This is a genomic window from Intrasporangium sp. DVR, from assembly GCF_040365325.1.
GTDB lineage: Bacteria > Actinomycetota > Actinomycetes > Actinomycetales > Dermatophilaceae > Intrasporangium.
Window position 1 is genome coordinate 172,009 of record NZ_BAABZW010000013.1, and the last position, 56,596, is coordinate 228,604.

Annotated in this window: 51 protein-coding genes (2 of these 51 running past the window's edge); 24 read left to right on the plus strand and 27 right to left on the minus strand. The window is 71.6% G+C overall.

From position 1 onward, the window contains the following. Together ABWV20_RS10435 and ABWV20_RS10440 are read right to left on the minus strand one after the other, a co-directional pair. Positions 1 to 525 carry the 5' portion of a dihydrofolate reductase family protein gene (locus tag ABWV20_RS10435; RefSeq protein ID WP_353355087.1) on the minus strand. 81 nt of this gene lie to the left of the window's left edge, so only the first 525 of its 606 coding nucleotides appear in the window; the start codon lies at positions 523 to 525; its stop codon lies beyond the left edge, outside the window. Between the two features lie 123 nt (positions 526 to 648). Further along, positions 649 to 1,758, minus strand: coding sequence for a CapA family protein (locus tag ABWV20_RS10440; RefSeq protein ID WP_353355088.1), 1,110 nt, complete (start codon positions 1,756 to 1,758; stop codon positions 649 to 651). A gap of 220 nt (positions 1,759 to 1,978) precedes the next feature. Here ABWV20_RS10440 and ABWV20_RS10445 point away from each other — a divergent pair, with 220 nt between their 5' ends. Further along, complete coding sequence (locus ABWV20_RS10445) at positions 1,979 to 2,422, plus strand: SRPBCC family protein (protein WP_353355089.1); 444 nt, start codon at positions 1,979 to 1,981, stop codon at positions 2,420 to 2,422. Beyond that, a complete protein-coding gene (locus ABWV20_RS10450) occupies positions 2,419 to 2,898 on the plus strand; it encodes a GNAT family N-acetyltransferase (RefSeq protein WP_353355090.1) in 480 nt (159 codons plus the stop codon). Before ABWV20_RS10445 ends, ABWV20_RS10450 begins: the two co-directional genes overlap by 4 nt. Before the next feature lie 29 nt (positions 2,899 to 2,927). Here the strand turns inward: ABWV20_RS10450 and ABWV20_RS10455 are convergent, their stop codons facing one another. The 3 genes from ABWV20_RS10455 to ABWV20_RS10465 form a co-directional block, all read right to left on the minus strand. Further along, a complete protein-coding gene (locus ABWV20_RS10455) occupies positions 2,928 to 4,892 on the minus strand; it encodes a M13 family metallopeptidase (RefSeq protein WP_353355091.1) in 1,965 nt (654 codons plus the stop codon). 200 nt (positions 4,893 to 5,092) lie between these two features. Beyond that, the gene (locus tag ABWV20_RS10460; protein WP_353355092.1) at positions 5,093 to 5,629 is read right to left on the minus strand and encodes a hypothetical protein; all 537 of its coding nucleotides are present in this window, start codon (positions 5,627 to 5,629) and stop codon (positions 5,093 to 5,095) included. Then, the gene (locus tag ABWV20_RS10465; RefSeq protein WP_353355093.1) at positions 5,626 to 6,975 is read right to left on the minus strand and encodes a PspC domain-containing protein; all 1,350 of its coding nucleotides are present in this window, start codon (positions 6,973 to 6,975) and stop codon (positions 5,626 to 5,628) included. The genes ABWV20_RS10460 and ABWV20_RS10465 overlap by 4 nt, the downstream gene beginning before the upstream one ends. Positions 6,976 to 7,099: 124 nt before the next feature. Between ABWV20_RS10465 and ABWV20_RS10470 the strand changes: the two genes are divergently transcribed. Together ABWV20_RS10470 and ABWV20_RS10475 are read left to right on the plus strand one after the other, a co-directional pair. Then, on the plus strand, positions 7,100 to 8,512 hold the full coding sequence (locus tag ABWV20_RS10470; RefSeq protein WP_353355094.1) for an ATP-binding protein: 1,413 nt from the start codon (positions 7,100 to 7,102) through the stop codon (positions 8,510 to 8,512). After that, positions 8,509 to 9,246: a LuxR C-terminal-related transcriptional regulator gene (locus tag ABWV20_RS10475; protein WP_353355095.1), complete on the plus strand. Its 738-nt coding sequence runs from the start codon at positions 8,509 to 8,511 to the stop codon at positions 9,244 to 9,246. Before ABWV20_RS10470 ends, ABWV20_RS10475 begins: the two co-directional genes overlap by 4 nt. 2 nt (positions 9,247 to 9,248) lie before the next feature. Here the strand turns inward: ABWV20_RS10475 and ABWV20_RS10480 are convergent, their stop codons facing one another. After that, positions 9,249 to 10,061 (minus strand): alpha/beta fold hydrolase, encoded by an 813-nt coding sequence (locus tag ABWV20_RS10480; protein ID WP_353355096.1) that lies wholly within the window; start codon positions 10,059 to 10,061, stop codon positions 9,249 to 9,251. Between the two features lie 155 nt (positions 10,062 to 10,216). On the opposite strand from ABWV20_RS10480, the gene ABWV20_RS10485 reads away from it, so the two are divergent. The 5 genes from ABWV20_RS10485 to nirD all read left to right on the plus strand — a co-directional run bounded on the left by ABWV20_RS10485 (position 10,217) and on the right by nirD (position 18,615). After that, the gene (locus ABWV20_RS10485) at positions 10,217 to 11,653 is read left to right on the plus strand and encodes a nitrate/nitrite transporter (protein WP_353355097.1); all 1,437 of its coding nucleotides are present in this window, start codon (positions 10,217 to 10,219) and stop codon (positions 11,651 to 11,653) included. 278 nt (positions 11,654 to 11,931) lie between these two features. Beyond that, positions 11,932 to 13,971, plus strand: a complete 2,040-nt coding sequence (locus tag ABWV20_RS10490; RefSeq protein ID WP_353355098.1) for a molybdopterin oxidoreductase family protein — start codon at positions 11,932 to 11,934, stop codon at positions 13,969 to 13,971. After that, entirely contained in the window at positions 13,968 to 15,563 is a 1,596-nt protein-coding gene (locus ABWV20_RS10495) for an FAD-dependent oxidoreductase (protein WP_353355099.1), read from the plus strand. Before ABWV20_RS10490 ends, ABWV20_RS10495 begins: the two co-directional genes overlap by 4 nt. Continuing rightward, complete coding sequence (gene nirB / locus ABWV20_RS10500; RefSeq protein ID WP_353355100.1) at positions 15,563 to 18,142, plus strand: nitrite reductase large subunit NirB; 2,580 nt, start codon at positions 15,563 to 15,565, stop codon at positions 18,140 to 18,142. Before ABWV20_RS10495 ends, nirB begins: the two co-directional genes overlap by 1 nt. Further along, on the plus strand, positions 18,142 to 18,615 hold the full coding sequence (nirD, locus tag ABWV20_RS10505) for a nitrite reductase small subunit NirD (RefSeq protein WP_353355101.1): 474 nt from the start codon (positions 18,142 to 18,144) through the stop codon (positions 18,613 to 18,615). Before nirB ends, nirD begins: the two co-directional genes overlap by 1 nt. Before the next feature lie 118 nt (positions 18,616 to 18,733). Here the strand turns inward: nirD and ABWV20_RS10510 are convergent, their stop codons facing one another. Beyond that, positions 18,734 to 19,591 (minus strand): SDR family oxidoreductase, encoded by an 858-nt coding sequence (locus ABWV20_RS10510; protein WP_353355102.1) that lies wholly within the window; start codon positions 19,589 to 19,591, stop codon positions 18,734 to 18,736. 104 nt (positions 19,592 to 19,695) lie between these two features. Here ABWV20_RS10510 and ABWV20_RS10515 point away from each other — a divergent pair, with 104 nt between their 5' ends. The 4 genes from ABWV20_RS10515 (at position 19,696) to ABWV20_RS10530 (ending at position 22,599) form a co-directional block, all read left to right on the plus strand. After that, a complete protein-coding gene (locus ABWV20_RS10515) occupies positions 19,696 to 20,067 on the plus strand; it encodes a winged helix-turn-helix transcriptional regulator (protein ID WP_353355103.1) in 372 nt (123 codons plus the stop codon). Positions 20,068 to 20,125: 58 nt separating this feature from the next. Continuing rightward, a complete protein-coding gene (locus ABWV20_RS10520) occupies positions 20,126 to 21,100 on the plus strand; it encodes a glycoside hydrolase family protein (protein WP_353355104.1) in 975 nt (324 codons plus the stop codon). A gap of 41 nt (positions 21,101 to 21,141) precedes the next feature. Next, positions 21,142 to 22,110 (plus strand): SDR family NAD(P)-dependent oxidoreductase, encoded by a 969-nt coding sequence (locus tag ABWV20_RS10525; RefSeq protein WP_353355105.1) that lies wholly within the window; start codon positions 21,142 to 21,144, stop codon positions 22,108 to 22,110. A 117-nt stretch (positions 22,111 to 22,227) separates the two neighbouring features. Continuing rightward, positions 22,228 to 22,599, plus strand: coding sequence for a Rieske (2Fe-2S) protein (locus ABWV20_RS10530; protein ID WP_353355106.1), 372 nt, complete (start codon positions 22,228 to 22,230; stop codon positions 22,597 to 22,599). Between the two features lie 77 nt (positions 22,600 to 22,676). Here the strand turns inward: ABWV20_RS10530 and ABWV20_RS10535 are convergent, their stop codons facing one another. Continuing rightward, positions 22,677 to 24,494, minus strand: a complete 1,818-nt coding sequence (locus tag ABWV20_RS10535) for a DEAD/DEAH box helicase (RefSeq protein WP_353355107.1) — start codon at positions 24,492 to 24,494, stop codon at positions 22,677 to 22,679. Positions 24,495 to 24,594: 100 nt separating this feature from the next. Between ABWV20_RS10535 and ABWV20_RS10540 the strand changes: the two genes are divergently transcribed. Then, positions 24,595 to 25,956 carry an adenylate/guanylate cyclase domain-containing protein gene (locus ABWV20_RS10540; protein WP_353355108.1) on the plus strand — a complete coding sequence of 454 codons (1,362 nt, stop codon included), beginning with the start codon at positions 24,595 to 24,597 and terminating at the stop codon, positions 25,954 to 25,956. Between the two features lie 94 nt (positions 25,957 to 26,050). Here ABWV20_RS10540 and ABWV20_RS10545 read toward each other — a convergent pair whose 3' ends face one another. Beyond that, a complete protein-coding gene (locus ABWV20_RS10545; protein WP_353355109.1) occupies positions 26,051 to 26,725 on the minus strand; it encodes a DUF4352 domain-containing protein in 675 nt (224 codons plus the stop codon). A 171-nt stretch (positions 26,726 to 26,896) separates the two neighbouring features. Between ABWV20_RS10545 and ABWV20_RS10550 the strand changes: the two genes are divergently transcribed. The 3 genes from ABWV20_RS10550 (at position 26,897) to ABWV20_RS10560 (ending at position 29,408) form a co-directional block, all read left to right on the plus strand. Continuing rightward, entirely contained in the window at positions 26,897 to 28,216 is a 1,320-nt protein-coding gene (locus ABWV20_RS10550) for a sensor histidine kinase (protein ID WP_353355110.1), read from the plus strand. Next, positions 28,216 to 28,896 carry a response regulator gene (locus ABWV20_RS10555; RefSeq protein WP_353355111.1) on the plus strand — a complete coding sequence of 227 codons (681 nt, stop codon included), beginning with the start codon at positions 28,216 to 28,218 and terminating at the stop codon, positions 28,894 to 28,896. Before ABWV20_RS10550 ends, ABWV20_RS10555 begins: the two co-directional genes overlap by 1 nt. An 86-nt stretch (positions 28,897 to 28,982) precedes the next feature. Beyond that, a complete protein-coding gene (locus ABWV20_RS10560; RefSeq protein ID WP_353355112.1) occupies positions 28,983 to 29,408 on the plus strand; it encodes a PPOX class F420-dependent oxidoreductase in 426 nt (141 codons plus the stop codon). A 51-nt stretch (positions 29,409 to 29,459) separates the two neighbouring features. Here the strand turns inward: ABWV20_RS10560 and ABWV20_RS10565 are convergent, their stop codons facing one another. Then, complete coding sequence (locus ABWV20_RS10565; protein WP_353355113.1) at positions 29,460 to 30,632, minus strand: uroporphyrinogen-III synthase; 1,173 nt, start codon at positions 30,630 to 30,632, stop codon at positions 29,460 to 29,462. Beyond that, positions 30,629 to 31,729 carry a uroporphyrinogen-III C-methyltransferase gene (gene cobA / locus ABWV20_RS10570; RefSeq protein WP_353355114.1) on the minus strand — a complete coding sequence of 367 codons (1,101 nt, stop codon included), beginning with the start codon at positions 31,727 to 31,729 and terminating at the stop codon, positions 30,629 to 30,631. Before cobA ends, ABWV20_RS10565 begins: the two co-directional genes overlap by 4 nt. Positions 31,730 to 31,854: 125 nt before the next feature. Here cobA and ABWV20_RS10575 point away from each other — a divergent pair, with 125 nt between their 5' ends. After that, on the plus strand, positions 31,855 to 32,532 hold the full coding sequence (locus ABWV20_RS10575) for a sirohydrochlorin chelatase (protein ID WP_353355115.1): 678 nt from the start codon (positions 31,855 to 31,857) through the stop codon (positions 32,530 to 32,532). A gap of 81 nt (positions 32,533 to 32,613) precedes the next feature. On the opposite strand, the gene crcB (ABWV20_RS10580) is transcribed toward ABWV20_RS10575, so the two are convergent. Then, a complete protein-coding gene (gene crcB, locus ABWV20_RS10580; RefSeq protein ID WP_353355116.1) occupies positions 32,614 to 32,985 on the minus strand; it encodes a fluoride efflux transporter CrcB in 372 nt (123 codons plus the stop codon). Beyond that, entirely contained in the window at positions 32,982 to 33,485 is a 504-nt protein-coding gene (crcB, locus tag ABWV20_RS10585; RefSeq protein WP_353355117.1) for a fluoride efflux transporter CrcB, read from the minus strand. The genes crcB (ABWV20_RS10580) and crcB (ABWV20_RS10585) overlap by 4 nt, the downstream gene beginning before the upstream one ends. Positions 33,486 to 33,547: 62 nt before the next feature. On the opposite strand from crcB (ABWV20_RS10585), the gene ABWV20_RS10590 reads away from it, so the two are divergent. Both ABWV20_RS10590 and ABWV20_RS10595 read left to right on the plus strand, forming a co-directional pair. Beyond that, entirely contained in the window at positions 33,548 to 34,213 is a 666-nt protein-coding gene (locus ABWV20_RS10590; protein ID WP_353355118.1) for an IMPACT family protein, read from the plus strand. A 109-nt stretch (positions 34,214 to 34,322) separates the two neighbouring features. After that, positions 34,323 to 34,895 carry an HhH-GPD-type base excision DNA repair protein gene (locus tag ABWV20_RS10595; RefSeq protein ID WP_353355119.1) on the plus strand — a complete coding sequence of 191 codons (573 nt, stop codon included), beginning with the start codon at positions 34,323 to 34,325 and terminating at the stop codon, positions 34,893 to 34,895. An 82-nt stretch (positions 34,896 to 34,977) separates the two neighbouring features. Here ABWV20_RS10595 and ABWV20_RS10600 read toward each other — a convergent pair whose 3' ends face one another. The 8 genes from ABWV20_RS10600 to ABWV20_RS10635 form a co-directional block, all read right to left on the minus strand. Next, positions 34,978 to 35,892 (minus strand): alpha/beta hydrolase, encoded by a 915-nt coding sequence (locus ABWV20_RS10600; RefSeq protein WP_353355120.1) that lies wholly within the window; start codon positions 35,890 to 35,892, stop codon positions 34,978 to 34,980. Further along, positions 35,889 to 36,566 (minus strand): N-acetylmannosamine-6-phosphate 2-epimerase, encoded by a 678-nt coding sequence (locus ABWV20_RS10605; protein ID WP_353355121.1) that lies wholly within the window; start codon positions 36,564 to 36,566, stop codon positions 35,889 to 35,891. The genes ABWV20_RS10600 and ABWV20_RS10605 overlap by 4 nt, the downstream gene beginning before the upstream one ends. Beyond that, on the minus strand, positions 36,563 to 37,492 hold the full coding sequence (locus ABWV20_RS10610; protein WP_353355122.1) for an ROK family protein: 930 nt from the start codon (positions 37,490 to 37,492) through the stop codon (positions 36,563 to 36,565). Before ABWV20_RS10610 ends, ABWV20_RS10605 begins: the two co-directional genes overlap by 4 nt. 3 nt (positions 37,493 to 37,495) lie before the next feature. Next, a complete protein-coding gene (locus ABWV20_RS10615) occupies positions 37,496 to 38,428 on the minus strand; it encodes a dihydrodipicolinate synthase family protein (protein WP_353355123.1) in 933 nt (310 codons plus the stop codon). Further along, positions 38,425 to 39,462: an oligopeptide/dipeptide ABC transporter ATP-binding protein gene (locus tag ABWV20_RS10620; RefSeq protein WP_353355124.1), complete on the minus strand. Its 1,038-nt coding sequence runs from the start codon at positions 39,460 to 39,462 to the stop codon at positions 38,425 to 38,427. Before ABWV20_RS10620 ends, ABWV20_RS10615 begins: the two co-directional genes overlap by 4 nt. Then, the gene (locus tag ABWV20_RS10625) at positions 39,459 to 41,501 is read right to left on the minus strand and encodes a dipeptide/oligopeptide/nickel ABC transporter permease/ATP-binding protein (protein WP_353355125.1); all 2,043 of its coding nucleotides are present in this window, start codon (positions 41,499 to 41,501) and stop codon (positions 39,459 to 39,461) included. Before ABWV20_RS10625 ends, ABWV20_RS10620 begins: the two co-directional genes overlap by 4 nt. Continuing rightward, positions 41,501 to 42,457: an ABC transporter permease gene (locus ABWV20_RS10630; RefSeq protein ID WP_353355126.1), complete on the minus strand. Its 957-nt coding sequence runs from the start codon at positions 42,455 to 42,457 to the stop codon at positions 41,501 to 41,503. The genes ABWV20_RS10625 and ABWV20_RS10630 overlap by 1 nt, the downstream gene beginning before the upstream one ends. 90 nt (positions 42,458 to 42,547) lie before the next feature. Continuing rightward, positions 42,548 to 44,206, minus strand: coding sequence for an ABC transporter substrate-binding protein (locus ABWV20_RS10635; RefSeq protein ID WP_353355127.1), 1,659 nt, complete (start codon positions 44,204 to 44,206; stop codon positions 42,548 to 42,550). A gap of 154 nt (positions 44,207 to 44,360) precedes the next feature. Between ABWV20_RS10635 and ABWV20_RS10640 the strand changes: the two genes are divergently transcribed. Next, on the plus strand, positions 44,361 to 45,119 hold the full coding sequence (locus tag ABWV20_RS10640) for a FadR/GntR family transcriptional regulator (protein ID WP_353355128.1): 759 nt from the start codon (positions 44,361 to 44,363) through the stop codon (positions 45,117 to 45,119). Then, positions 45,116 to 46,141: an SIS domain-containing protein gene (locus ABWV20_RS10645; protein WP_353355129.1), complete on the plus strand. Its 1,026-nt coding sequence runs from the start codon at positions 45,116 to 45,118 to the stop codon at positions 46,139 to 46,141. The genes ABWV20_RS10640 and ABWV20_RS10645 overlap by 4 nt, the downstream gene beginning before the upstream one ends. A 132-nt stretch (positions 46,142 to 46,273) precedes the next feature. On the opposite strand, the gene ABWV20_RS10650 is transcribed toward ABWV20_RS10645, so the two are convergent. The 5 genes from ABWV20_RS10650 to ABWV20_RS10670 form a co-directional block, all read right to left on the minus strand. Beyond that, positions 46,274 to 47,854, minus strand: a complete 1,581-nt coding sequence (locus ABWV20_RS10650) for a S8 family peptidase (protein WP_353355130.1) — start codon at positions 47,852 to 47,854, stop codon at positions 46,274 to 46,276. A 135-nt stretch (positions 47,855 to 47,989) separates the two neighbouring features. Beyond that, complete coding sequence (locus ABWV20_RS10655; RefSeq protein WP_353355131.1) at positions 47,990 to 49,000, minus strand: helix-turn-helix transcriptional regulator; 1,011 nt, start codon at positions 48,998 to 49,000, stop codon at positions 47,990 to 47,992. A 343-nt stretch (positions 49,001 to 49,343) separates the two neighbouring features. Further along, positions 49,344 to 50,360 carry a beta-sandwich domain-containing protein gene (locus ABWV20_RS10660; protein ID WP_353355132.1) on the minus strand — a complete coding sequence of 339 codons (1,017 nt, stop codon included), beginning with the start codon at positions 50,358 to 50,360 and terminating at the stop codon, positions 49,344 to 49,346. Further along, entirely contained in the window at positions 50,360 to 51,856 is a 1,497-nt protein-coding gene (locus ABWV20_RS10665) for a Gfo/Idh/MocA family protein (RefSeq protein ID WP_353355133.1), read from the minus strand. The genes ABWV20_RS10660 and ABWV20_RS10665 overlap by 1 nt, the downstream gene beginning before the upstream one ends. A gap of 226 nt (positions 51,857 to 52,082) precedes the next feature. Beyond that, positions 52,083 to 53,453, minus strand: coding sequence for a cystathionine beta-synthase (locus ABWV20_RS10670; RefSeq protein ID WP_353355134.1), 1,371 nt, complete (start codon positions 53,451 to 53,453; stop codon positions 52,083 to 52,085). 150 nt (positions 53,454 to 53,603) lie between these two features. Here ABWV20_RS10670 and ABWV20_RS10675 point away from each other — a divergent pair, with 150 nt between their 5' ends. After that, positions 53,604 to 54,737, plus strand: coding sequence for an SGNH/GDSL hydrolase family protein (locus ABWV20_RS10675; protein ID WP_353355135.1), 1,134 nt, complete (start codon positions 53,604 to 53,606; stop codon positions 54,735 to 54,737). 4 nt (positions 54,738 to 54,741) lie between these two features. Here the strand turns inward: ABWV20_RS10675 and ABWV20_RS10680 are convergent, their stop codons facing one another. Beyond that, positions 54,742 to 55,503 (minus strand): hypothetical protein, encoded by a 762-nt coding sequence (locus ABWV20_RS10680; protein ID WP_353355136.1) that lies wholly within the window; start codon positions 55,501 to 55,503, stop codon positions 54,742 to 54,744. A 199-nt stretch (positions 55,504 to 55,702) separates the two neighbouring features. Between ABWV20_RS10680 and ABWV20_RS10685 the strand changes: the two genes are divergently transcribed. Next, positions 55,703 to 56,596, plus strand: partial view of an acetyl-CoA C-acetyltransferase gene (locus ABWV20_RS10685; RefSeq protein WP_353355137.1) — the 5' portion only. Its footprint extends 330 nt past the window's final position; only the first 894 of its 1,224 coding nucleotides appear in the window; the start codon lies at positions 55,703 to 55,705; the stop codon falls past the right edge of the window.

Genomic DNA, 56,596 nt, shown 5'->3' on the forward strand with positions numbered 1-56,596 from the left:
GAGGTCGAGCGCGATGTCGGGCCCGCTCTCGGGAAAGAGTCGGGTGCCCTCGCCGACGACCACGGGGCAGACGAGCAGGGTCATCTCGTCGACGAGATGGTTCGCGAGCAGCCACCGGATGAGCACTCCGCTGCCATGGACCTGCAGCTCACCCGTCGCTCGGGCCTTGAGGTCGCCGACCATCGCCCCGAGGTCGCCGGCGAGGACGGTCGTGCCCGCCCAGCTCGGCTCGGTGAGCGTGGTCGATGCGACGTACTTCGGCTTGGTGTTCAAGGCGCCGACGATGGGGTTGTCCAGGTCGTCCCTGACGCCCCAGTACCCGGCGAAGAGCTCGTAGGTCCGTCGGCCGAACAGGAAGGCGTCGGCGCGCTGGTACACCTCGTTGACGTACGACATCGCCTCGTCATCGAACAGCGGTCTCGCCCAGCCGCCGCGCTCGAACCCGGGGTCGAGCGCCGGATGCCGCCCGCCGTTTCCCTGCATCACGCCGTCCACGGAGACCTGCGTCGTGGTGGTCAGCTTCATCACGGTCCTCCTTCCGGGCGCCGCCAGTGGGCGGCTTCTCACTTCTGCTACGAACTCGTATGCCTCCATCGGACACCGAGCCCGGTTCGCCTGGCCAGTGCTTTGAGCCGTCGGCGTCGACGGTCACTCCCCCGGGACCCGCAGACGGTCCCCCGCCGGCTCGACCCGCGTCCCGTGTGCTCGGCAGGCGGCAGCCAACGTGCCCGCGAGCCAACGGGTGTCGTTGACATCAGCCCGCTCGAGACGCAGCCGACGACTGCGGAAGGGGACGATCTCGAGGTCGAGCAGGTGGCCGGTCGTCGCGTCGAGCGCCGCGAGGTACACCACGCGCAGCTCTCCCCGGAACTGCTCGTAGCCGCGAATCCCCTCGTAGTCGTTGACCAGGTCCCCGCAGCCGTAGAGGACCAAGCCGCCGTCGACGACCTCGACCGGCCTCGGGTGGTGGGAGGAGTGCCCGACGACGACGTGCACGCCACCGGCGAGGAGGCGCCGGGCGAACGTCCGCTGCTCCTCGGGGACGTCGTGGCCCCAGTTCGTGCCCCAGTGGATCGAGACGACACGAACGTCGCCGGCACCACTCGTGGCGGCCAACCGGTCGGTGACGCGGTCCGCGGCCGACCGGCCCAGCCCTTCCACCAGGGCGACCCCGGGGCGGGACGGGCGGGCCCGCCAGTGGCGCGGAACCCCGCTCGACGGGTGTGCGATGCACAGGGTGACGACGCGGTGCGCCCCTCCCTGCACCGCGACAGCGGCCGGTGCCCACGCTGCCGCCTCGGTCGCCCCCGCTCCAGCGGTCGTCAGGCCGGCCGAGCCGAGAGCGTCCACGGTGTCGAGCAGACCTGTCCGGCCGTGGTCGAGGACGTGGTTGTTGGCCAGTCCCCACACGTCCACCCCTGCCACCTCGAGCACGGCCAGGTTGTCCGGCGACATGCGATAGAGCACCGTCTTGTGGCGCTCTCGTTCCTCGGAGTGGGTGACGCTCGTCTCCAGGTTCATCAGCCGCACCGCGGTCGGGACCTCGGCGATGAGCTCGAGGACGTCGCCCCAGGGGTACTCGGGCGGCACTGGACGCGGGATCGGACCACTGCGGCGCTCGGCGAGCGCGACGTAGTCCCGCGCATCGACGACATGTCGCTCGGTGAGCCTCGGTCGGACCGGCCGGGCCAGCAGCTGGTCGATCCCGCGTCCGGTCATGACGTCACCGCCGAGCAGCAGGCGAACCGTCCCGCCCATCCGTCAAGGATAGTGAAGGACTTCGGACCCTGAACGGCACCACGGGACGAGGGCAGTTCGAGGTCGTGGACGACCGGCCGACGGTCGCGAGCTTCGTCAACGCTCAGGGCTTCTCGAGCCGGGCGGTCCTGACCGCCAGCTGTTCTTCCGGAGCTCGGCGTCGCACGCGCCGTCGAGGCTCGGCCCATGACAGGATCGGCCCATGGCCAAGGAGTTCAGTGTGAGCCGATCGACCACCATCGCGGCGCCGCCCGAGCGGATCCTCCCCTTCATCACGGACCTGCGCGAATGGCGGAAGTGGTCGCCGTGGGAGGGGCTCGACCCTCACCTCGAGCGGAAGTACGAAGGCCCCGAATCGGGCGTCGGGGCGAGCTACGCCTGGCGTGGCAACAGCAAGGCCGGCTCCGGACGCATGGAGCTCGTCGAGGTCGAGCCGCGGCACGTCGGCATCGACCTGGTCTTCAGCGCGCCGATGGTGGCGCACAACCGCGTCGACCTCACACTGACGCCTGCCGCCTCGGGCACGGACGTCGAGTTCCGGATGAGCGGACCGCAGAACTTCGTCATGCGGCTCATGAGCAAGGTCTACTCGATGGAGAAGATGATCGGACCGGACTTCGAGAAGGGTCTGCGCCAGCTCAAGCAGGTCGCCGAGTCGGCGTGACCGCCGCCGCTGGTCCGGGCGCGGGGGCCGGCCTCGTCATCCGGCCCGCCACCGAGGTCGACGTCCCGGCGATCGTCGAGCTGCTGGCCGACGACCCCCTGGGCCGGACCCGCGAGAGCCCCCAGGACGTCGCGCTCTACGAGGCGGCGTTCGCTCGGGTCACGGCCGACCCGGGACAGCACCTGGTCGTGGCCGAGCGCGAGGGCCGCGTCGTCGGCACGCTCCAGCTGAGCGTCATCCCCGGCCTCTCGCGCCGGGGGACGACCCGCTCGATCATCGAGGCGGTGCGGATCCGGTCCACCGAGCGCGGCTCCGGGCTCGGGACGCAGCTCATCGAGTGGGCCCTGGACGAGTCCCGACGGCTCGGGGCCGACCTGGTGCAGCTCACCTCAGATGCCTCGCGGAGCGATGCCCACCGGTTCTACGAGCGGCTCGGCTTCGTCAGGTCCCACGTGGGCTTCAAGCTGGTCCTCTGAGCCCCGGCCCGCATCGGGGACGGTGACGGTCAGAAGATGCGGACCCGCTCGTCCTCGGGCAGCCACATCCCGTCCCCCGGCTCGACGCCGAAGGCCTGGTGGAACTCCGAGAGGTTGCGCACGGCGTTGCCGCGCACGTCGAGTGGCGAGTGCGGATCCACCGCGAGCAGCCGGATCGCCTCTGCTTCGCGGGCCTTGCCCTTCCACACCTGCGCCCAGCCGACGAAGAACCGCTGCGAGCCGGTGAAGCCGTCGAGCTCCGGCATTCCGGACTCCTCCGTCGCGATCCGGTAGGCGCGGTAGCCGATCTGCAGACCGCCGAGGTCGCCGATGTTCTCGCCGACCGTCAGGGCGCCGTTGACCTTGTGCCTCGGGTCGAGCCCCTCGGGGGTGTAGGCGCTGAACTGCTCGATGAGTCGCTGTGCCAGGGCGTCGAACCGCTCCCGGTCCGCCTCGGTCCACCAGTCCCGGAGGGCGCCGCTGCCGTCGTAGCGCGAGCCCTGGTCGTCGAAGCCGTGCCCGATCTCATGGCCGATGACCGCGCCGATCGCCCCGTAGTTCACGGCGTCGTCGGCCTCGAGGTCGAAGAACGGCGGCTGGAGGATCGCTGCCGGGAAGACGATCTCGTTCATCGACGGCATGTAGTAGGCGTTGACCGTCTGGGGGAGCATGAACCACTCGGTGCGGTCGATCTCCTTGCCCAGCTTGGCGAAGTTGCGGTCCACCTCGAACTCCGTGGCGCGGCAGACGTTCCCCACCAGGTCAGCGGGGTCGATCTCGATGGAGGAGTAGTCGCGCCACACCTCCGGGTAGCCGATCTTGGCGACGAAGCGCTCGAGCTTGTCGAGAGCCTCCTTGCGGGTCTCCTCGCCCATCCAGTCGAGGGAGGTGAACGACTGTCGGAACGCCTCGACGAGGTTGCCGACGAGGTGCTCCATGCGCTCCTTGGCGGCGGGCGGGAACCACCGCTCCGCATAGAGCTGTCCGACCGCCTCGCCGACGGCGCCCTCGACCGCGGCGACTCCGCGCTTCCACCGCTCCTTGTTCTCGGGCTGGCCGGAGAGCGTGCGGCCGTAGAAGTCGAAGTCCTCGTCGACGAGGGCTCGCGGCAGCAGGGACGCGAAGGTGCTGATGACGTGGAAGGTGAGCCACGCCTGCCAGTCGGCCATCGAGACCTCGCCGAGCAGCGCACCCAGACCGGTCACGAAGCTCGGCTGTCGCACGACGACCTTCGGCACGGCGCCCTCGGGTGCCTGCATCGCGGACAACCATGCATGCCAAGGAAACTCCGGCGCCAGCGCCTCCGCCTCTGCCAGGGTGAAGGCGTTGTAGGTCCTGACGGCGTCACGGCTCGCCACCGTGTCCCAGTGGTGGCCGGCGAGCCGGGTCTCCAGCGCCATGACCTGCGCGGCCTTCTCCGCCGCCTCGGGAACCCCCGCCAGCCCCAGGAGTCGCTCGACGTGTGCGACATAGGCGGCGCGGATGTCTGCGTAGCCCTCGTCGCGGTAGTAGGACTCATCCGGCAGCCCCAGGCCTGCCTGCTCGAGATAGACGGCGTAGTCCTCGGGCGAGCGCTGGTCCGGGCTGACGTCGAGCGCGAGCACCCCCGTCACCCCGACGCGGTGCAGCCGTCCCAGAGCCGCGGCGAGGGCCTCGGTGGAGTCGATGCCGGCCACCTCGCCCAGGAACGGGAGCAGCGGTGTCAGGCCCAGCTCCTCGACGCGGTCGGTGTCCATGAAGCTCGTGAACAGGTCGCCCACCTGCCGCGTGGGGGTGCCGGTCCCAGCGCCCTGGTCGGCTGCGGCCTCCTCGATGAGCTCGTGCACGCGGGCCGTCGACTGCTCCCGAAGCAGGTCGAAGCTGCCGAAACGCGCGCGGTCCGCAGGGATCTCCGTCGTGTCCAGCCAGGTGCCGTTGACGAACCGGAAGAGGTTGTCCTGCGGCCGGACCGAGTGGTCGAGGCTGGCCAGGTCGATGCCCGAGCGCGGGGTCACTGGGTCTCCTTCGTCGGATCGAGGCTGGGTCGGTGCCCGCCTGCGGACTCCCCTACCGTATGCCGCTGGGCCGGCGGCGGGCCAAGCGTGACCTCCCCGGTCCCACGGTCCCGCGCGACCCCGCCGGGCTGCCGAGGTCACCTGACGTCGGGAGCGAGCTCAGCGGCATACGCCCTCGTTGCGGGGTCGGAGTCGGCGGCTCAGTCGGGACCGCGGCGGCCGCCCGCGATGACACCGATCAGGCCGACGAGGAGCAACAGCCCACCGAAGGAGCCGAACACCATCGGGCCCATCACGCGCATGTCGAGCTGCGCGCCGGCGAGGTTGGTCACCATGACGTAGCCGGCGACGATGAGGCTGAGCAGGCCGAGCATGATGGTGACCGGCAACGGGCCCCGTCGGACGGTGACCAGTCCGCGCGCCGGTGGCCGCGACCAGTGAGGTGCCGTGGGAGCAGGTGGGGGCGTCTCCAGGTGAGGCAGCGACGCTGCCGCCGCGTCGTCGCGCACGACGTCGTCCGGGACCGGGGTCGCCGGCTCGACCTTGAAGGGCGCGGCCGCCTGGGTGGTCGGATCTTGCTGGGTCATGGCCGTTCCTGTGGTCTCGATGCGCTCGGTGGCGCCGTGCTCGATGTGCTGAGTGTCCGCCGACTCGTCACTCGGCGCGTCCATGCCGCCAACGATCGGCGTGTCGACGGGCTCGGTGCGGTCGGTGCGGTCGTGCTCGTTGGCGTTCACTGCCCTGCTCCCGTCCGGATCGTGATCTCCCCTAGTCCCACCTCTGCGTCGATGACGATCGCGTCTTCGGCGCCCACCGGGCCGAAGGTGAAGGTCTCCTCGAGCGCGGTTCCGCCGCGACTCGTCCGGGCGCCACCCTCGTTGCTGCCCTCCGCGAGGATCTCGCCGGCGCGGCCGCTGGCGTTCACCGTGACCCGGACGTCCTCCGGGACGACGAGGTTGAGCTCGCCCAGCCCGACGGTCGCGCGGACCTGCTCGACCCCCGGGCCCGAGAGGTCGGCTCTGGTCAGGTCGAGGTCCAGCCGGCCGGCGCCGAGCTGGTAGGACTGCCCCTCCACGAGAGCCGTCGGCTCGTGCCGGCGCTCGCCCACCGAGAACGGCTGCGTCAGACCGTGCGGCATGACCGTGGCGAAGAGGGATGCCACCATCGCGACCAGCGCGAAGGGAGCCAGCCAGCCGGCCCGACGTCCGGCGATGCCGGCCATGACGATCCCCACTCCGAGGACGGTGAGTCCGGCTGCGATGCCGACGGCAAGGTGGCTGCCCTGCCAGGACAAGCGGTCAGCCGCTGAGGCGACGCCCACCGCGGCGAGGATCGAAGCGCCGAGGATGAGCAGCCCACCGGCGAAGCCGACCCCCCTGGTCCGTTCGCCGCGCGGTGTCGGCACGGCCACGGTCACCGGGATGCTGGGGTGCGCCGACGGCGGTGGCCAGCTGGTGGCGCCTGCGTGGGCCGCTGCGTTGCCCGTGGACATCCCGACGGCCACACCCCCCGAGGAGGTCGGGGAGGCAAGGGGCGATCCGCTGGTGCCTGCGGACGCACCGGCGGAGGGGGACGCCGTGTCCCCGCCCTGGCCCGAGCTCGGCTGCGGAGCCCAGGACGTCCGCACGGAGCGCCACATGTCCCGGCCCGAGTCGGTGCGGGTGAGGAACCACCAGGTGCCCACGGCGAGGGCGAGGAAGCCGAAGAACCGGATCCCGCCACCGCGCTCCTGGCCGAACCAGGGCCCGCCGCCGACGACGACGATCGCGGTGACGATGAGCAGGAAGATCGAGTGGCCCTCGCCGTACTTCAGCGCCTGCTCGAGCGAGATGCGACCGCGCTCGTCCGGCAGGATCAGCCACAACACGAAGTAGACGGCCAGACCGACGCCGAAGAGGAGTCCGAGGAGGATGAGCGCGGCCCGGATCACGAGGGGGTCGACGCCGAGCCGACGGGCGACGCCGGCGGCCACGCCGGCGAACCACCGGCCGTCCGAGGCGCGGGCGATACCCAGGCGACGCAGGGCGTCATAGAGACCGTCGAGGCCGTGGGCCCGCGGGGTGGGGTCGGTCTGGTGCTTCATGCCTCAACTCTCTCCCTCGGTGACGGGACCAGCCATGCGGGTCGACCCTGACCCAACCCTGAAGGACCCCTCAAAGACGCCGCGGATGGTCGCACCGGGCCCCTCGGTGGGTGAGGATGGACTGGTGACGACGAGAACGCAGCCGAGCGCGCCGCTGCAGCACCCTCCGGTGCTGCGCACGCCGGCGCCCCGGCCGCCCCTCGTGCGACCGACGAGCGGCCGGGTCATCGGGGGTGTCTCGGCAGGACTCGCGGCGCACCTCGGCGTGCCGGTCAAGGCCGTCCGGATCATGTTCCTCGTCACCGCGATCCCCTTCGGCGCCGGGCTCGCCGTCTACGTCTTCCTCTGGGCCACCATGCGCGAGGGCACGCTGCTGCCCGCGCCGTCGCCCACCGACCCCGCCCAGACCGCCGCACCGGCTGCGGCTCAGGGCGCGGCGGGGCCGGGCGGAGCCGCCGGCCCCGCCGCGGTGCCCGGAGACCGGCCACCCACAATGAAGGCCCTCAAGACGTGGCTGCGGAGCGGCAACGAGGCGGTCGTCGTCACCCTCCTCGGCGTCCTCGCCCTCGCCATCGCCGCGGCCCTCTGGCTGGGCAGCGCCGGAATCGGCATCGAGCCCCAGGTCCTCCTGCCCGTCGTCGTCATCGTCATCGGCGCCGTCTTCTTCTGGTCCCAGCTCGACGACGCCGACCCCATCGGGTCCCGCCGACCGGTGCAGTGGATCTGGCTCGTCGTCGGGCTCAGCCTGACGACCCTCGGCCTCGTCGGTCTCCTCGTCGGGCAGACCGATGTCGGCGAGATCTGGCAGGTGGCGGGGGCCGTGCTCGCGGCGCTCGTCGGCGTCGCGGTCCTCGCGGCGCCGTGGGTCCTCCGGCTCTGGAGCAACCTCCGGGAGGAGCAGGCCGCGCGCATCCGCGCCACTGAACGCGCCGACATCGCCGCGCACCTGCACGACTCCGTCCTGCAGACCCTCGCGCTGATCCAGCGCCGCGCCTCCGATCCCGCGATCGTCGCGCGCCTCGCCCGCGCGCAGGAGCGCCAGCTCCGGTCCTACCTCTACGACGAGGACGCCCGCGCCGGCACGCTCGGTGCGGCGCTGACCGCAGCCCTCGACGAGATCGAGGACCTGCACGGGGTCCCCGTCGAGCTCGTCGTCACCGGCGACCGGACCATGGACGAGCACCTCGACGCCCTCGTCAAGGCGGTTCGCGAGGCCGCCTGGAACGCCGTGCGCCATGCCGAGCCCCCCGTGACCGCCTATGTCGAGGTGGGCCCGACGGCGGTCGAGGCCTTCGTGCGCGACCACGGCGCCGGCTTCACCCTCGACGACGTGCCCGACGACCGCGCCGGGGTGCGGGAGTCGATCATCGGTCGGATGGAGCGGCACGGCGGCACGGCAGCCATCCGCCGGCGCGCCGACGGCACCGAGATCGAGCTCCGGCTACCGGTCACCGAGCCCGGCCCAGCACAACCCACCCCCGAGCAGGCCGACACCGCCCCGAGCCGGGCTGACGAGCCGCAGGAAGAGAAGGCATGACTCAGCCGCGCACCATCCGCATCGTCCTCGTCGACGACCACCACATGTTCCGCACCGGAGTTCGCGCCGAGCTGATGAGCGCCAGGGGCATCAACCGGTCGGGCGGGGGCGCCTCGGGACCTCGCGCCCAGGCACCCGCTTACAGCCTCGAGATCGTCGGTGAGGCAGGCGCCGTGGAGTCGGCCACCGCGGTGATCAAGGAGACCAGGCCCGACGTCGTGCTGCTCGACGTCCACATCCCCGGCGGAGACGGCCACGGTGGCGCGGACGTGATCCGGGCCTGCGCGGGCGTGCAGACCGAGGCGGGCCAGCCCGTCCGGTTCCTCGCACTGTCGGTGTCCGACGCCGCCGAGGACGTCATCGCCGTCATCCGAGCCGGCGCCCGCGGCTACGTCACCAAGACGATCAACGCCGACGAGCTGCTCACCGCGATCGGTCGCGTCGCTGACGGGGACGCTGTCTTCAGCCCCCGCCTGGCCGGGTTCGTGCTGGACGCCTTCGGCGCGGCCGCCGGCGAGGTGGCCGAGATCGACGAGGAGCTCGACCGGCTGTCCGCTCGGGAGCGGGAGGTCATGCGTCTCATCGCGCGGGGCTACCAGTACAAGGAAGTCGCCAAGGAGCTGTTCATCTCGGTCAAGACGGTCGAGACCCACGTCAGCTCGGTCCTGCGCAAGCTCCAGCTCAGCTCGCGGCACGAGCTGACCGCCTGGGCGATGGGGCGCCGGCTGCTCTGACGTCAGGCGAGGACCCGACGCAGCGCCTCGACGATGATGTCCGGGGCGTCGGTGTGGACCCAGTGCGCGGCGCCCTTGATGGTGAACTGCCGCGTCAGGGGGAAGTAGCGACGCATCGTCTCGCTGTCCTCGCGGTCGATGTAGGGCGAGTCGCCGCCGGCGATCCACAGGACCGGCCCTTCATAGGGCGGCAGGTCGTCCACGGACGTCGGCCATCCGGCGATCCGGGACTCGTGGCCGAGCGCTGCGTCCTCGGCGAAGAGGTCGAGGTTCACCTGCCAGCGCCAGCGGGTCCCCGCCTCGGACCGGTCGGCGCGGAGATTCTGCAGGAGGAAGGCCTTGACGCCGGGGTTCGACTCCTGGAAGCGCGCCTCGGCATCGGCCCGGCTCTCGATCCCGTCCAGCGGCAGCGCACGCATCTCGTCGATGTAGCCCTGGAACCGTTCGAGCGACCCGTAGTCCTTCGGCGCGATGTCCACGACGACGAGGTGGTCGACGAGGTCGGGGTGCTGCAGGGCGAGCACCATGGCGGTCTTGCCTCCGAGCGAGTGGCCGACCACCGTCCACGATTCCCCGGGCGCGGTCTCCTCGAGGGTCTGGGCAACCGCATCGGCGTAGGACTCGAACGAGAACTCCTCGGACCACGGGGACCGGCCGTGGTCCGGCAGGTCGACGAGGAGGCACCGCGCGCCCGTGCCCTCGGGGCCGGCGAGGGCCTTGGCGATCTGGTTCCAGTTGCGCCCCTGCCCGAAGAGTCCGTGCAGGAATGCGATCCGCGGGCCGGCTGTGCCGACCGAGAGCGTGTTGAGCGCCATGGAGGCGACCCTATCCACCGCGGGCGGCGACCTCACAGGGCGTCGAGAGCCACGTGAGACCGATGTAACGGGCGTTTCACACGGGGGCGACCCGGCGCAACACGCCGTTCCTAGCGTGTGCGACACGCAGGTCCCCCGTCTCTCGAGGAGTCGCCGTGAGCACCACCACCCTCCGCAGCACCGGTCTCACGACCGAGGCGCCGAGCAGGTTCCGCCGCCTGACCGCACCACGCCAGCGCGTCATCCGCGACTGGGACCCCGAGGACACCACCGCCTGGGAGGCGGGCAACTCCCGCATCGCCCGACGCAACCTCATCTGGTCCGTCGCGACCGAGCACGTCGGCTTCTCGATCTGGTCGGTCTGGTCGGTCATGGTGCTGTTCATGCCGCAGGCGGTCTACGGCTTCACGCCCGCCGACAAGTTCGTCCTCGTCGCAGTCCCGACCCTCGTGGGCGCCGTGCTCCGGGTCCCCTACACCATGGCGACGGCCTACTTCGGTGGCCGCAACTGGGCCATCGTCAGTGGCATCGCCCTCCTCGTCCCGACCGTGCTCACGTGGTGGTTGATGGCCAACCCGGGCCACTCGCTGGGGACGTTCCTCGCGGTGGCTGCGCTGGCAGGCCTCGGGGGCGGCAACTTCGCCTCGTCGATGACGAACATCAACGCCTTCTATCCCCAGCGGATGAAGGGCTGGGCGCTCGGGCTCAACGCGGGCGGCGGCAACATCGGCGTCCCAGCGGTCCAGGTCGTCGGCCTCCTCGTCATCGCTGCCCTGGGCAACCGTCGTCCTGAGCTGGTGTGCGCGACCTACCTCGTGCTGCTCGCGGTCGTCAGCGTCGGCGCCGGCCTGTTCATGGACAACCTCGACCACCAGACCGCCAACCCGCGGGCCATGCTCGAGGTGCTGCGGCACGCCGACGCGTGGGTCATCTCCCTGCTCTACATCGGCACGTTCGGCTCGTTCATCGGCTTCGGTTTCGCGTTCGGGCAGGTGCTCAACCAGACGTTCCTCGCCGGGGTCACCGGTGGCGCCGCCCCGACGCCCGCGCAGTCCGCGGCAGCAAGCCTCTCGGCCGCGCAGATCGCCTTCGCCGGCCCGCTCCTCGGCTCCATCAGCAGGGTGTGGGGCGGCCGGTTGGCCGACCGACGCGGCGGGGCCGTCGTGACCCTGTGGACCTTCGTCGGCATGGCGGCAGCCGGGCTCGTCGTGACCGTCGCGGCGCGGGCCGACGACGCCACCGCTGGTGCCGCCACGCCGGGGCAGCTCGCCGGCATCATCGGCGGGTTCGTGCTGCTCTTCGTGTTGTCCGGCGTGGGCAACGGCTCGGTCTACAAGATGATCCCCGTTCTCTTCGAGGCGAAGTCGCGTTCCGTCGTAGGGCCCGACATCGAGCGAGCCGCGTGGTCGCGGGCGATGTCCGGAGCGCTCATCGGGATCGCCGGGGCGATCGGCGCCCTCGGGGGCGTGCTCATCAACCTCGCCCTGCGGGCTTCCTATCAAGGGCCTGCGCAGTCGGCGACCGCGGCGTTCGTCGCGTTCACCGTCTTCTACGTCGTCGCCGCGGCCGTGACGAAGGTGCGCTACCGATGACGCGCCCACCATCCCGTATGCCGCTGGGCCCGGTCCCCGCCCAGGCCTCCCCGGGTGCCGGGCCGGGTGCCGCGCGACCGGGCGGTGTGGACACGGGGGCCACTCGAGCGGACGGGGGTGTGGACACCGGGGCCACTCGAGTGGACGGGGGACCTGCTCCCTCTCGGTCGAGTGGCCCGGCCATCCACAGGGGCTCGGGCCCGTCCTCGTCGAGTGGCCCGGCCATCCACCGGGCCGGGACCGACACGCACTGCGCGTACTGCGGGCTCCAGTGCGCCATGACCCTGACCGGCGCGAGCGCCGCTGACCTGACCGTTGCGGCACGGCGCTTCCCGACGAACGGCGGCGGCCTGTGCCAGAAGGGCTGGACGAGCGCCGAGGTCCTGCGCTCACCGAGCCGGCTCACCGCTCCCCTGGTCCGCCGTGACGGCGTTCTCCGCGAGGCGTCCTGGGACTCAGCCCTCGCCGTCGTGGCCGACGGCATCGTGAGGACGCGAGCGGCATACGGCTCCGATGGGGTTGCCCTCTTCGGCGGGGGCGGGCTGACCAACGAGAAGGCCTACCAGCTCGGGAAGTTCGCGCGCGCCGTCGTCGGCACGGCACAGATCGACTACAACGGCCGGTGGTGCATGTCCTCGGCGGCGGCCGCGGGGATCCGCTGCTTCGGCCTGGACCGGGGGCTGCCCTTTCCGGTGACGGACCTCGGCTCGGCCCAGGCGGTGCTCCTCCTCGGCGCGAACCCGGCGGAGACGATGCCACCCTTCCTGTCGCACCTGCACCGATCAGCAGAGGCCGGCGGGCTCATGGTCTCCGACCCCCGCCTCACCCCCACGGCGGCGAAGGCCCTCGACGGAGGCGGCCTGCACCTGCAGCTGCGGCCCGGGACCGACACCGCGCTGGCTCTGGGGATGGTGCACATCGCGGTGACCGAGGGCTACGCGGACCGGGACTACATCGACACCCGAACGACCGGCTTCGATGACCTGTGGGCCGTGGCAGCACAGTGGTTGCCGGAGCGGACCGAGCGGGTGACCGGGGTGGCCGCTGCGACGATGCGCGCCGCCGTCGCCACCCTCGCCCGCGCCCGCGACACGGAGCGTGGGGCCTACGTCCTCAGTGCGCGTGGGTCCGAGCAGCACGCCGGCGGCACCGACACGGTGACTGCCATCATCGCGCTGTCGCTCGTGCTGGGCCTGCCCGGCACCCGGGGCGCCGGCTTCGGCACGATCACCGGGCAGGGCAACGGGCAGGGCGGCCGCGAGCACGGCCAGAAGGCGGACCAGCTCCCCGGCTACCGACGGATCGACGACCCGGCAGCCCGCACGCACGTCGCAGCGGTGTGGGGTGTGCCGGCCGACTCGCTGCCCGGTCCGGGTCGGAGCGCCTTCGAGCTGCTGGACTCCCTCGGTAGCGACGGTGGCCCGCGGATGCTCATGGTGCACGGATCCAACCCGGTGGTCTCGGCTCCCGAGTCCGGGCGCGTGGCGGAGCGGCTCGGTTCGCTGGACCTGCTCGTCGTCTGTGACTTCGTCCTGTCGGAGACCGCCGCCATGGCGGACGTCGTGCTTCCGGTCCTCCAGTGGGCCGAGGAGGAGGGCACGGTGACGAACCTCGAAGGGCGGGTGCTCCGTCGCCGCCAGGCGGTGACCGCTCCGGCTGGTTGCCGCAGCGAGCTGGAGATCTGGTCGGACCTGGCCCGGCGGATCGGGTCGCCGGTCGAGCTCCCGACCGATCCTCGGGTGGTGTTCGACGAGCTGCGGGAGGCGTCGGCCGGTGGGCCCGCGGACTACTCGGCCGTGACGTGGGACCGTCTCGACGCCGGGGAGGCGCTCCACTGGCCGTGCACCGCCGAACGCCCAGCCGGCACTCCGCGGCTCTTCCTCGACCGCTTCGCGACTCCGGACGGGCGCGCCCGCTTCGTGCCCGTGGACCAGCAGGGACCGTCCGAGCGCGCCGACCCGGCGTATCCGCTGACCGCGACCACCGGGCGCGTGCTGGCCCACTACCAGTCGGGCGCGCAGACCCGGCTCGTGGCCGAGCTCGCCCGGGCGGCCGGTCCGATGTTCGTCGAGGTGCACCCTGACACGGCCGAGGCGGCGGGGCTGGCAGACGGGGTCGAGGCGGTCGTCGTCAGCCGACGCGGCCGCACCCTCGCCGAGGTACGGGTGAGTGACGACGTTCGCGCCGACACGGTCTTCCTCCCCTTCCACTGGGCCGGCGCCGCTGCGGCGAACAACGTGACCAACCCCGCTCTCGACCCGACCAGCCGCATGCCCGAGTTCAAGGCGTGCGCCGTGCGACTGGAGGCGCTCCGATGACCCCCACCCCCATCGAGAGTGGCGCTGGCGTGTCGCGAAGTGCTCTCTCGATCGAGGAGGGGGTGCGGCGGCGCGTGCTCGTCGTCGGCAACGGCATGGCCGGCGCCCGCTTCGCCGAGGAGCTGCGGCAGCGGGACCCGGGCGCAACACGGTTCGCGATCACGGTCGTCGGCGAGGAGCCGCACGAGGCCTACAACCGGGTCCTGCTCTCCGCCGTCGTCGGCGGCACGCTCACTCCCCGTGAGACCCGACTGAAGCCAGCAGGATGGTGGACCGCCCGCCACATCGACGTCCTCACCGGCGTCCAGGTGACCGGCATCGAACCGACGGCACGGACCGCCACGCTCGAGGGCGGCGCGGTGCCGGGCCAGGTGCTCGCCTGGGACGAGCTCGTGCTCGCCACGGGGAGCACCCCCTTCGTCCCGACCATCGCCGGCGACACCGGCCCGGAGTCCGGCGTGGTCGCCTTCCGCACCATCGACGACTGCGGCCGTATCGCCGAGCACGTCCGCGCCGCCCGCCACGCGGTCGTCATCGGCGGGGGTCTGCTCGGCATCGAGGCGGCGCGCGGCCTGCTCCGCAAGGGCGTCGACGTCACCGTGGTCCACGCGGCGGGCGTCCCGATGGAGCGACAGATGGACGCAGACGGTGGGGCCGTCCTGACGCGGGTCCTCCACGAGATCGGGGCCCGGCTCCTCCTCGGCCGCTGCGTCGTCGCCCGTCACGCGGACGCCGGGACGCCGACGGTCCTCCTCGACGACGGGACGTCCCTTCCGGCCGACCTCGTCGTCGTCTCGACAGGCGTCCGACCTCGTGTTGACCTCGCCCAGCGGATCGGCCTGCACGTCGACCGCGGGATCGTCGTCGACGACCGCCTCGCCACGTCGGTCCCCCACGTGCACGCCGTCGGCGAGTGCTCACAGCATCGCGGCGTCGTGCCCGGCCTCGTCCAGCCCGGCTGGGACCAGGCGCGGGTCCTGGCCGACGTCCTCAGCGGGGACGACACCGCGCGGTACGAGGGCACGAACGTCCTGACGCGACTCAAGGCCCACGACATCGACCTGACGAGCATGGGCCGCATCGATGTCGACGTCCACGACCGCGACCACGAGGTGCTCGCCTTCACCGACCCGCGTCGCGGACGCTACGCCAAGCTCGTCCTGCGCAACGACCGGCTCGTGGGGGCGATCCTGCTCGGGGTCGGCGACGCCGCGGGTCCGCTCACCCAGCTCTACGACACCGCCGCGGTCGTGCCGCGAGACCGGCTGACCCTCATGCTCGGTCGCGCCGTCACCAGGTCGGGGGGCCCCGAGTCGGTGAACCTGGCCGAGATGCCCGGCCCGACCGTCATCTGCCGCTGCAACACCGTCACCAAGTCCCAGATCGTGTCGGCCCACCGCGACGGGTGCACCACGGTCGAGGCCGTCGCCGAGTCGACCCGTGCCACCACCGGCTGCGGCACCTGCTCCTCTGCCGTCGAAGGCCTCTGCGCCTGGCTGGCCACCGCCGAACCACCCCAGCCAGCCGCGCGGGCACCGCAGCGTCCCGCCCAACCCCGACCGGTCTCAGCGTCCGCAGAAGGAGCAGCCTGATGAGCAGCACCCTCCCCGCCCCCGAGGCGACCCGTCACGTCGTCGTCATCGGCCACGGCATGGTCGGCCACCGTTTCGTCGAGGCGCTTCGCTCCCGCGACACCCAGCGCGGCTGGAAGGTCACCGTCCTCGCGGAGGAGAGCTCAGCGGCATACGACCGCGTTGGCCTCTCCTCCTACGTCGGCGCCTGGGATCGGGCGGCGCTCGCCCTCCCCAACAACACGTATGCCGCTGACGACCTCGTCGAGCTCAGGCTGGCAACGCGGGTGGCTGAGATCGATTCTGACGCAAGGGTGGTCACCACGGAACCGGGTGAGCGCTTCCACTACGACGATCTCGTCATCGCGACCGGGTCCTACCCGTTCGTCCCGCCGGTGCCGGGGCACGACTCCCCGGGGTGCCATGTCTACCGGACGCTGGACGACCTCGACGGCATCCGCACCGCGGCCGAGGCCGCGATCGAACGGGCAGCGACGGAGGGCCGGCCGGCGAACGGCCTCGTCGTCGGCGGCGGGTTGCTCGGGCTCGAGGCCGCGAACGCGCTCCGGCTCCTGGGCCTCAAGCCGCACGTGGTCGAGTTCGCCCCGAGGCTCATGCCGCTGCAGGTCGACGAAGGGGGCGGCATCGTGCTCGAGCGCCTCGTCAAGGGGCTCGGAGTGGAGGTCCACACGGGCGCCGGGACGCAGTCGATCGACCCGCAGGGGGACGGTCGGCTCGCCGTCGAGCTGTCCGACGGCACAGCGCTGCTCACCGACCTCGTCGTCTTCTCCGCCGGCGTGCGGCCCGCCGATGCCCTTGCACGGGCCGCCGGCCTCGACGTCGGGGACCGCGGCGGCATCGTGACCGACCTCGCGTGCCGCACGTCTGCTCCGGGCGTCTGGGCGGTCGGGGAGGTCGCGGCTGTCGACGGTCGCTGCTACGGCCTCGTGGCTCCCGGCTACGCGATGGCCGAGGTCGTCGCCGACCGTCTCCTCGGCGGCGAGGCGACGTTCCCCGGCGCCGACCTGTCGACGAAGCTCAAGCTGCTCGGGGTCGACGTCGCATCCTTCGGTGACGCCATGGGTGCGACGCCGGGTGCGCTCGAGATCATCCACACCGACGCCACGAAGGGCACCTACGCCAAGGTCGTCGTCTCCGACGACGCCCGGACCCTGCTCGGCGGCGTCCTCGTCGGCGACGCCACTGCGTACACGACACTCAAGGCGTTCGTGGGCCGCGAGGTCCCCGGGGACCCTGCCGCGCTCATCTCCCCCTCGGGCGCGGACGACGTCGCGCTCGGCTCCGCCCTGCCCGACGACGCGGTGATCTGCTCGTGCAACAACGTCACCAAGGGTGCGATCTGCAGCGCCATCTCGGACGGGGCGTGCGACCTCGCCTCGATCAAGGGCTGCACCAACGCAGGCACGACGTGCGGAGGATGCCTGCCGACCGTCAAGCGCCTCCTCGTCGACTCGGGCGTGGAGCTGTCCACGGCGCTGTGCGAGCACTTCGAGCAGAGCCGGGCCGAGCTCTTCGAGATCGTGGTGGCGACGGGCATCCGGACCTTCTCCGGACTCATCTCGCGGTACGGCTCGGGCACCGGCTGCGAGATCTGCAAGCCCACCGTTGCCTCCATCCTCGCCTCGACCTCCAGCGACCACGTCCTCGACGGCGAGCAGGCGGCCCTGCAGGACAGCAACGACCACTTCCTGGCCAACATCCAGAAGAACGGCACCTACTCGGTCGTGCCGCGGATGCCGGGCGGCGAGGTGACCGCCGAGCAGCTCATCACCATCGGACAGGTCGCGCAGGACTTCGGCCTCTACGTCAAGGTCACCGGCGGTCAGCGGATCGACCTCTTCGGGGCGCGGGTCGAGCAGCTCCCGGCCATCTGGCAGCGGCTCGTGGATGCGGGGATGGAGTCCGGCCAGGCGTACGGGAAGTCCCTGCGCACGGTGAAGTCGTGCGTCGGCTCGACCTGGTGCCGCTACGGGGTGCAGGACTCGGTCGGGATGGCGGTGGCTCTGGAGCACCGGTATCGCGGGTTGCGGGCGCCGCACAAGATCAAGCTCGGCGTCTCCGGCTGCGCCCGTGAGTGCGCGGAGGCGCGGGGGAAGGACGTCGGTGTGATCGCGACCGACAAGGGGTGGAACCTCTACGTCTGCGGCAACGGTGGCCAGTCCCCTGCCCACGCCCAGCTGCTCGCGAGCGACCTCGACAACGAGACGCTCGTGCGCTACATCGACCGCTTCCTCATGTTCTACGTCCGCACGGCGGACCGGTTGCAGCGGACCGCGCCGTGGCTCGAGTCGCTCGAGGGAGGTCTCGACCACCTCCGCGCGGTGGTGTGCGAGGACTCGCTGGAGATCGCGACCGACCTCGAGGTCGCCATGGAGCGACACGTGGCCGGCTACCGGGACGAGTGGAAGGCGGTGCTCGACGACCCGGCCAAGCTGTCGCAGTTCGTCTCTTTCGTCAATGCGCCGGAGGAGGCGGACCCCATGGTCGGCTTCGACGACAACGGGCCGAGGCGGGTGCCCTTGCTGCTCGGAATGCCAGGACCCGCCGACAGATCAGCTCCTCGAGAGGAAGGCCACTGATGACGACGACCATCACCGCTCCGGCAGCCGGTGCTGCGACCGCGGGGACCGCTGCTCAGGCTCCTGCCGCGCCGGCCATCGAGCGGACGCCCCGCGCGGTGGTCCGGCCGGGCATCCTGCCCGCTCCCGGGCCGAAGGCCTGGGTCGACGCCTGCCCGGTCCGAAGGCTCGTGCCCGGTCGCGGCGTCGCGGTCCTGCTGCCCGGAGGGATCCAGGCCGCTCTCTTCCTCCAGCCCAACGGGATGATCTACGCCATCGACAACATCGACCCGTACTCCGGCGCCGCTGTCCTCTCCCGGGGTCTGACGGGCGACCGGGGCGGCGAGCCGACCGTGGCCTCGCCGCTGCTCAAGCAGGTCTTCTCGCTGCGGACGGGGCAGGCGCTCGACGACGAGGCGGTCTCGGTGCAGACCCATGCCGTCCGGGTCGTCGGAGGGATCGTCCGCATCGGCACCCCGGCTCCACCCCGCTGACCCCTGCCGACCCCTGCCGACCCTTGCCGACCCCGCAACACACCGGCTTACCTCGGACACACCCGGATTCGACGCGGGTGTGTCCGAGGTAAGCGGGTGTGTTGCGGGGGGGAGGGGGTCAGGCGAGGGCGGCCCTGATCGCCTCGGGCATCGTCGTCGTCGGGCGGCCGATGAGCCGGCCGAGGTCGCCGGTCTCGACGAGCAGCGCCCCGCCCTTGATCGCGTCGTCGCTGGTGGCGAGCGCCATGGCGTAGCCCTCCGGGACACCCGCGCCCACGAGGGCCGCGGCGTAGTCGGCGACCGACAGGTCGCGGTAGGTCACCTCGGCCCCGGACTGCGCAGCCAGCTCGGCGGCCAGCTCGGACAGGGTGAAGGCCGTGTCCCCGCCCAGCTCGTAGACCTGTCCGGCGTGACCCTCCCCGGTGACGACCGCGGCAGCGGCCTCGGCGAAGTCGGCCCGGGTAGCCGCACTGAGGCGGCCGTCCCCGGCAGCACCGAGCAGTACGCCGTGCTCGAGGACCGTCGGGATCTGTGCGGTGTAGTTCTCGAGGTACCAGGAGTTGCGCAGCAGGACGGACGGCAGGTCGGCCGCGGCGAGCATCTCCTCGGTCGCCTTGTGCTCTGCGGCGAGACCGAGCGACGAGGTGTCGGCCCGGACCACACTCGTGTAGGCGACGAGCCCCACGCCTGCCCGCACTGCCGCGTCGACGACGTTCTGGTGCTGCAGGATCCGCTGGCCGACCTCGCTGCCGGAGATGAAGACGAGCCGCTCGACGCCGGCGAGCGCGGCGTCCAGCGTCTCCGCCTCGTCGTAGGAGCCGACCCGGACCTGGACGCCGCGGTCCCGCAGGTCCTGTGCCCTGGCCGAGTCCCGGACGAGTGCCGCGATGTCGGCCGGCGCGACGCCTCGGTGGATGAGCGCGTCGATGGTGAGCCGTCCGAGGGGTCCGGTCGCTCCGGTGACGAGGATGGTCATGAGGGGTCCTTCCAACACAGTGGTGGGGTTGTCAGGAGAGGAAACTCCCGGACCGCCACCATACTTCCCGAGAGGAAGTACCCACTTCCAGGTAACGTACGGACATGGAGGTTAGTCAGAGTCTGCGGCGCCACTTCCCGGACGGGGTCATCGCCGCCGGCTGCCCGAGCCGCGTCGTCCTCGACCACGTGACGAGCAAGTGGGGCTTCCTCGTGCTGCTCGCCCTGGCCGACGGACGCCCGTTGCGGTGGAGCGAGCTGCGGCGCCGCGTGGAGGGTGTCAGCGAGAAGATGCTCGCCCAGACGCTGCGCACCCTGGAGGCCGACGCGCTCGTCGCACGCGACGCGCGGCCCGTCGTGCCACCCCACGTGGAGTACTCCCTGACGCCACTCGGATCGGACCTCGCACGGCTGCTCACCCCGCTGATGGACTGGCTCGTCGAGAACGCACCCGGGATCCTCGACCGCGCCGGCTGAGCGACCCATCACATCCCAGGCCCTTTTCATCCCGGGCGCCGCTCGGAAGACTCGAGGCATGCTGACACTCGAGGACACGTGGGTGTGGGACTCCTGGATCGCCGACGACGGCACGCGCTACCACCTCTTCTTCCTCGAGGCGCCACGTTCGCTCGGGGACGCGACCCAGCGGCATACGGCTGCTCGAATCGCCCACGCGAGCTCGACCGACCTCGTCCACTGGGACTACCACGGCGAGGTCTTCGCCCCCTCGGACATGGGCTTCGACGACCTCGCCATCTGGACGGGCTCGGTCGTCCACGACGGCACGCAGTGGCGCCTCTTCTACTCCGCGCTCTCGCGGCGTGGCCACCACACGTACGACCAGCGCATCGGCATGGCCCTGTCCGACGAGCTGGGCCGCTGGCGGCGCGGCAGCAACCAGCCCATCGCACCCGTCGACCCCCGGTGGTACAAGACGCTGGCGACCCACCCGAGGGGCACCACCGGCCCGGACATGGAGGGCAGCAGCGAGGCCTGGCGCGACCCGTTCGTGTTCCGCGACCCCAACGGCCACGGGTGGCACATGCTCATCACCGCGAGGGCCGTCGACGGCGGGGAGCACGACGACGGAGTGGTGGGGTCGGCATGGAGCCCCGACCTCGACCTCTGGGCGGTGCGCAAGCCGCTCAGCCGACCCGGCGCCGGCTTCGGCCACCTCGAGGTCATCCGCAGCGTTCTCGTGGACGGACGGCCGGTCCTGACCTTCTCCTGCCACGAGGACCAGATGACCCCGGAGCGGCGCGCGACCGCCCGGGGCTGCAGCACCTGGTCCGTCCCGGCCGACTCGCTCACCGGCCCGTGGGACGTGAGCCGCGCCCGGCCCTTCACCGCCGACCCCCTGCTCTACGCGGCCCCCGTCGTCACCCTCCGGGACGGAACCTCGGCCATCCTCGGCTTCCACCTCGACATCGGTGACGAGGGGGCCGGGCTCGAGATCAGCGACCCGATTCCGGTCACGCTCGACGCGGAGGGCTACCTCGTCGCCCGCTGACCCACGTTGGAGCAGGTGTTCGGCTGGGTAGGCGAACCACCATGACGCCCCCACCCGTAGCACTCGTCGTCGGCGGTTCCCGGGGTCTGGGGCTCCTCATCGCCAAGGAGCTGACCCGGCGTGGCTACCGCGTCGTCATCGCCTCGAGGACCGAGGACGAGCTCGAGTCGGGTCTGCGGCAGCTGCAGCAGATCCGTGGTCCAGCCGGACAGGCCGCGAGGCAGCCCGAGAAGCGCGTCTGCGACGTGCGGGACCGCGAGTCCGTCCGCCGGCTCGTCGACGACGTCGAGACCACCGTCGGTCCCATCGACACCGTCTTCACCGTGGCCGGCATCATCCAGGTCGGACCTGCCGAGTCGATGACGTTCGACCACTTCGAAGACGCCATCAACACCATGGCCTGGGGGCCGATCAACGTCGCCCTCACCGTCCTGCCCCGCCTGCGTGAGCGCCGGCGCGGGCACATCGGCACCGTCACGTCCATCGGGGGCATGGTCTCCCCACCACACCTGCTGCCTTATGCCACAGCGAAGTTCGCGGCGGTGGGTTTCTCTGACGGGCTCGCCGCGGAGCTCCAGGGCACCGGGGTGACGGCGACCACGATCGTTCCGGGCCTGATGCGGACCGGATCGCACCTGCGCGCCCGGTTCGCCGGCGCGGCCGAGAAGGAGTTCGCCTGGTTCGGCCCAGCCGCCTCGCTGCCCGGGCTCTCCATGGACGCCGAGCGCGCGGCCCGCCGCATGGTCGACGCCGTCCTCGCCGGCAAGCCGATGGTCATGCTCTCGCCGCTGACCCACGTCGGCGTCAGGGTGCACGGCCTCCTGCCGGGGACGACGACGCGGCTCATGGGGCTGGCCAACCGCCTCCTGCCCGGCCCTGCGGAGGGCAGCGACGCCAGGACCGGGACGATCGAGGGCCGGGAGGCGGAGCGTCGCCTCGACTCCCCCATCGTCAACGCCTTGACGACGTGGGGCCGCAGGGCGGCGCAACGCTTCAACGAGCGGCCCTGACGTCGGGCCCGGCGTCATCCGGCGTCCTGGGATTTTCCGGCTGGATCAGGTTTACCGCCCGCGAAGCGGTGGGTAGGGAGGTAGGTGCACGCAACACTCGAACGAGAGGAGACAGCCATGGCTACCCGCACCTGGGACGCCTGGAACTATCGGGAGAGCGCTGAGGTGACGACCCGCGGGAAGGACCTGACGGGCTTCTCCGTGGAGGCCATCGACGGCCACATCGGCAAGATCGACCGGACCACCCTCGACGTCGGCAGCAGCTATGTCGTCGTCGACACCGGCCCGTGGATCTTCGGTCGCAAGGTCATGCTTCCGGCAGGGACCATCGACCGGGTCGACTGGAACGACGAAAAGGTCTATGTGGACCGGACGAAGGACCAGATCAAGGACTCCCCGGAGCTGACGGATGCAGATCTGGACAACCCGGAGTACCGGGACCGGCTCGGCACCTACTACGGCGACACGTACGACCGCGCGCTGCCCTGAAGCGACGTGAGGTAGCCCGACGCTGTAGTCGTGAACACGCCCCGGTGGCGCGGCACTGCCCCGCCACCGGGGCTTCCTCACGTCTGCCGAGGGGAGGAACGAGGCCGTATGCCGCTGGGCTGGCTCGGGCGGTCATCTCGCGTGAGCTCGATCAGCTGTCCGGAGATCCGCGTCCGGCCGAGCTTCTTCCACGCGTCGGCCGGCAGCTCGGCGGGCAGCTCGACGAGGGAGTGGTCGGCCCGGATGTCGATGTGCCCGAAGTCCTCGCGCCCGAGTCCGCCCTCGTTGGCGATCGCCCCGACGATCTGGCGCGGCTCGACCCGATGGCGCTTGCCGACGGCGATGCGGTAGGTCGCGAAGTCCGCCCTCGCGCCTCCGCGTGCCCCGCGGGGGCGGTCGCGTCGCTCGCCCGCTCCCCCGCGCTCCCCGCGCCCGGCCCGGTCGCCGCCCCCGCTGCGTCGCTCGCCCCGCTCGTCCCTCCGCGGCCGGTCGTCACGGTCGCTGGCGCGACGAGGCCGCTCACGCTCGGCGTCCGGCGAGAGGAGCATCGGCTCGTCGCCCTGCATGACGATGGCGAGCGCCGCCGCCACATCGGCCTCCGGGACGTCGTGCTCCTCGACGTAGTGGCCGACGACCTGGCGGAAGAAGTCGAGCTCCTCGCTCGCGAGGGCGGCGGTGATCGCGTCGTCGAAGCGGCCCAGCCGGACGACGTTGATGTCCTCCACGGTGGGCATCTTCATCTCGGTCAGGCCCTGCCGGGTGGCCTTCTCGATGGCGCGGAGCAGGTGCCGCTCTCGCGGTGTGACGAAGGAGATGGCGTCTCCGCTGCGGCCCGCCCGGCCGGTGCGTCCGATCCGGTGGACGTACGACTCGGTGTCGGTCGGGATGTCGAAGTTGACGACGTGGCTGATCCGGTCGACGTCGAGGCCGCGGGCGGCCACGTCCGTCGCGACGAGCACGTCGAGCTTGCCGGACTTGAGCTGGTCGACGGTGCGCTCGCGCTGGTTCTGGGCGACGTCGCCGTTGATGGCTGCCGCCGAGAAGCCGCGGGCCCGCAGGCGCTCGGCCACGGTCTCGGTCTCGTTCTTGGTCCGGACGAAGACGATCATCGCCTCGAAGTTCTCCACCTCGAGGATCCGGGTCAGGGCGTCGACCTTCTGGGGGTAGCTGACGAGGAGGTAGCGCTGCGTGATGTTGGGCGCGGTCCGGGTCGTGCTCTTGACGGTGACCTCGACCGGGTCGGTGAGGTACTTGCTCGAGATGCGCCGGATCGGGGCAGGCATCGTCGCGGAGAAGAGGGCGACGTGCTTGTCGTCCGGCGTCTCGGCGAGGATCGTCTCGACGTCCTCGGCGAAGCCCATCTTCAGCATCTCGTCGGCCTCGTCGAGCACGAGGAAGCGCAGCTCACTGAGGTCGAGGGTGCCCTTCTCGAGGTGGTCCATGATCCGGCCGGGGGTGCCGACGACGATGTGGACGCCCCGGCGCAGCGCGCTCAGCTGGACGCCGTAGCCCTGCCCCCCGTAGACCGGTAGCACGTGCACGCCGCGGAGGTGGGCGGCATACCGCTCGAAGGCCTCGCACACCTGCAGGGCGAGCTCGCGGGTCGGCGCGAGCACGAGCGCCTGCGGCTTCTTCTGCTTGAGGTCGAGCTGCGCCAGGATCGGCAGGGCGAAGGCCGCCGTCTTGCCCGTGCCGGTCTGGGCCAGCCCGACGACGTGGCGCCCGTGGAGCAGGGCGGGGATGGTCGCGGCCTGGATCGGCGAGGGGTGCTCGTAGCCGAGGTCGCGCAGCGCCTTGAGGAGCCGCTCGTCGAGGCCGAGATCCGCGAACGTCGGCTCGCCGACGGGTTGCTCGGCCTCGGTTTCCCGCCCGGAATCGGGGTTGTCGTCAGTCACCCCTGTGACGCTAGCGCGTTCCGGTGCCTGCGGTCGCCTCCTGCTCCTCGTGCAGTACGGCCGCCTCCCGGTCGATACTGGGTCTCGACGAAGGGGACGCATGATTCCAGAGACGTTGTACGCACAGTCCGAGGGGGCCGACATCGCCTACCGGGTCCTCGGCGAGGGCCCCCGCGACATCGTGCTCTCGATGGGGTTCATCTCGCACCTCGACCTCTACTGGGAGCTGCCCGAGAACGTCGAGTTCCTCGAGCACCTGACGGACCTCGGCCGGGTCATCATCTTCGACAAGCGCGGGACGGGGCTCTCGGACCGGGACCTCTCCGGCGCCTCCCCCGAGCGGTGGTGCGACGACCTCATCGCGGTCATGGATGCGTGCCAGAGCTCGACCGCGGTCGTCATGGGCTGGCTCGACGCGGGCTCGCTCAGTCTGCTGGCGGCGGCGCTCCACCCTGACCGGGTGGCCGCGGTGATCGCCGGTGAGTCCCTCGCCGTCGGGCACCGCGACCGCAGCTACCCCTTCGGACCGGATCCGCGGATGCTCCGGATGGCCCTTGCGGCGATCCGCTCGGGAGGTTGGGGCCGGGGCATGGCGGTCAAGCTCGTGGCCCCCGACTTCGCGGCGTCGCCGCGGCACCTCACCTGGCTCAAGCGCCTCGAGAGCATGTCGGCCACGCCGCGGGCGGCGGCCCGGCTGCTGCAGATGACCGCCGACCTCGACCTGCGGCCCTACCTCGAGCGCATCACGGCCCCCGTGCTGCTCCTCCACGACGTCGAGATGCAACGCCTGGCGACGCTCGAGAGCATGCAGTGGCTCGCCGACCACCTGCCCAACGCGACGCTGCGGCTGGTGCGGGGCGAACGCCCGATGACGACCCTCCTGCCGTTCCACGACGTCACCGCCGAGATCGAGCAGTTCCTCGGGGCCTACCGGCCGAGCCAGAGCGGCCAGCGCGAGGTCGCCACGATCCTCATCACCGACGTGGTGGGATCGACCGAGGCTGCGGCGAGGACGGGTGACGCGGGTTTCAGGTACGCCCGCGACGCGCACTTCGCCGCCGTCCGCCGCTCCCTCGCTCGCTTCGGCGGGCGGGAGATCAAGACCATGGGCGACGGGTTCCTCGTCTCGTTCCCGGTTCCGTCCGCTGCGCTGCGCTGTGCTGCCGAGGTCGTCGGGGACGCGGAGGCGATCGGTCTGACGATCCGGGCGGGCGTGCACTCCGGTGAGGTGCTCCGTCAGGGTGACGACCTCGTCGGGATCGCCATCCACGTGGCGGCCCGGGTCAGCGCCGCCGCCCAGGCCTCCGAGATCCTCTTCACCGACACGGTCCGCACCCTGGTCCTCGGCGCCAGCCTCAACTACGAGCCGGTGGGCAGCACCACGCTCAAGGGCGTGCCGGGCGAGTGGGAGCTGTTCCGGCTCACCGCGAAGGACACGACGAGGTCGACGCCGCCGGGCTGACGCACTGACCCGTGTGGCGGGTCAGTGCGGAAGGGCTGGGACGGCCGGATGCCGCGGAACCGAGCTCAGCGGCATCCGGCCGAGTCGTGGACACTCAGCCGAGACGGACGGTGACGCCTCCCGAGAAGGGCGAGTCGTGCAGCTCGATGGACGCGGGCTTGGCGCCCTTCGGCATGTCGTAGACGAGGACGCCCTTGACCGTGTTGCCGGGGTTGATGTCGTTGAGGAAGACTTCGTTGTCATCCAGGTGGATCGCGGCCCCGGTGTCGGCGGAGAACTCCCGTCCCTTGGCGTCGCGGACCGTCTGCGACGAGTCGGAGAAGTACTGAGACTCGTCGCCGACGTTGGTGACGGTGACGTGCACGAGGACGAACTGACCCTGCGCCTTCTCGCCGAACATGTCGCTGCCGACGCTCTTGATGCCCGTGCGCACCTTGGTGACGGTGAACTCGAACTTCCCGTCGCGCACGGCCGTCCCGATCGTGGCCGCCACTTCCTCGGTCTCTTCCTCGCTCTCTTCCCCGGTCTGTGTCCGGGTCTCTTCGTCGGTCTCTGCCTCTGTCGTCCGCCCGGGAGCCTCGGCGCTGGCCTCCCGGCCGGCGCTCCCCGCGACGGGCGCGGGGTCGCCGGCGCCGCCGAAGGCCTCGGCCAGGACGAGGATGACGACGAGGGCGAGGAAGGTCGTGAGGACCTTGTGCCGGGCGAACCAGCTCGGCTTCGGCGGGGCTGGCGGGGCGGGGATGGTGGGCGGCTGCCAGTTCGTCGTCATGACGACTCCTTCGATCGTGGTGGTCGTTGCGGGACGACTGTGGCGCTCGGCGGCCCTCCCGGACCTCGGGCGGGCGGGCAGAGAGGGTGACCGAAAGGACGAGGGCGCGTGTGGGTCGGCTGCCCGAAGGGCGGAGGTGGAGCGTCGGCGCGGTGTCCTACCTTGTGTCGTATGCCGCTCAGCTCGCTCCCCGGGTCACCTGACCTCGTGCGCCGCCTGGCTCTCGGGCGGCGGGCGCGGACGCTGGGTCTGGCCTTTCTCGTCCTGGTCGACGGGGTCTATGCGACGTCTGGGCTGGACGGCCGCCGGGCGGCGGCCGCTGGGCTGACGCCGAGCATGTCGGACCCGACGAGCGGGCCGGCGATGCTCGTCTTCCTCCTCGGGGCCGGCCTGACCATCGCGGTCGGTTGGCGTGACCGATGGCCGGTGGCTCTGACGTTCGCGGGTTCGGCAGCAGCGCTCGTGGCGCAGCTCGGCCCGACGGTCGCTCTGGTCGCCTTGATCTGGGTCGTGGCGATGCGCCCTTGGCGGGAGGTCCTCGGGCTCGCCGCGCTCGTCACCGCGGTCACGGCGTTGGCGGTCTGGCGCGATGCAGTCGCCACGCCGGCTGCGACGTCGTTCTGGGGCACCATCCTCGGCTCGGAGGACGAGCCGGTGGCATGGTTCATGCCGGTCGTGCTCACTGTCCTGCTCATCGGGGCGTTCGCCGGGGTGGGTCTGTGGCTGCGGACCCGAGCTGCGCTGCGGACGGCCGAGGTGGTCGTGGCATCGGAGCGCGAGGCCGTGACGACGCTCACGGACCAGGTCTCCCGGCAAGCCGAGCGGGAGAAGCTTGCCCGCGAGATCCACGACGGGCTGGGCCACAACCTCTCGATCCTCTCCGTGCACGCCGGAGCCCTGGAGGCGATGGCCGAGTCGGGAGAGGCGCCAGGGACCGCGGCGCAGATCAAGGAGTCGGCGCACGTCGTCCGGGAGACGGCGGCCCGGTCCGTCTCGGAGCTCCACTCGCTGCTCAACATCCTGCGCAACCCCGACGACCCTGACGTTGCCGCGCCGACGAAGACGCTGCGGGACGTCCGGTCGCTCATCGACGACTCGGTGACGGCCGGGATGCCGCTGGTCGCGACGGTCTACGTCGAGGACGGCGAGGCGATGGACCCCCCGCTCGCGCAGGCCGCCTACCGGATCGTTCAGGAGCTGCTCACCAACGCGCGCAAGCACGCGGCGACGGTGCCGGTGCGCCTCACGGTGACCGGCGGTCGGGCCGAGGGGTCCTTGGTCATCGGGACGGCCAACCATCTGCCGCCGCCGACGTGGCCTCGACCGGGAGATGAGGGCTCGCGGCCCGGGACGGGGCTGGCGGGCATCGGTGAGCGGGTGGAGCACTATGGCGGGGACATGCAGTGGGGTGCGGACGACGAGGCGGTCTTCCGCGTCTCGATCCGGCTGCCGTGGCGGCTGTCCGCGGTGGCCACGGGCAAGGGGAACTGATGGACGACACTGCGGCCGCGGCCCGCCCGATCCGGGTGATGCTCGTGGACGACGACCCGGTGGTGCGGATGGGGGTGCGGCACATGCTCAGCGTCGCGCCGGACATCGAGGTCGTGTCCGAGGTCAGTGACGGTGACGAGGTCGTCGCGGCGGTGCTCGCGCATCGGCCGGACGTCATCGTGCTGGACGTGCGGATGGCGCGCGTCAGTGGTCTGGAGACGATCCGCGCGGTCAAGGCGCGACCTGAGGCACCGAAGGTTCTCATGTTCACGGTCTTCGACCACGACGACGTCGCCGGCCGGGCGATCGAGGCGGGTGCCGACGGGTTCCTGCTCAAGTCCGCGTCCCCGGAGGAGATCCTCTCCGGGATTCGCAACGTGGCCATGGGCCTCGGCGCGGTCTCGCCGAAGACGGCCGCGCAGCTGTTCACCCGGGTCCGGGAGGATCCGATGACGGCCCAGCGGGCGCAGGCGGTTGGGCTCGTCGCCGAACTCACCGACCGGGAGCGGGAGATCGTGGCCGGGCTCGCTCGGGGCCGGTCGAACTCCGCACTGGCGCGGGAGCTCTTCGTCAGCGAGACCACGGTGAAGACCCATGTGTCGAGCGCGTTGGCCAAGCTCGGCGTCGACAACCGGGCACAGGCCGCTGTCCTCGCCGACCGCGCCGGCCTGCTCACCTGACCGCGGGCCACTGTGACACTGACCCGTGACACGGGTCAGTGTCACGGGTGCACCCCTGGGGCGTCCCGGCGTCCTAGGGTGGCTGCGTGGAACCCGACCTCAGCAGGCGACTCGACGAGATCGCCGCCCACCGCTACCTGTCCGTGACGACGTTTCGCCGGTCCGGGCAGCCCGTTGCGACACCGATGTGGGTGGCTCGGAGCGGCGACGCGGTCGTCCTCATCTCGGTCGACGGCCAGGGCAAGACGAGGCGGCTGGCGCACACCAGGCGGGTCGAGCTGCGGCCGTGCGATGTTCGAGGGCGGGTCGCGGCAGACGCGCCCGTCTGGCACGGGACCGCGACGCTCGTGCGGGACCCGCGCGGTGTCGACGAGGTGCGACGGGCGATGTCCGCAAAGTACCCGCTCGCCCGGATCGGCAACGTGGCCGAGGACCTCCTCGGCAGGTTCATGCAGCGCAAGCCGCGGGTCGGCATCCGAGTCACCCCCGTCACTCCTCGTGCCTCCGCGTGACACCGCCTGACACGGCCCGACACCGGCTGACACCCCCGGGCCAGCGAACCCCTACACGTTGAGTCGGTAGCCCCGACGCACCACGGTCTGGACGAGGTCGCGCTCGGGCAGTGCCGCGCGCAGCCGGCTCACCGCCATGTCGAGGGCGTGCTCACTCTCGGCGTCGGGCAGCTCGTCGAGCAGTCGCTCTCGGCTCAGCACGGCTCCGGGCTCGGACATGAGCGCCCCCAGCATCGCCCGGGCCCCCCGCGACAAGGTGGCGGTCTGGCCGCCGAACGTCACCGTGCGCCCGTGCACGACGAGGCGGCCGAGCGCAGTCTCGACCTCGCTGACGCCATTCATCGTCAGGTGCTCGATGACCAGCCGGATCAGGGCCCCCATCCGGAACCGCTCGGGCACGATCGGGTTCACGCCGAGGTCGAGGAGCGGCTCCGCGGTCACGGGCCCGACGGCCGCAGCGGTGACGCCACAGCGCAGGGCGTCGAGCACCACCCCGTCGAGGCCGAGCTGTCCCGCGGCTGACACGAGGCCGTCGACGGCGGGCGCCGAGGTGAAGGTCACGACATCCACCTCACGCGCGGCGATGGCGGCGCACAGCCTTCCGAGGCGGCTCTCGTCGGTGGGGCGCACCCAGCGATAGGGGGCGACGGTGTGGACGATGGCGCCGGCCGAACGCAGCCGCTCGAGCTGCTCCACGTCCTCGTGACCGTGCAGCTGGACTGCCACGACCCTCCCGTTGGCGCCCCCCTCGAGCGCGAGCGAGATGGTCGAGGCAGTGCGTTCGTCGGCGGCGACCGCGTCGTCCTCCAGCCCCGCCGCGCGAACCGCCCCTCGCGCCTTCGGGCCGCGCACGACGATCCGCGCCTCGGCCAACGTGGCGTGCAGCGCCTCGCCGAGCCCGGCGGCCTCGGCGCACTCGATCCAGCGCCGCAGGCCATAGGCCGTCGTCACGATGACGACGTCCGGACGGGCCGCGATGATCGCCTCGGTGTCGGCGACGAGGATCTCGTCCTCCTCGACCGGAGCGATGTGCACCGCAGGTGCGTGGATCACCTCGGCACCGCGGCGCACGAAGGCGTCGATCAGGTCCGCGGACCGACGGTCGGAGGTCACCCCGATGCGGAAGCCGCTGAGCACCAGCCCGGTCGGCTCGCTGCGCCTCAGGTCGGCGTCCGGCCCGGCGAGCTGGTCCGACCAGGCCGTCCGGGGATGCCGCCTCGTCATCCCGCCTCCACCCGCTCGGGACCCGATGCCGTATGCCGCTGGGCTCGCTCCCCGGGTCCGGTCCCGGTCCCCGACGTGGACGGCTCTCGAACGGTCAGGCGCCGGGCCCAGACGTCCGACTGGCGCACCACGTCGCCGATGACGATGACGGCCGGCGCGGAGACCCGGGCGTGCGCCGCTTCCTCAGCGAGACGGCCCAGCGGGGAGGTGAGGCTGCGCATGTCCGGCGTGAGGCCGCGCTCGACGACGGCGGCGGGCGTGTCCCGGTCGAGGCCGGCGGCCAGGAGCGCACTGGTGAGGGGCACGAGGTTCTGCACACCCATGAGGAACACGATCGTCCCGCCGAGCCGTGCGAGTGACGCAGCCTGCTCCGAGGTGAGCGGCGCGTGCCCGGAGACGACGGTGAAGAGGTGGCTCACCTCCCGCTGCGTGACCGGGATCCCGGCTGCACCCGGCACGGCGACCGCGGACGTGACCCCGGGCACCACCGTCACGGGGAGCCCGGCCGCGACGGCGGCGGCCACCTCCTCCGAGCCGCGACCGAAGACGTAGGGGTCGCCTCCCTTGAGGCGCACGACGGTCAGCCCCTGTTGTGCGCGCTCGACCATGAGGGCCTCGATCTCCCGCTGGGGAACCGCGTGGTGCCCCGGCCGCTTGCCGACGTCGACGATCTCAGCGCCGGGAGCGAACCGGGCCAGGTCCCCCACCGAGGCCAGTCGGTCCGCCAGGACTACGTCGGCGTCGGCGAGCGCCCGCACCGCGTCCACGGTCATCGTGCCGGGCCCGCCGGGGCCGGCACCGACGAGGACCACCCGCCCGCGCGAGAGGCTCGCGGCAGGCTCCTCGACGACGATGCACCGCTTGCGCAGCCCGGTGGTCTCGGGCCAGGAGCGGGCCCGGCCGACGACGACGGCCAGCCGGGCACCGGTGTGTCCCGCGCCGGCCGCGGCGACGTCAGCGACCCCGGCAGCTGCGGGCTGGTCCCAGACCGAGACGACCGCACCGCACCGCTCGTACCGCTCGACCACGGGACCCGTCTCCGAGGGCACACCGACGACGACCACCGGCACGCCGGTCAGGTCGGTCTCGATCAGCATGGCGCTCCTCTCGTCGGCGGCGTGCGTGCCCGGATCCTGCCCCCACCGTAGGAACACCGTGTTTCCCCCGCATTTCCGTCATGGCAGATCCCGGTAACGACCCACCTCGATGGCAGAGTTGGGGCGTGCCTCCTGCCCTCATCGCCTGCTCACACGGGACGGGCTCGCCCGAGGGCCGGGCCGCGGTCGCCGGCCTCGTGTCCGCCGTCGCGGCCCGCCGACCTGATCTCGACGTGCGAGCGGCCTTCGTCGACGTCCAGGAGCCCGACGTCAACCAGGTGCTCGACAGCCTCGGCGGCGCGCCGGGCCGAGTCGTCCCGCTCCTGCTCTCGGCCGGCTACCACGTCCACGTGGACCTGTCAGAGGCGGTCGCCACCCATCCCGCAGCGAGCCTCGCCGGTGCCCTCGGCCCCGACCCCCGGCTCGCGCAGCTCCTCGCAGACCGGCTCGACGAGGCTGGGCTGCGCGACGACGACCACGTCGTCCTCGCCGCAGCGGGCAGCTCCGACGGCCGCGCGGTCGACGACTGTCGGGACCTCGCCGACGCGCTCGGTCGGCTCATCGGCAGACCGAGCCCAGCGGCATACCTCTCGGCGGCGGAGCCCCGACTCGACGCGGCGGTGGCGCGCGCGCGAGAGGCCGGCGGGCGGGTCGTCGTCGCGACCTACCTCCTCGCGCCCGGCTTCTTCGCCGACCTCGTATCACGGTCCGGCGCCGACGTCGTCACGGCACCACTGCTCCTGCCGACGGAGCCGCCGTCCCGCACGCTCGTCGACATCGTGCTCGACCGCTACGAGGGCTGAACCGGGGCTCAAAGCGCGTGGCGTCGCCGCGACTGCTGTCGTCGGGCGCCGCACGGACGCCCCCTCCTGGCAGGAGCCGACTCACCCCACGCCCTGCGCCAGGACCCATCCGAGGCCGCCGGCCGCCAGACCTCCGACGAGGCTGAGCAGCACGTTGCCGACCGCGGCCCCGAGCGCTCCCTCCTCGAGGAGGCGGACCGTCTCGAAGCTGAAGGTGGAGTAGGTCGTCAGCGCTCCGCACAGGCCGGTCCCTGCGAGGGCGAGCACCTCGGCCGACACGGCCCCGGTCGCTCCGAAACCCAGCACCAGGCCGAGCATAAGGGACCCGGTGACATTGACGGTGAACGTGCCCCACGGGAGACGGCCGCCGTGCCAGCGCTGCACGACGAGGTCCATGACGTAGCGCAGGGGCGCGCCAACGGCACCGCCCAGCATGACGAGCAGGAGGGTCATCGCGCGCTGCTCCGTGCCCGCGTGAGGACCCGACCGACGAGCGCACCCGCGACGACGGCTGCGAGCGCGAGGGCAAGTGTCCCCGCGACGTAGGCGAGGGCGGCCGTGGCCCGGCCGTCCGCGAGGAGGGCCCGGGCGTCGAGGGCGTACGCGGAGAACGTCGTGAAACCACCGAGCACACCGACCCCGAGGAACGGGCGCACGTACCGCCTCGGGGGCCAGACATCGGTCACGTAGACCATGAGGAGGCCGAGCAGGAACGAACCGGCGACGTTGACCACGAGAGTCGCCCACGGCAGGCCACCCGGCGTCGTCGGCCAGAGCTGCCCCGTGCCGTATCTCGCAGCCGCGCCGAGGGCCCCGCCGAGCGCGATGACGGCGAGCACGTCGAGGCGGTCCGTGACGACGGCGTGGTCGAGCTCGCTCGTGCGCACGTCGTCGGGTGTGACGTCAGGGTCGACGGGTCCGTGGACGGGACCATGCACCGGGTGCGAGCCCATTCGTGTCCTTTCGTGCCCACCGGCATACTCGTGGCGTCCCCTGGTCGTGTCGATGAAAGGGTATGCCGCTGAGCTCCCTCCGCTCCTACGTGACCCTCGCCGGCCGGTCCAGTGCCGAGATCGAGGTGCGACGCTCGCGGTTCGTCTGTGACCTCGAGCGCGTGGAGACGGAGGAGGCGGCCCGCGACGTCATCGAGGCCGTGCGAGCCGGCAGCCGCGAAGCCCGGCACCACTGCACCGCCTTCATCCTCGGCCCCGACGGTGGTGTGCAGCGGAGCAACGATGACGGTGAACCGTCCGGGACGGCAGGGGCGCCCATGCTCGAGGTCCTGCGGGGCCGCGGCGTCAGCGACGTGGTCGCGGTCGTGACGCGGTGGTTCGGCGGGGTGCTGCTCGGCACCGGTGGCCTCATCCGGGCGTACGGCGACGCGGTGGGCGCGGGACTCGACGCGGCGCGGCTCGTCGTCCGGGAGCTGCGCCTCGGGGTGACCGTCGACGTGGGTCATGCGGACGGCCCGCGCGTCGAGCATGCCCTCCGCGGCCGCTCGGGGGTCTCCGTCACCGGCGTCGACTACCTCACGACCGGGGTCCGCCTCCATGTCGCGGTCGCGCTGGACGAGGTCGACGACCTGGCCGGCTTCGTCGCCTCGCTGACGTCCGGCACCGCCCGGGCCACCACCGGGCCGACCACCTGGATCGACACCACTCCACCGCAACACACCCGGTAACTTGCAACACACCGGCCTCCGACCCCGGTGTGTCGCACGCAACCGGGTGTGTTGCGGGAGGGGCGGTGAGCGCGGGTGCCCGCCCAGCGGCATACGACAAGATGGGGGCATGGCTCTGCACCTGGCGACGACCGACGAAGGCAACGCCCTCCTCGAGCGCGACCCGCTCGCACTCATCATCGGGATGCTGCTCGACCAGCAGGTGACGATGGAGAAGGCCTTCACCTCGCCCAGCGTCCTCGCCCAGCGGATGGGAGTCGACCGGCTCGACGCCGCCACGATCGCGGCGCTGGCCCCGACGACGCTGCTCGAGCACTTCAAGACCCCACCGGCCCTGCACCGCTTCCCCGGGTCGATGGCGACACGGACGCAGCAGCTGTGCCAGGCGATCGTCGACGAGTGGGACGGCGACGCGGCCACCATCTGGACCGGCGTGGAGTCCGGTGCCGAGCTGGTCAGGCGGATCGGCAGCCTCCCCGGGTTCGGTGACCAGAAGGCCCGCATCTTTGCGGCGCTGCTCGCCAAGCAGTTCGGCGTGACGCCGCGCGGATGGGAGGAGGCGACGGGCGACTACGGCCGGCCGGGGCACCGCTCGATCGCCGATGTCGTCGACGACGCCTCGCGCACCAAGGTGCGGGAGTACAAGAAGGCCAAGAAGGCGGAGCTGCGCGACCAGGGCTGACCCGCCGGCCCGCACGGGTCGGCCGGTCAGCCGGGTCAGGTCAGCCGGGTCAGGTCAGCCGGGTCAGGTCAGCTGGGTCAGGTCAGCCGCCGAGGTGGCGCGCCAGGTGCCCGGCTGCCACGTCCACCGCTGCGGCCGCCGCGTCGAAGCGCGCGAGCCGGCGGACGAACCCGTGGACGAGCCCCTGCGCCCGGAACGCCACCGAGCTCACCCCCGCCTCGGCGAGGGCCGCGGCGTAGGACTCGGCCTCGGGCGTGAGGATGTCGTGCTCGGCGGTCACCACGAGGGTCGGGGGCAGGCCGCGCAGGTCGCCGAGTGCGGGCGAGATGTCGGGGTGGGTGCGGTCGACCCCGGGCGGGACGAAGACGTCCCAGCACCAGCGCATGTTGGGCGCCTTGAGGCCCGGGTTGACCGTCTCGCCCCAGGTCGCCCCGGTGGGGTCGATGACGGGGTAGAAGAGTGCCTGGGCCCGGACCGCGATGCCCCGGTCGCGGCAGCGCCGCGCCGCCACGGCTGCGAGGTGTCCGCCCGACGAGTCGCCGCTCAGCGCGAGGCGGCCGCCGTCGAGCGAGTGTTCGGCGGCTGCGGCGGAGCCGACCCAGTCGATGGCCCGGTCGACGTCGTCGGACGCGGCCGGCCAGGGGTTCTCCGGCGCCAGTCGGTAGTCGACCGACAGGACGGCGGCGCCCGACCGGGCGGCCAGCAGCCGGCAGAGGGGGTCGTGTGAGGCCAGCCCGCCGTCGACCCAGCCGCCGCCGTGGACGTAGACGACCACCGGGAGGCGGCCCTCCGCCGGTCGGTAGAGCCGGCCCGGCACGCCATCAGCGTCGACGTCGGCGACGTGGTGGACGGGCACTCCCGGGCCCGCCTCCGCCGGCGTGTTGTCAGCGACGAGTCGTCGCTGCTCGTCCAGCCGTCGGGGGTCGATCGGGGCGGTGGTGTCCGGCAGGGCGCGCACCTGTGGGTGCAGCCAAGCCGGTGGCTGGGGCCGCGTCACTCTCCCGCTCGCTGGGCGGCCTCGACGAACCAGGACGTGATCGTCGCGGGGTGCGTGATCGCAGTGCCGACGACGACGGCGTGAGCCCCTGCCTCGAGGGCGGCGCGCGCCTGGTCGGGGGTGTGGATACGGCCCTCGGCGACCACGGGCCGGTCGAGCGCGCGGACCAGGGCGGCGACGAGACCGAGGTCCGGGCCCGGGGTCCGGGGGCTGTCGTCGGTGTAGCCGGAGAGGGTCGTGCCGATGATGTCGGCGCCCGCCTCGGCGGCCGCGACCCCGTCCGCGAGCGTCGCACAGTCAGCCATGAGCAGGGCGCCCTCGCGGTGCACGGCCGCGACGGTCTCAGCTAGGGACGACCCATCGGGGCGGGGTCGTCGGGTCCCGTCCACCGCGACGATCTCGCACCCGGTGCGGGCGACCTCGACCGCGTGCATCACCGTGGGGGTGATGAAGACGCCGCTGTCGCCGTCCTTCCACAGCCCGATGAGGGGCAGGTCGACGACGCGACGGATGGCCCTCAGGTCGTCGATGCCCTGCGCGCGGATGCCGACCGCACCTCCGCGGACGGCGGACTGGGCGACGCGCCGCATGGTGTCGGGATGCCGCATCGGCTCACCGGGGTAGGCCTGGACGGAGACGACGAGCCCGCCCCTGATCCGCTCGATGGCGTTCAACTCAGGTCCTTCCAGACGAGCCGGGCGGCGCCGACGAGCGCCGCGGAGGGCCCGAGTCGAGCGGGGAGCACGGGGAGGTCGGCCAGTGGGGGCAACAGCTCCGCCCGCAGCGCCTCCTCCATCGGCTCCCACCATCGGGGGCCGACTCCCATGACCCCACCGCCGATGACGACGACCTCGGGGTCGAGGAGGTTGGCGGCACCGCCGATCGCGCTGCCGAGGGCGCGCGCGCCGATGCCGATGGTCAGGGCGGCCAGACGGTCGCCCTCGTCCGCGCGGCGGGCGACGTCCGCGAGCGGGACGAGGTCGGCACCGGCGCGGCGGTTGTAGGCCCAGACCATGGCCGGCCCGGCCGCCACGGCTTCGAGGTGACCGGATCCGCCACAGACGCAAGGCAGTCCGGCTGCATGCGGCACGGCGACGTGACCGAAGTGACCGGCGACGTTGCGTCGACCGTGCCACACCGCGCCGTCGATGACCACGGACGCGCCGATTCCGGTGCCCACGGCGACGAAGAAGGCGCTGGACGCGCCGGCGGCGGCCCCCAGCCAGCTCTCCCCGATGGCGTGCGCGTGCACGTCGTTGTCCACCACGACATGCCGTATGCCGCTGAGCTCGCTCAGTGCCCCCCTGACGTCGGTGCCCGCCCAGTTCCGCAGCACCTCGGTGGCGGAGAGGACGCGACCGGTCGAGGCGTCGATGACCCCGGCGCTGCCGACCCCGAGACCGGCCACCTCGTGACCGCGGGCGGTCGCGGTCACGAGGAGGTCGGCCGCGAGGCCGGAGGCGATCCGGAGAATCGCCTCCGGCCCCTGTTCACCGGGGGTCGGGGCCGTCATCACGTCAAGCACGGTCCCTTCCCCGGTGACGAGTGCGGCGGCACTCTTGGTGCCACCGATGTCGAGGGCGACGACGGTCTGGGCCATGGGTCAGAGCAGCCCGACCGAGTCGAGGATCTGGCGGATGCGCTCGGCCTCGGTGGAGTCCAGAGGGCGCAGCGGCAGGGAGATGGCGTTGCTGTCGATGATGCCGAGGACGTGCAGGGCGGTCTTGAAGGACCCGGCACCGCGCGTCATGCCGGCAGCCGTGGCCGGGTCCGCCGCCTCGACGATGCGGAAGAGCCGGGTCAGTCGCTCCTGTTCGGCGCGGGCGCCGGCGAGGTCACCGGCGGCGACCGCGGCGTGCAGACGGGCGTAGCCGGCAGGGTCGACGTTGGCCAGGCCCGGGACGGAGCCCGAGGCGCCGGCGAGGAGCATCGAGTCGACCATGACCTCGTGCCCGGTCAGCGTGGCGAACCCGGTCAGGCCGGCGTCCGCGACCGAGAGGAGCAGCTGGCGGAACGCCACGTCGTCGCCGCTCGAGTCCTTGACGCCGGCGATGACGCCGTCGCTCGCGAGGCGCACGATCAGGTCGTTCGACAGCTTCGAGTGGACGCAGGCCGGGATGTCGTAGGCGAACAGCGGCACATCCACCGCCGCACCGACCGAGCGGAAGTGCCGCTCCGTCTCGTGCGGCCCCACGATGACGTAGAAGGGTGCCGTGGCCACGACCGCCTGGGCGCCGAGGCGCTCGGCGGCGCGGGCCCGCTCCACCGCCCGGGCCGTCGCCGGCTCGATGGCGCCGGCGAGCACCGGCACCCGTCCGTCGGCGGTCTTGACGATGACCTCGAGCGCGCGGTCGCGCTGGGCGTCGTCGAGGAGGGCGGTCTCACCGCTGCTGCCGAGGGCGAACAGACCGTCGACGCCGGCGTCGATCATCCGGGCCACGAGGCGCTCGAGGGACCCGGAGTCAACGGTGAGGTCGTCCTTCAGCGGTGTGACGACCGGGGGCACGAGGCCCTGGATGGGTGCAGTGGTCGTCATGACGGCTCCTTGACGAGGTTGTCGGTGGCGGCCCGGGCTGACGCGGCGAGTTCCGCGGTGGTGATCCCGGCCGGGACGGGGTGGTGGCAGGCGAAGGTGTGGCGCTCGGCAGCGAGCATCGGGTTGGGCATCAGCTCGGCGCACACCGTGGTCGCCTTCCAGCACCGGGTGCGGAACGGGCACCCGGAGGGCGGGTTGGCGGCGGAGGGGACCGGACCGACGAGCGGGATCGGGTCGATCGGGTCGAGGAGGCCGGGCGTCGCTGAGAAGAGTGCACGGGTGTAGGGGTGCACCGCGCCATCGGGCAGCTGCGCGGCAGGGGTGTCCTCCACGATGCGCCCGAGGTACATGGTCACGACGCGATCACTGACGCGCTTGACCGTCTGGATGTCATGCGACACGAAGACCATCGCGACGCCGAGCCGGTCCTTGAGGTCGAGGAGCAGGTTGAGGATCTGGGCCCGGACCGACACGTCGAGGGCACTGGTGGGCTCGTCCGCGATGACGAGGGACGGCTCGAGGGCGAGCGCCCGGGCGATGGAGACTCGTTGGCGTTGTCCACCGGACAGCTGGCTCGGCAGGAGGTCGGCCGCCGAGCGTGGGAGGCCGACGAGGTCGAGGAGCTCACGGACCCGGGCGGCGCGCTCCTTGGGCGTGCCGACGTCATGGACGTCGAGTGGGTCCCGTACGACCTGGCTGATCGGCATGCGGCGGTTCAACGACGCGGCGGGGTCCTGGAAGATCATTCCCACGCCGCGGCCGAGGTGGCTGCGCCGCTCACGGTCCTTCAGGGACCAGATGTCCTTGCCCTCGAAGATGACCGAGCCCGACGTCGGTCGCTGCAGCCCGACCATGGCCTTGGCCATCGTCGACTTGCCACAGCCGGACTCACCGACGACTCCGACCGTCTCGCCGGGAGCGATCTCGATCGAGGCTCCGGTGAGCGCGAAGACACTGCCGTGGCCGAAGAGCCCGCTGCTCTTGGTGCGGTGCACCACGTGCACGTCCTCGAGGCGCATGATCGGCTCGCTCATGAGATGGCCCCTTCGGTGGCTGATCCGGTGGCTGCTCGGGTCGCGGCCTCGGCGTCGACGCGCAGCTGATGCGCGGGGTGGTGGCAGGCGACGACGTGGAGCACCCGGTCCCCCTCGAGCGGTGGCGCCTCGCGGCGGCACACCTCGGTGGCCATGGGACACCGGTCGGCAAACCGGCAACCCGGTGGGAAGTCGGCCGGGGACGGCACGACGCCCTTGATCTGGGTGAGCCGCTCAGCGCCCGACTCGAGGGAGAGCACCGACCCGAGCAGGCCCCGGGCGTAGTGGTGGGCGGGGGCGCCCACGACCTCGGCCGTGACACCACCCTCGACGATCTGGCCGCCGTACATGACGACCACCCGGTCGCTGATGTCGCTGACGAGGGCCAGGTCATGGCTGACGAGGATCAGGGCGAAGCCGAGCCGCTCCTGGAGCTCGAGCAGCAGCGTCATCACCTGCGCCTGGACCGTGACGTCGAGCGCGGTCGTCGGCTCGTCGGCGATGATCAGCCGGGGGTCGCGGGACAGGGCCATGGCGATGACGACGCGTTGGCGCTGACCGCCCGAGAGCTCATGGGGGTAGGCGCCGAGGGTGCGCTCCGGGTCGAGTCCCACGAGGCGCATGAGCTCGTCGGCCGTGCGCGTCCCGCCACGCTTGATGAGCTGGTCCAGCTGGGCGCTGATCCGCATCGCGGGGTTGAGCGCGGAGAGGGCGTCCTGGTAGATCATCGCGATCTCCCGGCCCATCAGCGCCCGGCGCCGCGCCAGCGGGAGCCGGATCAGGTCGGTGCCGTTGAAGTGGATCGATCCACTGAGGCGGGCGCCCTTCGGCTCGAGACCCATGACGGCCAGGGCGGTGAGGGACTTGCCCGAGCCGGACTCGCCCACGAGGCCGAGGACCTCACCGGGTCGGACGTCGAAGCTGATGCCGTCGACGATGTCGACCCCGTTGTGCCGACCGTCGAAGCCGATCCGCAGGTCCGTCACGACCAGAGCCGGCTCCCCCGGGGGCAGCGGGCGGGCGCGTTCGCGAAGCCGTCGGCCGGCCTCGGCCAGGCCCGGCAGCGGAAGGACCTCGCCGGTCCCCGGCTCGGAGGTCTCGAGCCGGTCGATGTCCTCGCCGGGCTTGGCGACCGGCTTGGCCCGCCTGGCCGCCGGTGCGGCCCACGCATCGGAGATGCCCTCGGACAGGATGTTGAGGGACAGGACCGTGAGCAGGATGAGCAGGCCGGGGAAGAAGGTGGCCCACCAGGAGCCGGCGAGCAGGACGTCCTTGCCGTAGGCGATGACCGAGCCCCACGACGACTCCGCCACGTGGCCGGGGAGGCCGCCACCGATGAACGAGAGCGAGGCCTCGAAGACGATCGCGTCGGCGACCATGACGGTGGCGAACACCATGACCGGCGCTGCCGAGTTGCGGATCACGTGCCGGGCGAGGATGTGGAGGCGACCGGCGCCGATCACTTGCTCGGCGGCGACGTAGTCCTCGCTGTACTGCGAGAGGACGTTGGCCCGGACCACCCGGGCGATCGGCGGGGTGAAGACGAAGCCGATGGCGAGGATCAGGACGACGAGGCTGTCCTTGCCGAACGCGATGATGAGGACGGCGGACAGCGCGATGGCCGGGAAGGCCATGACGACGTCGAGCAGCCGCATGATCAACTCGTCCACGGCCTTGCGGCTCGTGGCGGCGAGGGCGCCGAGCACCGTGCCGAGGGCCAGCGCGATACCCGCTGCCCCGAAGCCGACCACGAGCGAACGACGGGTGCCGGCGACGAGGCGCGAGAAGATGTCGCGGCCGGAGCGGTCGACGCCGAACCAGAACTCCGAGCCCGGGCCGGTGTTCACCGGGGCCAGCCCGGTCGCCGTGGGGTCGTGGGGCGTCAGCCAGTTCGCGAGGATCGCGGCGAGGACGAGCAGGGCGATGAAGCCGGCCGCGAAGCGGGACAGGAGCGGCAGGCGCCGCAGCCCGGCGACGCTGGCCACCTTGCGGTTGTCGGGGTCGGACAGCTTGGCGGTGAGCTCGGGGTGGATGGTCATCAGTGGCCTCCCCGCAGCCGCGGGTTCGCGAAGAGATACAAGATGTCGACGAGCAGGTTCACCACGACGAAGGTGAAGGCGATGACGAGGATCGTGCCCTGCGCGAGGTTCGTGTCGTTGGTCCCGACGGCCTGCATGACGAGCGTGCCCATGCCCGGCATGGTGAAGATGGCCTCGATGATGATCGTGCCGCCGAGCAGGTAGCCGACCCGCAGGCCGAGGACGGTGAGGGGGTTGACGAGCGCATTGCGCAGGACGTTGCGTCCGACGACGATCCCGGCGGGCAGGCCTGCGCCGTAGGCCGTGCGGACGTAGTCCTTGTCGAGCTCCTCCACCATGGAGGTTCGCACGATGCGCGCGAGGGAGGCACCCACCGGCACGGCGAGTGCCATGGCGGGCATCGCCATCGACCGGAGCCACCCGCTGACGCTCTCGGCGGGGTTGGTGTAGCCCGCGTTGGGAAACCAGCCGAGCCCGAGCGACAGGTGCTGGATCATGAGCAGTGCGAGCCAGAAGCTCGGCACCGAGATGCCGGTCATCGAGAGGACCCGGATGAGCTGGTCGGGCCAGCGGTCGCGGAAGAGCGCGGCCGTGATGCCGAGGGTGAGGGCGATGACGAGGGCGAGGGCGACCCCGAGGAAGGTGAGCTGCATCGTCAGGGGCAGCGCCTCGGCGACCAGGTCCGAGACCGGTCGGGCCACCCCGATGGTCTCGCCGAAGTCCCCCTTGAGGACGTTGCCGAGGAAGGTGACGAACTGGACCGGCGCGGGCTGGTCGAGCCCGCGGGCTGCCTCGTACTCGGCGATCTGCTCGGGGGTGGCCTGGTCGCCCAGGGCCGCCACGGCGGAGTTCACCGGCGACAGCCGCATGATCACGAAGACGAACAGGGCGATACCGAGCATCAACGGAACGAGTGTCAGCAGGCGCCTGAGGATCATCTTCAGGATCGATGACATCGGTCCTCCTTGCGGGGTGTAGCCGGGCCGGCTCGCTCCCAGGGGGGGGGGGAAAAGCGAGCCGGCCCGGGGCTTGAGGGGCGGTGGTGGTCAGGCGTTGCGCTTCGCGTCGAGGAAGTACAGACCCGTCGTCGCAGCCGGCTTGAAGCCCTCGATCTTCTTCGAGTCCCACGCGGTCACGATCTTGGTGTGCAGGACCGTGTAGATCGCAGCCTCGTCGGCGACGAGGTCGATGACCTGCTTCCACAGCTCCTTCTGCTTGCCCTGGTCCTGCTCGGCCGCTGCCTGGTCGAGCAGCTGGGCGGCCTTGGCGGGGGCGGCACCGGTCCAGCGGGCGCGGTTCTTGGGCCACGTGTCGCCCGCGAAGTACCAACGCAGCAGCAGGTCGGCGTCAGGGCCGAAGACCGTCGGGTCACCCGACGCGGCGAGGACACGGAACGAGTCCTTGGACACGAGGCCGTCGGGTGCCGGCGCGTAGACCGAGGCCGACGGGGCCGTGTTGACCGTCGCCGTGATGCCGGCCTTCTTCCACTGGTCGACCATGAGGGGCGCGATGTCGACGATGAACTGGGTGCTCGTCGTGACGAGCTCGAACTTCAGGTCCTTGACCCCGGCTTCGGCGAGGAGCGCCTTGGCCTTCTCCGGGTCGTAGCCGTAGACCGTCGCGGCCTCCTGGTAGTCCTTGTTGTCCGGGTCGAGGTAGGACTTGGCCGCAGTGCCGTAACCCTGCAGCGCCGTGGCGATGATCGCCTCCTTGTCGAGCGCGTAGTGCAGCGCCTGACGGACCCGCTTGTCGTCGAACGGCTTGGCGGAGCAGTTGAACAGGAGGAAGAGCTGGTTGAAGGCCTGGCGCGCCTCGACCTCGACCTTGCCCTCCAGCTGGGCGACGTTGATGTAGGGCACGGCCTCGACGGCCTGGACGCGACCGCCCTGGATGTCGGCGATGCGGGTGGCGCCCTCGGTGGTCGTGTTCCAGACCATCTTCTTGGCGCTCGCCTTGCGGGGGCCGTTGTACTTGTCGTTGACCGAGAAGCGCAGCCCGGTCGTCGCGTCGGCGCTGTCGAGCTTCCACGGGCCGGAGCCGACCGGCTTGGTGTCGAACGCCTTCGCGGCAGCAGCGTCACCGGTGAGCTTCTTGGGCACGACCTTGATGACGGCGATGCGCTGCGCGAAGAGGGCGAAGGGCTGCTTCAGCTTGAACTCGACCGTCTTGTCGTCCTTGGCGGAGACCGAGTCGATGAAGGGCAGGAACGCGGCCATGAGGGCCTTGTTCGCCGGGTCGAGCGCGCGGGTGAAGGACCAGGCGACGTCCTCGGCGGTGACCGGGGTGCCGTCGGAGAAGAGCGCGCCGTCACGGAGGGTGGCGGTCCAGGTGAGCCCGTCCGCGCCCTGCTCCGGAAGTGCCTTGGCCAGGGCGGCGTAGGGCTCGCGGGTGATCGGGTCGAGGTCGACGAGGCCCTCGAAGATGTGCTGGTTGGCGGCGGTGCCGACCGCGCTCGAGGCGTTCATCGGGTCGAGGCCGCTCGACAGGGTGAATGCCAGGGTGGCCTCGATGGTGTCGGGGACCGTCCCGCCACCGCCGTTGCCGGACGAGGAGTTGGTCGAGCTCGGGCCGCCACAGGCCGCCAGTGCCCCCGTGATCACGGCGGCGGCGCTCAGGGTGCCACTGAACTTGAGGAACTTGCGACGGCTGACGCCGGACAGACCGGCTGGGTCGAGCAGGGTCTTGGACTCCTGGTCGGGGTTCACTGTGGCCTCCCATGTTGGTGCCTGTTGGTGTTGGGTGAGGCAGTCCACCGACCGCCCGGCAGCACTGCGCTGGCAGGTAGTACATCATACGTCTTCCCCACGAGGAAGGATGTCTAGTAGATTGCACGTAACAAATCGACGACGAGGGGTTCGAATGTCCGATGTCTCGCCCATTGCCCCCCGCAATGGTCTCCTGCCGCGGTCACGCAACCACGACGTGATCGAACGCATCAAGACGTACATCCTCGACAAGCAGCTCCGTCCCGGCGACCTGCTGCCGACGGAGAACGAGCTCATCGCCGCGATCGGCGCGAGCCGTACCAGTATCCGCGAGGCGATCAAGAGCCTCTCCGCACTCGACATCGTCGAGGTGCGTCACGGCCACGGCTCCTACGTCGGGCGCCTGTCGATGAACGCGCTCGTCGAGAGCCTCGCGTTTCGCGGCCTGCTCAGCACCGGCACCGACGGCAAGGTGATGACCGACCTCGTCAACATCCGCCAGATGCTCGAGCAGGGCCTGTCGCCGCTGATGATCGAGACCCTCGACGAGGTCGAGCTGGCCAACCTGCGCGAGCTCGCGGTGAGGATGCGCCGTCTCGCCATGGAGGGCCAGCCCTACGTCGACGAGGACCGCGCCTTCCACATCCGGCTGATGAACGCCATCGGCAACGACCTCGTCAGCCAGCTGACCGAGGCCTTCTGGCAGGTGCAGGCCCGGGTGGCCCCGACGCTGAAGGTCGAGGCCGCGGACTGGCTGCGCACGGCCGAGGCGCACGAGGCCATCGTGGACGCGATCGGCGCTCGGGACGTCCAACGCCTGCAGCACGCCTTCGAGCGGCACTACGACCCGATCCGCCGGACCATCGCCAACCTCTTCGAGACCCCTTCGGCACCGGCGGGTGTGTCCGAGTGACCGCCACGCTCATGCGGGCCGAGATCGGCGAGCAGCCGGCGGCCCTCGCCAGGCTGCTCACGGGGCGCGCCCCGGTCGACGACGTCGCCGCCCGGATCCGCGCTGCCGCCCCACGGTTCGTGCTGCTCGCTGCCCGCGGCACCTCCGACCACGCGGCCCTCTATGCGAAGTACCTGATCGAGACCACCCTCGGCCTGCCGTGCGGCTTGGCCTCGACGTCCGTCTACACGGCCTACGACCGCCAGCCGGACCTCCACGGCGTGCTCTGGATCGCCGTGAGCCAGAGCGGCGGCTCCCCCGACCTCGTCGAGTCCACCGAACGCGCCCGCGCGGGAGGGGCACTCACCCTGTCGGTCACCAACACCGGCGACTCACCGCTCGGACGGGCCAGTGAGCTGCGGATCGACATCCTCGCCGGCCCCGAGCGCTCCGTGGCCGCGACGAAGACCTACACGTCGAGCCTGCTCGCCCTCTGGCTGCTCGTCCGCGCCTGGGCCGAGCTCGACATCCAGCCCGCGGACCGACTCGTGGAGGACGTCGAGGCCGCCCTGCAGGCCGACGTCGACGACGTCGCGTCCCGCTACCGCTTCGTCGACAAGCTCGTCACGACGTCCCGCGGCTACGCCTACCCGACCGCCCGGGAGGCGGCTCTCAAGCTGATGGAGACGTGCTACCTGTCAGCGCACGCCTACTCGGGCGCGGACCTCCTCCACGGACCGCTCGCGATGGTCGACCAGGACCGGCCGGTCATCGCCGTCGTCCCCGAAGGGCCGGGTGGCCGCGCGCTCGAGCCGGTCCTCGCCGCCCTCGAGGAGCGCGGCGCCGACATCTGCCTCGTCGCCCCCGGCACGAATGCCCACGCGGCGCCCGCGCGCATCGTCCTGCCCACCGGGATGGACGAGCAGCTCGCGCCCATCGTGCAGATCGTGCCGCTCCAGCGCCTCGCCTGCGCCATGGCCGTCAGCCGGGGCTTCAACCCCGACCAGCCGCGAGGCCTGAAGAAGGTCACGCAGACCTTCTGACCCACCCCGACGACCGTATGCCGCTGGGCTCGCCCGGCTCGAGAACCTCACCACCCGCTCGGGTGGGCGTTCACGAGGAGCGAGCCCAGCGGCATACGGCCTGAGGGGTCAGTCAGGCGTCAGCAGCGTCGGTCAGTAGTTCATCCCCGCCGTGTAGGAGCCCGAGCCGGTGTAGGACTCGACCATCAAGCGGTAGTAGCCGGACGTGTTGCTGTAGCTGAACGACTCGTCCGCGCTCGACGTGACCCCCTGCGCGACCGTGGACCAGGTCGAACCGTTCCACTTCTGCAGGTAGACGTCGAAGTCCGCGCCGGTCGGACCGTCGAGGCAGACCTCGATCGTGCCGGCCGTCGCGTCGTAGACGTACGGCAGGGTCTGCGACGCGCCGCTCGCGAGCGACCCCGTCCAGGTGCCCCGCATGCCGGAGCACTGGCTGCCCGGAGGAGGTGTGCTGCCGCCGAGGAGGAACTCGGTGTTGAGCAGGCGGTTCGGCGTGCCACTGGGGACACCGGAGAGGGCGCCGCTGACGCTGTTGTTCACGATCGCGGAGTGGACCGCCGAGGACGAGGCGGTCGGGTTGGCGCCGAGGTAGAGGGCGACTGCGCCGGTGACGTGCGGACTGGCCATCGAGGTGCCCGAGATCGTCCGGGTCGACGTGTTCGTGTCGTACCACGCCGACGTGATGTTGGTGCCGGGCGCGAAGAGGTCCTGGCAGGAACCCCACGCGCTGCTCGACGCCTTGGCGTCCGAGCTCGTCGAGTTGCCGACGGTGAGCGCCTCGGAGACCCGCTGCGGGCTGTAGTAGCAGGTGTCGTCGTTGCCGTTGCCGCCCGCCTGGACCCACATCACACCGCTCGTCACGAGGGACCGGACCGCGCTGTCCATCGTCGTGTCGGTGCACCGGGTGTTGCAGCCGATGCTGTAGTTGACGACAGCCGGCTTGACCGCGTTGGTCTTGATCCAGTTGACGCCCGCGATGATGTCGGCGTTCGAGCCGGAGCCCGAGCAGTCGAGGACGCGGACCGCGTGGACCGTCGCCTTCTTGGCGACGCCGTAGCTCGTGCCGGCTGCGGTGCCGGCGACGTGGCTGCCGTGGCCGTTGCAGTCCGTGGGGGTGCTGTCGTTGTCGACGAAGTCGTAGCCGTTGCTCGTGCGGCCGGTGAACTCGGTGTGGCTGAGGTTCACCCCCGTGTCCATGACGTAGACGTGGGCGCCCTGGCCCGCGTTGTCCGGGTAGCGGTAGCGCTGGTTGAGCGGGAGGGTCCGCTGGTCGATGCGGTCGAGGCCCCAGCTGCCCGGGTTGACCTGCTCACCGGCGATGCCCACCCGGTAGGCCTGCTCGACCCGCTCGACGGCGGGGTCCGCGGCGACGCGACGCGCCTCGGCCTCGCTCATCCTCGCCGCATAGCCGTCGACGACGGCACCGTAGGTGTGCTTGATCCGGCCGCCGTACTTGGCGGCCATCGCCTGCGCCGACTGCCGGTTGGACGCGGCGCTCTGGGACTGGTTCGTGAAGACGACGACGTACTCGCCGGGAATGGCGTCCGGGTTGTCGGTGCCGAGAATGGAGCCCGTGGGGGCGCCAGAGGCCATCGAGGGCACTGATGCGGCGGAGGCGGTGGAGGGGGCGACGTGGAATGCCAGCGCCATCGAGGCTGCGACGGCGGCGGTGGCCGCCCGTGACGCCCGACGGCGCCACATGCTGTGCTTCATGGAGAGCTCCTTCTCTGCTGGAGTGGAGACGCGCTCAGGGGTGTGTGTCGCGTCCGCGCCGGACGGTATTGAGCGGAAACGACCGGTGAACAGGGTGCAACCGGACAATGTCCGAAACTTGCCACCCTCGGGTGCTCAGCCCGAGATCCACCCTCGCTGCGCCGCGCGGACGCCGGCGCTGAACCGGGTCTCGGCGTCGAGCCGCCGCATCAGGTCGTTGATGCGGCGCCCGACGGTTCGCTCGGTGATGCCGAGCGACCGGGCGATCGTGCGGTCCTTCAGCCCCGCAGCCATGAGCCCCAGGATCTCGCGGTCACGTTCGGAGACGCCCGGCTCTGCCGTGCCGGCGGTCCGGGCCAGCGCCTCGACCGGGGTGGACCTCTCCCACAGCTGCTCGAAGTGCGCGACGACGACGTCGAGGATGCTCGACGAGCGGATGAGGAGCCGGCGTTCGGGGTCGGGGTCGTCGGCCGACTCCGGCACGAGCGCCACCGCTCGGTCGACGACGAGCAGCTTGGGCCACACCTGCGCGTTGACCCGCGCCTGCTCGCCGGCATCGACGTACTGGCGCATCGCTGCTCGGGCCTCGTCGGTGACGATCGCCTCACGGTGGTAGATGACCCGGTAGGACACCCCGGCCGCGAGAGCGACGAACTCGCTCTCGTTGGGCTGCGCCCCGCCCGCGAAGTAGGGAGGTGCGTCGACCATGAGCACCTCGTCCCGCGCCGCGCGCTGCATCTGCGTGAACGCGTCGAGGACGGCGGAGGCCCCGACGACGGGCTCCACGACGTCGCAGGCCCCGCCCCACCGGCGGGCAGCCGCCTCGGAGATCCGCTCCGCCTCGTCCTGGAGGCGGTTGAGCTCGCGTCGACGTTGCCGGATCAGCTCGGGCAGGGCCACGTCGGGTGAGATGACCCTGAACCGCAGGCCCTCGAAGTCCTCACGGTGCGCCAGCCCCCGCGAGGCCAGTGCGTCGAGCGCCCGAGCCACCTCGTCCGGCGTTCCGCCGAGGTCGGCGGCGACGTCACAGGTCGCGGCCGACCCGTGCTCGACGAGGCGGAGGTAGACCTGCTCCTCCAGCACGGTCAGGCCGAGCGGTTCGAGGGACAACGCCTCGAACGTCGACGTCTCCGAGGACAGCGGCACAGCGCCCTCCAATCACCCGAGCACTCCCGCCGGACCGTCTGACGGAAGGACGACACCGTGAGTCCCGACGAGCGTGGAAGCCATCGTCGTGACGGCCGGTCACACGTTACGACGGGTAGGTATCGGCTCGCTCCCCCAATCGGTCTAGGAACGACCATGAGTTCGCAAAGTCTTCTCCAGCAATCGGTCAAGACACCCAGGACACCCGGTGTCGGCTCGAGTGGCCCCGCCCTCCCCAGGGGCAGAGCTCGAGTGGCCCCGCCCTCCCCAGGGCAGAGCTCGAGTGGCCCCGGTCTCCACAGGTGAGCTGTGGAGACCGGGGCCACTCGATGAGGGGAGGCCGTCAGGGCACGATCTGCATGTCGAAGATGTGGACGGCCCCGTTGCCCGGAAGGACGACGAACTCGACGGTCTTGGCCGGGTCGATCTCGATCGAGTTGGCGAAGACCCGGTAGGCGTAGGCGGAATCGCCGTAGCCGTTGGGCCGGTTGCGCCCCACGCTCGATACGACCAGCGTCGCTCCGTGGGCGTCGGCCTCCTGGAAGGACCAGTTCGGGAAGCCGAGCGTGCCCGTGCTCTTCGAGCCGTCCGTGTAGTAGACCGAGACCTGGCCCGACGCCGCGTAGCTGGCGCCCGATCCCAGGAAGGCCAGTCGGCTGCCCTGCCCCCCGAAGGTGATGGCCTGCCCTGCCGCCGCGACGTTGCCGGCGGTGCCCGGCGCTGCCGAGGGCCACACGAAGTCCGCGCCGAGCGCGGACACCGTGGCGCCCGGTGTCACGCCCTGGTCCGCGAGCTTCTGCGCAGAGAAGGAGTTGCCGTAACCGTCGAAGTTGCCCGGTGTCGGGTTCGACTCGTCGGTGACCCCGACGTTGTTGTAGGCCGCGGCGAGGTTCGGCAGTGCAGAGCCGGTCCGCTGCGTGCGCGTTCCCACCGCGGTGCCGGCCCCGTCGCCTCCGCCGTACGTCGCCGTGGCGGTGAAGGTGTAGAGGTGGAAGCCGGAGCGGGGCGCAGGGACCTGGACCGAGAAGTCGAGGGCGACGGACGCGCCGGGCGCCACCGCCTTCTTCCAGGACTGCTCCACCGGGTACACCGCCCAACCGGTCGGTCCCTGCAGGGCGACGCTGAGGTTGCGCAGGCGGGCCGATGAGGCGTTGTCCACGGTGACGACGACCGGGGCGATGGCCGGGCCCTCGAGGTCGACCTCCGAGATACTCACCGTGACCGCTCCCGACGCCTCGCCAGGTGCGGAGGGGGCGGCGCTCGAGGGCGGCGCCATCAGCCCCCCGGCGAGCAGCGCGGCCCCGGCGAGGACGGCGACGACAGGGCGGGACTGGGCCAGCCGGGTGCGCAGGCGAGTCATCACGAGGCCTTCCTCGTCGTCTTGGGCGTGCTGTCGAACCTGGTCGCGGGGAGCACCACGTCTGCGGTCGCCGGCATGTCGCTCTCCCGGGAGTCGAGGCCGATCCGCAGCTCGGCCCACCGGCCGCGCGTGAAGTCCGGGACGTCGACGGGTCGGCCGCCGGCCTCGAGCGACTTCACGCTGAGCGGCACCGGCGAGCACCAGGCCGCAGAGTCGTAGACGTCGATGTCCGGGACCTGGCCCGCTCGCATCTGCTGGACGATCCGCCACATGAGCACGTAGTCCATGCCGCCGTGACCGCCGTTGCTGGCAGCGTCGTCCCCGATCTTCTTCCAGAGCCAGTGGTCGAACTCGGCACGCAGGTCGGTGAAGTCACGCCAGTAGTCGCCGGAGTGGTCCGGCTCGATGTAGACCCGCGCCCCCGTGGAGCCGCCGCCGACATAGTCCTCGACGAGGCCCCGGCTGCCCGCGAGCGTGTTGATGCGGCTGTACGGTCGCGGCGACGAGACGTCGTGCTCGGCCCGGATGACCCGGCCCTGGTGCGTCTCGATGAGGCAGGTGACGAGGTCCCCGTTGACGTAGGTCTCCTTCCAGGACGGGTGGTCGGCCGGCACGTGCCGGGCCCGGTAGTCGGCCAGGCCCTTCGGCGCCGTAGCCGTCGCCCGCAGGGTGGTCATGCGGTCGCCGCGGTTGATGTCCATGCACGCAGCGATCGGTGCCAGTCCGTGCATCGGGTAGAAGCTCGCGATGCTGCGGGTGTGCCACAGGCGGCGCCAGGAGTCGGTGTAGTAGGTGTCCGAGAACAGCAGTGCGCGCAGGTCGTGCAGGTAGCCGCCGTGCCCGTTGGTGATGTCGCCGAAGACGCCGGCGTGGGCCATCTTGAGCATGGCCAGCTCGTTGCGGCCGTAGCTGCAGTTCTCCATGAGGAAGAGGTGCCGGCGCGTCAGCTCGCAGGTGTCGACCAGGTCCCAGAGCTCCTCGAGCTCGGTGGCGATCGGCAGCTCGACGCCCACGTGGCGCCCGGAGAGGAGGGCGGCCTTGCCCTGCGCGTGGTGGAACTCCCACGGCGTCGCGACGTAGACGAAGTCGATGTCGTCCCGCTCCAGCATCTGCCGGTAGCCGTCCGCTCCGCCGAGCTCGGCGGGACGCTGGCGGCCCGAGGCCTCGACCCGGTCAGCGGCGCGAGTGGCGCGCTCGGGCCTGATGTCGCACACTGCGGTGACGCGGCAGCCGGGCACCGCTGCCCACCCGCCGAGCATCCCCATGCCGCGGTTGCCCAGGCCGACGATCCCGACCCGGACGACGTCGTGCGAGTCGTAGGCGACACCGATCATCGAGGGTGCGCGGCGAGCAGTGGGTGCTGCTGCACGTGCCGAGGGTGTCGCCGGCGCTGCGTGTGCCCCGGTCAGTCCGGGCCCGAGAGCGAGTCCGGCGACTCCCGCCCCGACCGCCCCGCCAAGGAGCGAGCGGCGGGAGGGCTGCATTGGCTCAACCATGGTTGTGACCACCTCCGTCTGGGGCAGCCGCTTCGGTGAGGCCGCCCGTGATGGTGATGAATCTGGCGCACCGGACATCTGACTGTCAATATCTGATCGAAAGAAGGACCAATCGATCACCTTCGATCACGAAGATCACTCCCGGCTAAGTCGAGCGGCCCCGTTGTCCACAGCTGGGCTGTGGACCACGGGGCCACTCGAGGGTGCTGGGGGGCGCCTCCTCCGCTCAGTCCGCGAGGAAGCCGAGCAGGTCGGCCCGCGTCAGCACGCCAACCGGCTTGCCGTCCTCGACGACGAGGACCGCGTCGGACTTCTCCAGCTCGTCGCGGGCGGCAGCGACCGGCTCGCCGGCCCCGACGAGGGGCAGGCCCGGCTCCATGTGCTTCTCCACCGAGTCGAACAGGTGGGCCCGACCGGTGAAGAGCGCCTCCATCAGGGCCCGCTCGCTCACCGAGCCGGCGACCTCGCCGGACATGACCGGCGGCTCGGCCTTGACGACGGGCATCTGGGAGACGCCGAACTCCCGCAGGATCTGCACCGCGTCGCGAATCGTCTCGTTGGGGTGGGTGTGGACGAGCGCGGGCATCTCGCCCGACTTGGTGCGCAGCACCTGCCCGACGGTCTGGTCGTGCTGGTCGTGGAGGAAGCCGTAGGAGGCCATCCACTCGTCGTTGAAGATCTTGGACATGTAGCCACGGCCGGAGTCGGGCAGCAGGACGACGACGACGGCGTCCTCGGGCAGGTCCTTGGCCGCGCGCAGGGCGGCGACCACGGCCATTCCGCAGGAGCCGCCGACGAGCAGGCCCTCCTCGCGGGCCAGCCGCCGCGTCATCTCGAACGAGTCCGCGTCGGAGACCGCGATGACCTCGTCGACGACGGACGGGTCGTAGGCGCCCGGCCAGAAGTCCTCGCCGACGCCCTCGACGAGGTAGGGGCGCCCGCTGCCGCCGGAGTACACCGAGCCCTCGGGGTCGGCCGCGATGATGCGGACCGCGCCGTCGGAGACCTGCTTGAGGTAGCGCCCGGTCCCGCTGATGGTGCCGCCGGTGCCCGCACCTGCGACGAAGTGGGTCACCTTGTGGTCGGTGTCCTCCCAGACCTCCGGGCCCGTCGTCGCGTAGTGGCTGTTGGGTCCCTCGGGGTTGTAGTACTGGTTCGGCTTCCAGGCGCCCTCGATCTCCTCGACGAGGCGGTCCGAGACGCTGTAGTAGGAGTCGGGGTGGTCCGGCGCCACCGACGTCGGCGTGACGACGACCTCGGCGCCGTAGGCCTTGAGCACGTCGCGCTTGTCCTGGCTCACCTTGTCGGGGCAGACGAAGACGCACGTGTAGCCGCGTCGCTGCGCGATCAGGGCGAGCCCGACCCCCGTGTTGCCGCTCGTCGGCTCGACGATGGTGCCGCCCGGCTTGAGCAGCCCGTCGCGCTCGGCGGCGTCGATCATCCGGAGCGCGATGCGGTCCTTGACCGAGCCGCCGGGGTTGAAGTACTCGACCTTGGCCAGGACGGTGCACCGGACGCCGGCGTCCTCGACGACCGAGCCGAGCTTGACGAGGGGCGTGTTGCCGACGAGGTCGGAGATGTGCTCTGCGTACTTCACCGGATCATCCTAGGTGCCGCCCGGGACCGCCGAGGGCGGGGATCATGGAGACCGGCCCGCACGTTACGGTGATAGCGGAGTGGCTCACTTCGCTTGCGGACGCCCTCGATGGCGTCCTCGAGGTTTTCACTCACGCAGAGGGGGTTCTCGGTGAGTCGCGCTCGACGGGCTCGCAAGATCGCCCAGACCGCCGCATTCGGCGGCGGTGTGGGGGCCGCCGGCCTCGGTGCCCTCGGCCTGGCCGGCTACGGCCTGCTCCGCATCGAGGCGATGCTCGCCCGACGGATCGTGGGCCAGCCGTTCGAGGGGGCGCCGGACGACGAGGGGACCTACGGGTTCGGCCCCGGGGAGCCGATCCGCCTCGTCGTGCTCGGCGACTCCACCGGCGCCGGCATGGGTGCGGAGCACGCCCGGCAGACGATCGGCGCGACCATCGCCAACGGCGTGGCCGCCTTCAGTGGTCGTCCGGTCGAGCTGACCAACGTCGCCGCCATCGGCGCCGAGTCCCTCCACCTCGGCGGCCAGGTCGAGCGTGCCCTCGCCCGCGTCCCGACCCCCGACATCGCGCTCATCCTCATCGGCGCCAACGACGTGACCCACCGCATCGAGCGCTCGCTCGCCGTCCGCCACCTCGAGATGGCCGTGCGACGGCTGCGCGAGGCCGAGGCCGAGGTCGTCGTCGGCACCTGCCCGGACCTCGGTGCGATCGAGCCGTTGCCGCAACCGCTGCGCCACCTCGCGCGACGGTGGTCCCGTGACCTCGCCGCCGCGCAGACCGTGGCCGTCGTCGAGGCCGGCGGTCGAGCCGTGTCCATCGGTGACCTCCTGAGCGAGGCGTTCTCCACCGAGCCACACGTGATGTTCAGCCAGGACCGGTTCCACCCGTCCCCCGCCGGCTACGCACGGGTGGCCGCGGCGCTGCTGCCCACGGTGAGCGCGGCCCTCGACCTCTTCGGTGAGCGCAGCGCCCCCACCCAGCCGAGCGCCTGGCGCGGCGAGGGAGTGGGTCCGGTCGCGGTGGCCGCCAGCCGGGCCGTTGCCAACCCGGGCACCGAGGTGGCCCCTGCCGAGGTCGGCGGCCAGTCCCGCGGCGTGCACGGCCGGTGGGCCATGATCCGCCGGCGGCTGCGCCCGACCGTCGTCGTGCCCGTGGCCGACCCGGTGCGCGAGGGCGAGAGCCTGACACACCCCGAGGATGGCGCCACGGTGGCCGTCGCCCCGCCCGGCCTCGGCCGGGACGACCCGCTGCGCGGTGGCGAGGCCGTGGGCGCCACCCAGCCGTGATGCCTCAGTCGAGCGTGACGACCTGGTCCTTGGGCGGGGCGGTGATCCCCAGATCCTCGTTCCAGTGGGCGAAGTCCAGCTGACCCGGGCTCGATGACGAGCCGGTGAACCGGACCACCTGGTAGTCCGACTTGGAGACGTGGAGGGACCCCTCCCCCTGCCCGGCCGAGTCCGTGATGACCCAGCTGTCGATGCCGTTGACGACCTCCGAGCCGACCGTGTCGGACAGCTGGGACGGTGTCACCGCCTTGAACGCCTCGTCGATGAGCCCGTTGAGGCTGAACTCGTCGCTGAACTCCTTCGCCGCGGCAGGGACCTTGACGAACTTGTCGGCAGGGAACGAGCTCGGCACGCCCTGGGCCGTCCAGAACCGCTCGTCGGCCTGGATGTAGACCTGGCCACCGACGGACAGGATGCGGGCCTTGCCCTCGGTCCCGGTCGTCAGGGTGATGTCGGAGGTCGACCCGTCGCTCGTGCCCTTGAAGTCCACGAGCATCTCGACCCCGCCCTGCTGCACCCGTCCGCTGAACGCGGCCGAGGTCGCCGCGATGGCGTTCGCCTTGGCCTTCTCGAGGATCGCCTCGGCACTGGGTGCCCCAGCGGTCGGGGCAACGGTCGTCGGAGCTGCCGCTGCCGACGCCGTCGGGGTGGTCGAGGCGGCGGGCGGCGTGGTGGATGACGTGCACCCGGCGAGAAGGACGAGCACACCTGCCCCGCCGACGGCCGCGATCCGGCTTCCCCACGGGCGGCGGGTCCAGGTGCTCATGGCGCACCACCCTAACCTGCGGCCCTGAAGCGACTCGCCGCATCGCTGCCCCGGTGACCGGCCCTCGCCCCCTGCGAGGAGACGCACGCCATAGGGAGGCGGGTGTCGACAACCCAGCCCAGCGGCATACGATCGTCGGGAACTGAGCGCCCGCTTACCTCCGGGCGCCCGCTGACACCGCCGTCCGCAGGAGGACACCGTGACCGAAGCCGTCATCGTCTCGACCGCCCGTTCGCCGTTCGGGCGCGCCTTCAAGGGCTCGCTCAAGGACATCCGCCCCGACGACCTCGCCGCAGCCGTCATCCAGGCGGCGCTCGACAAGATCCCGGCGCTGGACTCCGCGCTCATCGAGGACATCTACCTCGGCTGCGCCGAGCCGTCGCACCGCCACGGCGCCAACATGGCCAAGGTCGTCGGCACCCTCCTCGGCCTCGACAACACCCCTGGCGCGACGATCAACCGCTTCTGCGCGAGCTCGGCCCAGACGACCAGGATGGCGTTCCACGCGATCAAGGCCGGCGAGGGCGACATCTTCGTGTCCGCCGGCGTCGAGTGCGTCTCGCAGTACGTCGGCTTCGCCGGGGCCGGTGGCGCCAACGAGGACGACATGAACCCGAAATTCCGCGCGGCTCGTGAGCGGACCAAGCGGACCGCCGAGACGAACGAGACGTGGCACGACCCGCGCGAGGACGGCGAGCTGCCCGACATCTACATCGCCATGGGCCAGACCGCCGAGAACGTCGCCACGGCCTACGGCATCACGCGTGAGCGCCAGGACGAGTGGGGCGTCATCTCGCAGAACCGCGCCGAGGCCGCCATCCAGCGAGGGTTCTTCGACTGGGAGATCGCCCCCATCACGACGCCGGACGGCACCGTCGTCAGCAAGGACGACGGCCCGCGCGCCGGCGTCACCCTCGAGGCCGTCCAGGGCCTCAACCCCGTCTTCCGCGAGAACGGCACGGTCACCGCCGGCAACTGCTGCCCGCTCAACGACGGCGCCGCCGCCCTCGTCATCATGAGCGACACCAAGGCGAAGGAGCTCGGCCTCGAGCCGCTCGCCCGAGTCGTCTCCACCGCCGCGACCGGCCTCTCC

Bases quoted from the DNA above. Each gene is read 5' to 3' on its own strand.
- ABWV20_RS10440 (WP_353355088.1), bottom strand. From the start codon at position 1,758: ATGGGCGGGACGGTTCGCCTGCTGCTCGGCGGTGACGTCATGACCGGA.
- ABWV20_RS10465 (WP_353355093.1), bottom strand. From the start codon at position 6,975: ATGAAGCACCAGACCGACCCCACCCCGCGGGCCCACGGCCTCGACGGT.
- ABWV20_RS10475 (WP_353355095.1), top strand. From the start codon at position 8,509: ATGACTCAGCCGCGCACCATCCGCATCGTCCTCGTCGACGACCACCAC.
- ABWV20_RS10480 (WP_353355096.1), bottom strand. From the start codon at position 10,061: ATGGCGCTCAACACGCTCTCGGTCGGCACAGCCGGCCCGCGGATCGCA.
- ABWV20_RS10490 (WP_353355098.1), top strand. From the start codon at position 11,932: ATGACCCTGACCGGCGCGAGCGCCGCTGACCTGACCGTTGCGGCACGG.
- ABWV20_RS10495 (WP_353355099.1), top strand. From the start codon at position 13,968: ATGACCCCCACCCCCATCGAGAGTGGCGCTGGCGTGTCGCGAAGTGCT.
- nirB (WP_353355100.1), top strand. From the start codon at position 15,563: ATGAGCAGCACCCTCCCCGCCCCCGAGGCGACCCGTCACGTCGTCGTC.
- nirD (WP_353355101.1), top strand. From the start codon at position 18,142: ATGACGACGACCATCACCGCTCCGGCAGCCGGTGCTGCGACCGCGGGG.
- ABWV20_RS10510 (WP_353355102.1), bottom strand. From the start codon at position 19,591: ATGACCATCCTCGTCACCGGAGCGACCGGACCCCTCGGACGGCTCACC.
- ABWV20_RS10515 (WP_353355103.1), top strand. From the start codon at position 19,696: ATGGAGGTTAGTCAGAGTCTGCGGCGCCACTTCCCGGACGGGGTCATC.
- ABWV20_RS10520 (WP_353355104.1), top strand. From the start codon at position 20,126: ATGCTGACACTCGAGGACACGTGGGTGTGGGACTCCTGGATCGCCGAC.
- ABWV20_RS10525 (WP_353355105.1), top strand. From the start codon at position 21,142: ATGACGCCCCCACCCGTAGCACTCGTCGTCGGCGGTTCCCGGGGTCTG.
- ABWV20_RS10530 (WP_353355106.1), top strand. From the start codon at position 22,228: ATGGCTACCCGCACCTGGGACGCCTGGAACTATCGGGAGAGCGCTGAG.
- ABWV20_RS10540 (WP_353355108.1), top strand. From the start codon at position 24,595: ATGATTCCAGAGACGTTGTACGCACAGTCCGAGGGGGCCGACATCGCC.
- ABWV20_RS10545 (WP_353355109.1), bottom strand. From the start codon at position 26,725: ATGACGACGAACTGGCAGCCGCCCACCATCCCCGCCCCGCCAGCCCCG.
- ABWV20_RS10550 (WP_353355110.1), top strand. From the start codon at position 26,897: ATGCCGCTCAGCTCGCTCCCCGGGTCACCTGACCTCGTGCGCCGCCTG.
- ABWV20_RS10555 (WP_353355111.1), top strand. From the start codon at position 28,216: ATGGACGACACTGCGGCCGCGGCCCGCCCGATCCGGGTGATGCTCGTG.
- ABWV20_RS10565 (WP_353355113.1), bottom strand. From the start codon at position 30,632: ATGACGAGGCGGCATCCCCGGACGGCCTGGTCGGACCAGCTCGCCGGG.
- cobA (WP_353355114.1), bottom strand. From the start codon at position 31,729: ATGCTGATCGAGACCGACCTGACCGGCGTGCCGGTGGTCGTCGTCGGT.
- crcB (WP_353355116.1), bottom strand. From the start codon at position 32,985: ATGACCCTCCTGCTCGTCATGCTGGGCGGTGCCGTTGGCGCGCCCCTG.
- crcB (WP_353355117.1), bottom strand. From the start codon at position 33,485: ATGGGCTCGCACCCGGTGCATGGTCCCGTCCACGGACCCGTCGACCCT.
- ABWV20_RS10590 (WP_353355118.1), top strand. From the start codon at position 33,548: ATGCCGCTGAGCTCCCTCCGCTCCTACGTGACCCTCGCCGGCCGGTCC.
- ABWV20_RS10595 (WP_353355119.1), top strand. From the start codon at position 34,323: ATGGCTCTGCACCTGGCGACGACCGACGAAGGCAACGCCCTCCTCGAG.
- ABWV20_RS10610 (WP_353355122.1), bottom strand. From the start codon at position 37,492: ATGGCCCAGACCGTCGTCGCCCTCGACATCGGTGGCACCAAGAGTGCC.
- ABWV20_RS10615 (WP_353355123.1), bottom strand. From the start codon at position 38,428: ATGACGACCACTGCACCCATCCAGGGCCTCGTGCCCCCGGTCGTCACA.
- ABWV20_RS10620 (WP_353355124.1), bottom strand. From the start codon at position 39,462: ATGAGCGAGCCGATCATGCGCCTCGAGGACGTGCACGTGGTGCACCGC.
- ABWV20_RS10625 (WP_353355125.1), bottom strand. From the start codon at position 41,501: ATGACCATCCACCCCGAGCTCACCGCCAAGCTGTCCGACCCCGACAAC.
- ABWV20_RS10630 (WP_353355126.1), bottom strand. From the start codon at position 42,457: ATGTCATCGATCCTGAAGATGATCCTCAGGCGCCTGCTGACACTCGTT.
- ABWV20_RS10640 (WP_353355128.1), top strand. From the start codon at position 44,361: ATGTCCGATGTCTCGCCCATTGCCCCCCGCAATGGTCTCCTGCCGCGG.
- ABWV20_RS10650 (WP_353355130.1), bottom strand. From the start codon at position 47,854: ATGAAGCACAGCATGTGGCGCCGTCGGGCGTCACGGGCGGCCACCGCC.
- ABWV20_RS10660 (WP_353355132.1), bottom strand. From the start codon at position 50,360: ATGACTCGCCTGCGCACCCGGCTGGCCCAGTCCCGCCCTGTCGTCGCC.
- ABWV20_RS10665 (WP_353355133.1), bottom strand. From the start codon at position 51,856: ATGGTTGAGCCAATGCAGCCCTCCCGCCGCTCGCTCCTTGGCGGGGCG.
- ABWV20_RS10680 (WP_353355136.1), bottom strand. From the start codon at position 55,503: ATGAGCACCTGGACCCGCCGCCCGTGGGGAAGCCGGATCGCGGCCGTC.